Source organism: Klebsiella sp. K-3 (genome assembly GCF_051207495.1).
Classification (GTDB): Bacteria; Pseudomonadota; Gammaproteobacteria; order Enterobacterales; family Enterobacteriaceae; genus Klebsiella; species Klebsiella aerogenes.
The window spans coordinates 395,024-437,019 of record NZ_JBPNXF010000002.1; the positions used below are offsets into that span (position 1 = coordinate 395,024).

40 protein-coding genes and 3 tRNA genes (1 of these 43 cut by a window edge) are annotated in these 41,996 nt (G+C 54.8%); 26 read left to right on the forward strand and 17 right to left on the reverse strand.

What is annotated here, in order from left to right; genetic code table 11:
* From ACSEMK_RS04770 to rnt, 3 genes are all read left to right on the forward strand, one after another.
* A protein-coding gene (locus ACSEMK_RS04770) for an alkene reductase (protein ID WP_015366875.1) crosses the window boundary here: on the forward strand, positions 1-681 show its 3' portion. It extends 417 nt beyond the left edge of the window; only the last 681 of its 1,098 coding nucleotides appear in the window; its start codon lies beyond the left edge, outside the window; its stop codon occupies positions 679-681.
* A gap of 79 nt (positions 682-760) precedes the next feature.
* Positions 761-1,168: a lactoylglutathione lyase gene (gene gloA / locus ACSEMK_RS04775; RefSeq protein ID WP_045373539.1), complete on the forward strand. Its 408-nt coding sequence runs from the start codon at positions 761-763 to the stop codon at positions 1,166-1,168.
* A gap of 104 nt (positions 1,169-1,272) precedes the next feature.
* Positions 1,273-1,917: a ribonuclease T gene (gene rnt / locus ACSEMK_RS04780; RefSeq protein ID WP_047040933.1), complete on the forward strand. Its 645-nt coding sequence runs from the start codon at positions 1,273-1,275 to the stop codon at positions 1,915-1,917.
* A gap of 52 nt (positions 1,918-1,969) precedes the next feature.
* Here the strand turns inward: rnt and ACSEMK_RS04785 are convergent, their stop codons facing one another.
* The gene (locus ACSEMK_RS04785; RefSeq protein WP_045392486.1) at positions 1,970-2,317 is read right to left on the reverse strand and encodes a Grx4 family monothiol glutaredoxin; all 348 of its coding nucleotides are present in this window, start codon (positions 2,315-2,317) and stop codon (positions 1,970-1,972) included.
* Positions 2,318-2,656: 339 nt separating this feature from the next.
* Between ACSEMK_RS04785 and ACSEMK_RS04790 the strand changes: the two genes are divergently transcribed.
* On the forward strand, positions 2,657-3,532 hold the full coding sequence (locus tag ACSEMK_RS04790) for a C40 family peptidase (RefSeq protein ID WP_087858471.1): 876 nt from the start codon (positions 2,657-2,659) through the stop codon (positions 3,530-3,532).
* Here the strand turns inward: ACSEMK_RS04790 and ACSEMK_RS04795 are convergent.
* On the reverse strand, positions 3,529-3,984 hold the full coding sequence (locus ACSEMK_RS04795; protein WP_087858470.1) for a helix-turn-helix domain-containing protein: 456 nt from the start codon (positions 3,982-3,984) through the stop codon (positions 3,529-3,531). The genes ACSEMK_RS04790 and ACSEMK_RS04795 overlap by 4 nt on opposite strands.
* Before the next feature lie 478 nt (positions 3,985-4,462).
* Here ACSEMK_RS04795 and sodB point away from each other — a divergent pair, with 478 nt between their 5' ends.
* Positions 4,463-5,044, forward strand: coding sequence for a superoxide dismutase [Fe] (gene sodB, locus ACSEMK_RS04800; protein ID WP_430915534.1), 582 nt, complete (start codon positions 4,463-4,465; stop codon positions 5,042-5,044).
* Positions 5,045-5,093: 49 nt separating this feature from the next.
* Here the strand turns inward: sodB and ACSEMK_RS04805 are convergent, their stop codons facing one another.
* Positions 5,094-6,260, reverse strand: coding sequence for an MFS transporter (locus ACSEMK_RS04805; protein WP_087858469.1), 1,167 nt, complete (start codon positions 6,258-6,260; stop codon positions 5,094-5,096).
* A 159-nt stretch (positions 6,261-6,419) separates the two neighbouring features.
* A complete protein-coding gene (locus ACSEMK_RS04810) occupies positions 6,420-6,509 on the reverse strand; it encodes a YnhF family membrane protein (protein WP_032705726.1) in 90 nt (29 codons plus the stop codon).
* 295 nt (positions 6,510-6,804) lie between these two features.
* Between ACSEMK_RS04810 and purR the strand changes: the two genes are divergently transcribed.
* Entirely contained in the window at positions 6,805-7,830 is a 1,026-nt protein-coding gene (gene purR / locus ACSEMK_RS04815) for an HTH-type transcriptional repressor PurR (RefSeq protein WP_015366884.1), read from the forward strand.
* 19 nt (positions 7,831-7,849) lie between these two features.
* Here purR and punR read toward each other — a convergent pair whose 3' ends face one another.
* Entirely contained in the window at positions 7,850-8,761 is a 912-nt protein-coding gene (punR, locus tag ACSEMK_RS04820) for a DNA-binding transcriptional activator PunR (RefSeq protein ID WP_087858468.1), read from the reverse strand.
* Between the two features lie 112 nt (positions 8,762-8,873).
* Here punR and punC point away from each other — a divergent pair, with 112 nt between their 5' ends.
* Both punC and cfa read left to right on the forward strand, forming a co-directional pair.
* Positions 8,874-10,058: a purine nucleoside transporter PunC gene (gene punC / locus ACSEMK_RS04825; protein ID WP_113374666.1), complete on the forward strand. Its 1,185-nt coding sequence runs from the start codon at positions 8,874-8,876 to the stop codon at positions 10,056-10,058.
* 298 nt (positions 10,059-10,356) lie between these two features.
* Positions 10,357-11,505, forward strand: a complete 1,149-nt coding sequence (gene cfa, locus ACSEMK_RS04830; protein ID WP_430915533.1) for a cyclopropane fatty acyl phospholipid synthase — start codon at positions 10,357-10,359, stop codon at positions 11,503-11,505.
* A 50-nt stretch (positions 11,506-11,555) separates the two neighbouring features.
* Here cfa and ACSEMK_RS04835 read toward each other — a convergent pair whose 3' ends face one another.
* Positions 11,556-12,191, reverse strand: a complete 636-nt coding sequence (locus tag ACSEMK_RS04835; RefSeq protein WP_087858466.1) for a riboflavin synthase subunit alpha — start codon at positions 12,189-12,191, stop codon at positions 11,556-11,558.
* A 230-nt stretch (positions 12,192-12,421) separates the two neighbouring features.
* Between ACSEMK_RS04835 and mdtK the strand changes: the two genes are divergently transcribed.
* The gene (gene mdtK, locus ACSEMK_RS04840; protein ID WP_087858465.1) at positions 12,422-13,795 is read left to right on the forward strand and encodes an MdtK family multidrug efflux MATE transporter; all 1,374 of its coding nucleotides are present in this window, start codon (positions 12,422-12,424) and stop codon (positions 13,793-13,795) included.
* 55 nt (positions 13,796-13,850) lie between these two features.
* On the opposite strand, the gene ACSEMK_RS04845 is transcribed toward mdtK, so the two are convergent.
* Positions 13,851-14,420, reverse strand: a complete 570-nt coding sequence (locus tag ACSEMK_RS04845; protein WP_047058352.1) for a TIGR00730 family Rossman fold protein — start codon at positions 14,418-14,420, stop codon at positions 13,851-13,853.
* A gap of 249 nt (positions 14,421-14,669) precedes the next feature.
* Between ACSEMK_RS04845 and ACSEMK_RS04850 the strand changes: the two genes are divergently transcribed.
* The 3 genes from ACSEMK_RS04850 (at position 14,670) to ACSEMK_RS04860 (ending at position 14,906) form a co-directional block, all read left to right on the forward strand.
* Positions 14,670-14,746: transfer RNA gene (locus ACSEMK_RS04850), tRNA-Val, on the forward strand.
* 3 nt (positions 14,747-14,749) lie between these two features.
* Positions 14,750-14,826, forward strand: a tRNA-Val gene (locus ACSEMK_RS04855).
* A 3-nt stretch (positions 14,827-14,829) separates the two neighbouring features.
* Positions 14,830-14,906, forward strand: a tRNA-Val gene (locus ACSEMK_RS04860).
* A 53-nt stretch (positions 14,907-14,959) separates the two neighbouring features.
* On the opposite strand, the gene ACSEMK_RS04865 is transcribed toward ACSEMK_RS04860, so the two are convergent.
* Entirely contained in the window at positions 14,960-15,277 is a 318-nt protein-coding gene (locus tag ACSEMK_RS04865) for a putative quinol monooxygenase (RefSeq protein WP_020079007.1), read from the reverse strand.
* Between the two features lie 101 nt (positions 15,278-15,378).
* Positions 15,379-15,981: a helix-turn-helix domain-containing protein gene (locus ACSEMK_RS04870; protein ID WP_430915532.1), complete on the reverse strand. Its 603-nt coding sequence runs from the start codon at positions 15,979-15,981 to the stop codon at positions 15,379-15,381.
* A gap of 43 nt (positions 15,982-16,024) precedes the next feature.
* On the opposite strand from ACSEMK_RS04870, the gene ACSEMK_RS04875 reads away from it, so the two are divergent.
* The 3 genes from ACSEMK_RS04875 to ACSEMK_RS04885 all read left to right on the forward strand — a co-directional run bounded on the left by ACSEMK_RS04875 (position 16,025) and on the right by ACSEMK_RS04885 (position 17,407).
* Positions 16,025-16,711: a B3/B4 domain-containing protein gene (locus ACSEMK_RS04875; RefSeq protein ID WP_430915531.1), complete on the forward strand. Its 687-nt coding sequence runs from the start codon at positions 16,025-16,027 to the stop codon at positions 16,709-16,711.
* Between the two features lie 21 nt (positions 16,712-16,732).
* Entirely contained in the window at positions 16,733-17,083 is a 351-nt protein-coding gene (locus tag ACSEMK_RS04880) for an antibiotic biosynthesis monooxygenase family protein (protein ID WP_045366850.1), read from the forward strand.
* Between the two features lie 114 nt (positions 17,084-17,197).
* The gene (locus tag ACSEMK_RS04885; protein WP_015366896.1) at positions 17,198-17,407 is read left to right on the forward strand and encodes a YdgH/BhsA/McbA-like domain containing protein; all 210 of its coding nucleotides are present in this window, start codon (positions 17,198-17,200) and stop codon (positions 17,405-17,407) included.
* Positions 17,408-17,496: 89 nt separating this feature from the next.
* Here ACSEMK_RS04885 and ACSEMK_RS04890 read toward each other — a convergent pair whose 3' ends face one another.
* The 4 genes from ACSEMK_RS04890 to ACSEMK_RS04905 form a co-directional block, all read right to left on the reverse strand.
* A complete protein-coding gene (locus tag ACSEMK_RS04890) occupies positions 17,497-18,171 on the reverse strand; it encodes a carboxymuconolactone decarboxylase family protein (RefSeq protein WP_430915536.1) in 675 nt (224 codons plus the stop codon).
* 110 nt (positions 18,172-18,281) lie between these two features.
* Positions 18,282-18,917: a carbonic anhydrase gene (locus tag ACSEMK_RS04895; protein ID WP_015366898.1), complete on the reverse strand. Its 636-nt coding sequence runs from the start codon at positions 18,915-18,917 to the stop codon at positions 18,282-18,284.
* A gap of 148 nt (positions 18,918-19,065) precedes the next feature.
* Positions 19,066-20,715, reverse strand: a complete 1,650-nt coding sequence (locus ACSEMK_RS04900; protein ID WP_087858461.1) for an OFA family MFS transporter — start codon at positions 20,713-20,715, stop codon at positions 19,066-19,068.
* 280 nt (positions 20,716-20,995) lie between these two features.
* Positions 20,996-22,774, reverse strand: coding sequence for a sigma-54 interaction domain-containing protein (locus ACSEMK_RS04905; protein ID WP_087858459.1), 1,779 nt, complete (start codon positions 22,772-22,774; stop codon positions 20,996-20,998).
* Between the two features lie 485 nt (positions 22,775-23,259).
* On the opposite strand from ACSEMK_RS04905, the gene ygeW reads away from it, so the two are divergent.
* The 5 genes from ygeW (at position 23,260) to arcC (ending at position 29,383) form a co-directional block, all read left to right on the forward strand.
* Positions 23,260-24,447, forward strand: a complete 1,188-nt coding sequence (ygeW, locus tag ACSEMK_RS04910) for a knotted carbamoyltransferase YgeW (protein WP_430915530.1) — start codon at positions 23,260-23,262, stop codon at positions 24,445-24,447.
* 59 nt (positions 24,448-24,506) lie between these two features.
* A complete protein-coding gene (gene dpaL / locus ACSEMK_RS04915) occupies positions 24,507-25,706 on the forward strand; it encodes a diaminopropionate ammonia-lyase (RefSeq protein ID WP_087858457.1) in 1,200 nt (399 codons plus the stop codon).
* Between the two features lie 63 nt (positions 25,707-25,769).
* On the forward strand, positions 25,770-26,981 hold the full coding sequence (locus ACSEMK_RS04920) for a YgeY family selenium metabolism-linked hydrolase (protein WP_271032194.1): 1,212 nt from the start codon (positions 25,770-25,772) through the stop codon (positions 26,979-26,981).
* Positions 26,982-27,032: 51 nt separating this feature from the next.
* Positions 27,033-28,439 carry a dihydropyrimidinase gene (hydA, locus tag ACSEMK_RS04925; RefSeq protein WP_271032193.1) on the forward strand — a complete coding sequence of 469 codons (1,407 nt, stop codon included), beginning with the start codon at positions 27,033-27,035 and terminating at the stop codon, positions 28,437-28,439.
* An 11-nt stretch (positions 28,440-28,450) separates the two neighbouring features.
* The gene (arcC, locus tag ACSEMK_RS04930; RefSeq protein ID WP_087858454.1) at positions 28,451-29,383 is read left to right on the forward strand and encodes a carbamate kinase; all 933 of its coding nucleotides are present in this window, start codon (positions 28,451-28,453) and stop codon (positions 29,381-29,383) included.
* Between the two features lie 80 nt (positions 29,384-29,463).
* Here the strand turns inward: arcC and yqeB are convergent, their stop codons facing one another.
* Positions 29,464-31,089, reverse strand: coding sequence for a selenium-dependent molybdenum cofactor biosynthesis protein YqeB (gene yqeB, locus ACSEMK_RS04935; RefSeq protein WP_271032192.1), 1,626 nt, complete (start codon positions 31,087-31,089; stop codon positions 29,464-29,466).
* A 42-nt stretch (positions 31,090-31,131) separates the two neighbouring features.
* The gene (gene yqeC / locus ACSEMK_RS04940; protein WP_271032191.1) at positions 31,132-31,890 is read right to left on the reverse strand and encodes a selenium cofactor biosynthesis protein YqeC; all 759 of its coding nucleotides are present in this window, start codon (positions 31,888-31,890) and stop codon (positions 31,132-31,134) included.
* A gap of 34 nt (positions 31,891-31,924) precedes the next feature.
* Here yqeC and ACSEMK_RS04945 point away from each other — a divergent pair, with 34 nt between their 5' ends.
* The 3 genes from ACSEMK_RS04945 to ssnA all read left to right on the forward strand — a co-directional run bounded on the left by ACSEMK_RS04945 (position 31,925) and on the right by ssnA (position 37,199).
* Positions 31,925-32,494, forward strand: coding sequence for an NTP transferase domain-containing protein (locus ACSEMK_RS04945; RefSeq protein WP_430915529.1), 570 nt, complete (start codon positions 31,925-31,927; stop codon positions 32,492-32,494).
* A gap of 269 nt (positions 32,495-32,763) precedes the next feature.
* Positions 32,764-35,868, forward strand: coding sequence for a putative selenate reductase subunit YgfK (gene ygfK, locus ACSEMK_RS04950; RefSeq protein ID WP_271032189.1), 3,105 nt, complete (start codon positions 32,764-32,766; stop codon positions 35,866-35,868).
* Positions 35,865-37,199, forward strand: a complete 1,335-nt coding sequence (gene ssnA, locus ACSEMK_RS04955) for a putative aminohydrolase SsnA (RefSeq protein ID WP_430915528.1) — start codon at positions 35,865-35,867, stop codon at positions 37,197-37,199. The genes ygfK and ssnA overlap by 4 nt, the downstream gene beginning before the upstream one ends.
* Positions 37,200-37,331: 132 nt before the next feature.
* Here the strand turns inward: ssnA and ACSEMK_RS04960 are convergent, their stop codons facing one another.
* A complete protein-coding gene (locus tag ACSEMK_RS04960) occupies positions 37,332-37,808 on the reverse strand; it encodes a 4Fe-4S dicluster domain-containing protein (RefSeq protein WP_430915527.1) in 477 nt (158 codons plus the stop codon).
* Positions 37,808-39,745 (reverse strand): formate-dependent uric acid utilization protein YgfT, encoded by a 1,938-nt coding sequence (gene ygfT, locus ACSEMK_RS04965; RefSeq protein WP_435336320.1) that lies wholly within the window; start codon positions 39,743-39,745, stop codon positions 37,808-37,810. The genes ACSEMK_RS04960 and ygfT overlap by 1 nt, the downstream gene beginning before the upstream one ends.
* Positions 39,746-40,277: 532 nt before the next feature.
* Here ygfT and ACSEMK_RS04970 point away from each other — a divergent pair.
* The 3 genes from ACSEMK_RS04970 to ACSEMK_RS04980 form a co-directional block, all read left to right on the forward strand.
* Positions 40,278-41,747, forward strand: a complete 1,470-nt coding sequence (locus ACSEMK_RS04970) for a nucleobase:cation symporter-2 family protein (RefSeq protein WP_015366914.1) — start codon at positions 40,278-40,280, stop codon at positions 41,745-41,747.
* 2 nt (positions 41,748-41,749) lie between these two features.
* Positions 41,750-41,878 carry a hypothetical protein gene (locus ACSEMK_RS04975; protein ID WP_015366915.1) on the forward strand — a complete coding sequence of 43 codons (129 nt, stop codon included), beginning with the start codon at positions 41,750-41,752 and terminating at the stop codon, positions 41,876-41,878.
* 11 nt (positions 41,879-41,889) lie between these two features.
* A partial coding sequence (locus ACSEMK_RS04980; protein WP_435336322.1) for a hypothetical protein occupies positions 41,890-41,996 on the forward strand: 107 nt, incomplete at its 3' end.

Genomic DNA, 41,996 nt, shown 5'->3' on the forward strand with positions numbered 1-41,996 from the left:
CATGCGATTCGCGTTGATACGTCAATGCCGCGCGCGCTGGAAACGGACGAAATCCCAGGCATCGTTGATGATTTCCGTCAGGCGGTAGGCAATGCCCGTGATGTCGGATTCGATCTGGTAGAGCTGCACTCCGCGCACGGTTATCTGCTGCACCAGTTCCTGTCGCCTTCTTCTAACCAGCGTACCGACCAGTACGGCGGCAGCGTTGAGAACCGCGCCCGCCTGGTGCTCGAAGTGGTCGATGCCGTCAGCAAAGAATGGAGCGCCGACCGTATCGGTATCCGCGTGTCGCCAATCGGTAGTTTCCAGAACGTCGATAACGGCCCGAACGAAGAAGCCGATGCGCTCTATCTTATTGAGCAACTGGCAAAACGCGGTATCGCTTATCTGCACATGTCCGAACCAGACTGGGCCGGCGGCCAGCCGTATAGCGACGAATTCCGTCAGAAAGTCCGCGATCGTTTCCCTGGCGCGATTATCGGCGCTGGCGCCTATACGGTGGAGAAAGCCAACGACCTTATTAATAAAGGGCTGATCGATGCCGTGGCCTTTGGCCGCGATTACATCGCCAACCCGGATCTGGTGGCCCGTCTGCAGAAGAAAGCGGCGCTAAACCCGCAGCGCCCGGAAAGCTTCTACGGCGGCGGCGCGGAAGGTTATACCGATTATCCAACCCTGTAATCCCTCCATTGATAGCGGCGTACCAACGCCGCTATACTCAAGACTCTGATGTATCAAAACAAACTGCATAGGGGAAATTATGCGCTTACTTCACACCATGCTGCGCGTTGGCGACCTGCAACGTTCTATCGAGTTTTATACCAACGTGCTGGGCATGAAGCTGCTGCGTACCAGCGAAAACCCTGAATATAAATACTCGCTGGCTTTCGTCGGCTACGGCGAAGAGAGCGATACCGCGGTTATCGAACTGACCTATAACTGGGGCGTGGATAGCTACGAGCTCGGTACCGCCTATGGCCATATTGCGCTGAGCGTCGACAACGCGGCGGAAGCCTGCGAACGTATTCGCCAGAACGGCGGCAACGTCACTCGCGAGGCCGGCCCGGTGAAAGGCGGCAGCACGGTTATCGCCTTTGTTGAAGATCCGGACGGCTACAAAATTGAGCTGATCGAAGAGAAAGATGCCGGAAAAGGTCTCGGCAACTAAGTTAATTCGGGCGCGTTCGCGCCCGATGTTTTATCCCTACCTGCTGCAAGCCGCGGCAAAATTTGCCATAATGCGCGCTACTTTTTTCCAGCTAAGAGAATCTGATGTCCGAGAACGCTCAACTTAATGGTCTGTGCGGCCGTTTTCGCGGTTTTTACCCAGTGGTGATTGATGTTGAGACCGCCGGGTTTAATGCCAAAACCGACGCCCTGCTGGAGATCGCCGCTATTACGTTGAAGATGGATGAGCAGGGCTGGCTGATGCCGGACGAAACGCTGCATTTTCACGTGGCTCCCTTCGAAGGGGCCAACCTGCAGCCGGAAGCGCTGGCTTTCAATGGAATTAACCCAAACGATCCTGAGCGCGGCGCGATAAGCGAATACGATGCGCTGCACGCCATTTTTAAAATGGTCCGCAAAGGGATGAAAGAGAGCGATTGTAGCCGCGCGATTATGGTGGCGCATAATGCGACTTTCGATCATAGCTTTACGATGGCCGCCGCCGAGCGCGCCGGGTTGAAACGCAACCCGTTCCATCCTTTCGTGACCTTCGATACCGCCGCGCTGAGCGGGTTGGCCTTAGGGCAAACGGTATTGTCTAAAGCCTGCATTGCCGCGGGAATGGAGTTTGATGGCAGCAAGGCTCATTCTGCGTTGTACGATACCGAGCAAACCGCCCAGCTATTCTGCGAAATCGTCAACCGCTGGAAGCGCCTTGGCGGTTGGCCGTTACCTGCGCTTGAAGCATAAGCGATAAAAAAAGCGACTTCCGGGGAAGTCGCTTTTTCTTTGCTGCAAAGAATTACTCTGCTTTCGGCTCGTCAGCGCTGTGCTTGGCTGCCGTTTCTTTGATCAGCTGCTGCAGTTCGCCGCGCTGATACATTTCGATGATGATGTCGCAACCGCCAACCAGTTCACCGTCAACCCACAGCTGCGGGAAGGTCGGCCAGTTAGCGTATTTCGGTAATTCAGCGCGGATATCCGGATTCTGCAGGATGTCTACGTAGGCAAAACGTTCGCCGCAAGCGGAAAGCGCCTGTACAGCCTGAGCGGAGAAACCGCAGCTCGGCAGCTTCGGAGAACCTTTCATATACAGCAGGATCGGGTTTTCAGCGATTTGACGTTGGATTGTTTCTAAAGTGGTGCTCATTGTCGTGCTTCCTTAAACATCTTTACGGCAGTAATTTGTCATTGTAGCGTCCTGGACGCAGGACCGATAATAACATTTTTTTCACTCGCCACATTTTATCTTCTGTCGTCTGAAGTTGCCTTAAAAATATCACTTTGCGACGTCAGCGCGGGGCGGGTTGCGCATTTTTTGTACGCAGCGGCGATTCTCTGACTTATTTTTTTGCAATCGTTAACCAAACGACATTTTAGATACAAAAGAGTATTAACTTTCTGGCTTTTTATGCTTTAGAATCATTCCGGTTTGTCATTCACCGTCAGGCATTAGTATATGTCTGTAATTTAATCAGGGGATTGCTCAGTGGCGCGGCTCAATAAAATCGCGATATCGCTCTGTGCATTACTGTTTACATCTATCTCGCTTACGCCATTGGCGCATGCTTCAGGGCATACGCACGCTTCGGCTACGCCGAAGGCGCATCCGGCAAAAGGCTCCACCGCCGAGCGTAAGAAGAAAGCGGCACAGAATAAATCCAAATCCACCGCTAAAACTACCCGTAAAAAAACCTCCAGCTCTAAGCTCCCTACCCGCACTACCGCAGCAAGCCAAACCGCGCTTAATCGTCAAGCCGCCGGCGCCACCAAAAAATGCGTGTTGCGCAAAGGTTATAAAAAACAGTGTGCGAAAACGGTAAAATCCGGCGAAGCATCGACGCTGGCGTTGAACAACGTGAAAAGCAAATGCGTAGTGCGTAAAGGCTACAAAAAACGCTGTAAGCCCGTTGTCGACGAGCCGAATCTGACGATTGCCGACGCACACAAAGCCCGCGTGCAAAAAGCGCAAAGTACCGCAATGAATAAACTCATGGATCAGCTGGGCAAGCCTTATCGCTGGGGAGGCTCCTCACCGCGTACCGGTTTCGACTGCAGCGGGCTGGTTTATTACGCCTATAAAGATCTGGTAAAAATTCATATTCCGCGCACCGCTAACGAAATGTACCACCTGCGCGATGCCCGGCCGGTTGACCGCGATGAACTGCAAAGCGGCGACCTGGTCTTCTTCCGTACCCGTGGACGCGGCACCGCCGACCACGTAGGCGTTTACGTTGGAAACGGTAAGTTTATCCAGTCGCCGCGTACCGGTCGTGATATTCAGATAACCTCCTTAAGCGAAGATTATTGGGTTCGCCACTACGTCGGCGCGCGCCGCGTAATGACGCCAAAAACCATTCGTTAAGAGACGCTGGCCTCGGTTTGCCGCTGCGCCGGCAAACCGCTCTTCTGTACATCCCCCCCCTCTTCCAGATTCAGCGGATACTGCATTCGCTCCTCCAGTTGCGCGGGGTGGCGGCGATAACTGGTCGGCGACATACCAAAATGACGACGGAAAGTACGGCAGAATGTCGCCTGGCCTTCAAAACCGAGCAGCAATGAGATACTCAACGCCGAATCCTTCGTCTGTTTGAGAATGCCGGCGGCAATAGTCATTTTGCGTCGGCTAACATACGTTCCCAGCGTATAACCGGTAATCAGCGCAAACTGGCGCTGAAAGTACCAGTGCGAATAACCCGATTTCCTCGAGATCGCGGTAACGGGGAGCGCGGTAAAAATGTTGTCTTCGATCCATTCGATAATATCTATGACGATCGGGATAATATGTCCGCTGACCATTTCATGTTTGTGCGCCATCTCTTTTCATCCATCAATTATGAGCTTTATGCTTGTTCAATAACGATTTCTTACTCCGAGGTCCGTTGCCTGCAGAGACAATTATATTTGTCATACAATTAAGATAGATCCCAATGATTATTGGGCATGAAAGTCATTCCTATTACGCATAATGCTAACAAGCTAATGATTTATCGCATTTTAAAAAGATAACAAGCGGTGAGGATATGCAGCGTTTTAGTCGTATGCAGGAGCGTCGATGGGGACTTTGCGAATCATATCGCTCGTCATGCGCCAGACTGGCGAAGGCTTAATCAGTCGCGTTAGCAATGAATAACCTTTGTTGTTGTAAGTCTTTTAACTGACTTCAGCAAATGTTAACATTCTCAACACAATAACATGTAACACTCGCGACAGCGTTACACAGTAAATACTGTATTCAGGTGAACTTTCACCTAATTAATGTGAGAAAAAACAAAAAGTTATAAGGAGAGTAGCAATGTCGTTCGAATTACCTGCATTACCATATGCAAAAGACGCCCTGGCGCCGCACATTTCCGCAGAAACCCTGGAATACCATTACGGTAAGCATCACCAGGCCTATGTGACCAACCTCAACAACCTGATCAAAGGCACCGCTTTTGAAGGCAAATCTCTGGAAGAGATCGTTCGCTCTTCTGAAAGTGGCGTCTTCAATAACGCAGCGCAGGTCTGGAACCACACTTTCTACTGGAACTGCCTGGCGCCGAACGCCGGCGGTGAGCCGGAAGGCGAACTGGCCGCAGCGATTAGCAAATCTTTCGGTAGCTTCGCTGATTTTAAAGCGAAATTCACCGATGCCGCGGCGAAAAACTTCGGCGCAGGCTGGACCTGGCTTGTTAAAAACGCAGACGGCAGCCTGGCTATCGTCTCCACCAGCAACGCCGGCACTCCGCTGACTACCGATGCGACGCCGCTGCTGACCGTTGATGTCTGGGAACACGCCTACTACATCGACTACCGCAATGCCCGTCCTAATTATCTGGAACACTTCTGGGCGTTGGTAAACTGGAAATTTGTTGCCGCCAACCTGGCAGCATAAAACAAAACCGCAGCAGGCTTGCCCCGCTGCGGTTTTTTCTTAGTACAACTTAGTGATTCGCTAACGCTTCTTCTGGTTGAGAACGCCCGCCAAACAGCACTACCGCCAACGCCAGCCCGGCAATAATCGCCCCCATTACCGGCACAAAAGCATAACCGAGACCGCCGGAAATCACCGCGCCGCCTGCCGCCGCACCCAACGCGTTACCGAGGTTAAAAGCGCCAATATTCACCGACGATGACAGACCCGGCGCTTCGTGCGCCACGCGCATTACGCGCATCTGCAGCGGCGGAACCACCGCGAAGGTTGCCGCGCCCCACACGACCATGCTGACGGCAGCACCCAACTGCGATTGCGCCAGCAGCGGAATGGCCAACATGATGGCAATCAGTAACAACAGGAACCCTTTCAACGTTCCGGAGACTGAACGGTCGGCAAATTTACCGCCCAGATAGTTGCCAAGTGAGAAACCAACGCCGATTAATACCAGCATGGCGGTAACAAACAGCGGTGAAGCATTGGTAATGGTATGCAGTACCGGAGAAATGTAGGTATACAGCGTGAACATCGCCCCGGCGCCCAGCACGGTGGTCAACAGCGCGGAGAGTACCTGAGGACGCATCAACACCGACAGCTCGCGCTTCACGTTCGGACGCTCGCCGGCGCTACCCTTCGGCAGGGAGAACCACAGGCTGACCATCGCAATTAATCCCAGACCCGCCGTGGCGAGGAAAGACATTCTCCAGCCGATGGTTTCGCCAAGCCAGGTAGCCGCCGGTACGCCGCCGATATTGGCAATGGTCAGCCCCATAAACATGGTCGCGACCGCACTGGCCTGTTTGTGTTTTGGCACCACGCTTGCGGCAACGACCGAGCCGAGGCCGAAGAACGCGCCATGATTGAGGCTGGTGATAATACGCGACAGCAGTAGCGTCGTGTAATCCGGCGCAATTGAAGAGAGAACGTTGCCGAGGGTGAAGATCCCCATCAGGAAGATCAATGCATTGCGGCGAGCGCGATGCGACAGCAGTAACGTCATTAACGGCGCGCCGACCATCACGCCAATGGCATAGGCGCTAATCAGCATCCCCGCGGCCGGAATAGAAACATCTACGCCTTTGGCGATAACCGGCAGTAGTCCCATCGGGGAAAACTCGGTGGTACCGATACCAAAGGCACCGATCGCCAACGCGAGTAAGGGAAAGTTGATTTTCATTCAGAGACTCCATCAGGCCGATTCAGGACTCGGCATTACATCAGAAGCCAAAAGCATGACATCAATCACAGAAAAACAGAAGTAAACGAAATGACAAAAGATTTTTGCAGATTTGCTAATAATGGCGGGATGGGAGGGGAAGCCCCCTCCCTGCTGGATTCAGTGCAGTACCGCGGTCAACGCGGCGGCGACGATCAGACCCAAAACAATAACCGTCGTTGTCAGCGAAAACTTTAAATTTGTGTCCATCAATTTTCTCCCCTGATTATCCCCACATAGAAAGTGAGCTTGCTCATTTTTGCACAAAAATATGCAAAAATCTTCCCGGATTTAGAGTGATGCACATTTTTGCTCTTCCCCTTTGCTTCGAGATAGGACAAAATCCCACGCTAATTTGAAAGCGTATCGGCCATTGACCCCTTCCTGTCGTTCTGTGTCGTTTTCCCAGGTGTTGCAATGTTGAGCATTGTATACAGGGTGTGTATAGGCAAACGTTTACGTATCGATAATCAGACGATCAGGTCAAGGTCTGGAGTAAGAAGTAATGGCAACTATTAAAGATGTAGCGAAACGCGCAAACGTTTCCACTACAACTGTATCACATGTGATTAACAAAACCCGTTTCGTGGCGGAAGAGACGCGCAATGCGGTGTGGGCGGCAATTAAAGAACTCCACTATTCGCCAAGCGCCGTGGCTCGCAGCCTGAAAGTCAATCACACTAAATCGATCGGTTTGCTGGCCACCAGCAGCGAAGCGGCCTATTTCGCTGAAATTATCGAATCCGTAGAAAAGAGCTGCTTCCAGAAAGGCTATACCCTGATTCTGGGCAACGCCTGGAACGATCCGGAAAAACAGCGCGCCTACTTGTCTATGATGGCGCAAAAGCGCGTCGACGGCCTGCTGGTGATGTGTTCCGAGTACCCGGAGTCCGTACTCAGCATGCTGGAAGAGTATCGTCATATTCCGATGGTGGTGATGGACTGGGGCGAAGCCAAGGCGGACTTTACCGACTCGGTTATCGATAATGCCTTTGAAGGCGGCTATATCGCCGGCCGTTACCTGATTGAACGCGGCCATCGCGAAATTGGCGTTATTCCGGGCCCGCTTGAACGCAACACCGGCGCCGGACGCCTGGCAGGCTTCATGCAGGCAATGAAAGAAGCGCATATCAATGTGCCGGAAAACTGGATTGTGCAGGGCGACTTTGAACCGGAATCCGGCTACCGCGCCATGCAGCAGATCCTTAATCAGCAGCATCGCCCAACCGCCGTGTTCTGCGGCGGCGACATCATGGCGATGGGCGCTATCTGCGCCGCCGACGAAATGGGCCTGCGCGTGCCGCAGGACATTTCGCTGATCGGGTATGATAACGTGCGTAACGCCCGCTACTTCAGCCCGGCGCTGACCACCATTCACCAGCCGAAGGACTCGCTCGGGGAAGCGGCATTCAATATGCTGCTCGATCGTATCGTTAATAAACGTGAAGAGTCGCAGTCCATCGAGGTGCATCCACGTCTTATCGAGCGCCGCTCGGTAGCCGACGGTCCGTTCGTCGATTATCGCCGCTAACGCCCTCCTCCGGCGCCGGTTATTCCGGCGCCCGCAACCACTCCCGATTCAACGTTTCGCTGTCGCCAAGATAGTCAAGCAGCCAGCTTAAAGCGGGTGAAGCATCGCTTTGTTGCCAGGTCAGGCAGCAGGCAGCATCCGGGAATGGGTTTTCCAACGTCAAGGCCGTCCACTCCCCGCTATCGATATGCGGGCGGGCGAAATGGCCAGGCACCATCCCGACGCATAATCCCGCAGAAAGACAGGTGGCTGAAGATTCCCAGTCCGGCACCACCACCCGCTTCTGGTTATCCAGCAGCCAGGTTGTGCGCTTCGGCAACGAGCGCGAGGTATCTTCGCGCACCAGGGACGGCCAGTTGCGCAACACATCATCGCTGAGCGGCCCATCCATCTGCGCCAGCGGATGGCTACTGGCAACGACACAGTGCCAGTTCAGCATCCCCATATCGCGGAAAGCGTAACGCCCGCCCACCGGAATCGAACGCGTCGCGCCGATAGCTAATTCTACCCGTCCATCGGCTAACGCATCCCAGACGCCGTTGAAAACTTCCTGAAAAACGATCAGTTCGACATCGCTAAAATGGCGATAAAAATCAACGATCATCTGGCGCATACGCGCGGGTTTAACGATATCGTCCACCGCGATGGACAACTGGCCACGCCAGCCGTTAGCAATCTGCTGGCACTGCTGGCGGGTGATCTGCATTTTTTTGATAACAGAACGCCCTTCCTGCAAAAACCAGTGCCCGGCGGGGGTTAGTTCAACATCACGGTGGCGGCGTTCAAACAGCGGAACCGCAAGCCACTCCTCCAGTTGTCGCACCGTATAGCTCACCGCCGAAGGTACGCGGTGCAACTCCTGCGCCGCGGCGCTGAAACTTCCGTTACGCGCTACAGCATCAACCACTTCTAAGGAATATTCAGACCACATATTCTGCCTGCAAAATTTTTGAATGCATGTGACAAATAATAGCGTTTCACAAGGTGGATTACACTCCCTACACTCTGCGGCATCGTACCTGCATCAGTAGAAAGAGAACGTTATGCAACAACCTGGGAAAGGATTTTTAGTGTGGCTCGGCGGCCTGAGCGTGCTTGGTTTTCTGGCCACCGACATGTATCTACCGGCCTTTGCCGCCATTCAGCAAGACCTCAACACCTCTGCTGCATCGGTTAGCGCCAGCCTGAGCTTATTCCTCGCGGGTTTCGCGATCGGCCAGCTGTTCTGGGGGCCGTTGTCGGACCGCTATGGCCGAAAACCGATTCTGCTCGCCGGGCTGGCTATCTTCGCTCTTGGCTGTCTTGGGATGCTGTGGGTACGCGACGCGACGCTGATGCTGGTACTACGTTTTATCCAGGCGATTGGCGTATGCGCCGCCGCGGTGACCTGGCAGGCGATGGTAACCGACTACTATCCGGCCCAGCGCACCAACCGCATTTTCGCGACGATCATGCCGCTGGTCGGGCTCTCTCCGGCGCTAGCGCCATTACTCGGCAGCTGGCTGTTAGTCCATCTGGAATGGCAGGCTATCTTCGCCACCCTGTTCGCTATCACCTTACTGTTGATGCTGCCGGCTTTTCGTCTGAAGGCGGTGGTCAAACCTGCTGGCGAAACGCCGCAAAAACTCACCTTTATGGCCCTGCTGCGTTCACGTGAATATAGCGGTAACGTGCTCATTTATGCGGCGTGTTCCGCCAGCTTCTTCGCCTGGCTCACCGGCTCGCCGTTTATCCTTCATGAAATGGGTTATGGCCCAACGGTGATTGGTCTCAGCTACGTGCCGCAAACTATTGCCTTCCTGATCGGCGGTTACGGCTGCCGCGCGGCGCTGCAAAAATGGCAGGGTCATCAGATGCTGCCCTGGCTGCTGGTTGTTTTTGCGCTGAGCGTGGCGGCGACCTGGCTTGCCGGAATGCAGGCTCATCCGTCGCTGGTTGCGCTAATGATTCCGTTTTGCATCATGGCGATTGTGAATGGCGGGATTTACCCTATCGTCGTCGCCCAGGCGCTGAAACCTTTTCCACAAGCGACCGGCCGCGCCGCCGCCCTGCAGAATACGCTGCAGCTTGGCCTGTGCTTCCTGGCAAGCCTGCTGGTATCAAGCCTTATCGCCACTCCGCTTCTGACCACCACCAGCGTGATGTTGATTTCCATCGTCCTGGCAGGCATCGGTTTCTGGATGCAGCAACGACGCGTGCAGTTAGTGAACGAATCCTCTCACGCTTGATGATTTTTTAAAGGAAATCCCGGACCAGTCATTAGCCTGCTAATATATTTTTATTGAAAGGCGGTTTTTAGCGGCCTATACTGGATCCGGCATCACATAAATAGAAAGTTTTTTAGATATTAACGGGGGCAGGAAGCAGCCCGTTTCACCATGGAAGGCCTTTCGGCAAGGGTTATCTCCCTTCCTCTGTTCTACGTCGGATAGCACCCTCACGATTTTTTCGTGAGATTTCTCACAAAGCCAAAAAAGCGTCTACGCTGTTTTAAGGTTCTGATCACTTGGGCGTGATGGAGAAGCTATGAGTTCATCGTGTATAGAAGAAGTAAGTGTACCAAACGATGATTGGTACCGGATTGCAGCTGAATTATTGGGCCGTGCCGGAATTGAAATCAATGGTTCCGCACCCTCCGATATCCGGGTAAAAAACCCGCTCTTTTTTAAACGTGTGTTACAGGAAGGGTCTCTCGGATTAGGCGAAAGCTATATGGACGGCTGGTGGGAATGCGAACGCCTGGATATATTCTTTCACAAGGTATTGCGCGCCGGGCTGGATAAGCAACTCCCCCACCATTTCAAAGATACGCTACGTATCGCTGGCGCTCGCCTGTTCAATCTGCAAAGTAAAAAACGCGCCTGGATTGTGGGTAAAGAACACTACGATTTAGGCAACGACCTTTTCCACCGCATGCTCGATCCCTATATGCAATATTCCTGCGGATACTGGAAAGAGGCCGAAAATCTGGAGCAGGCGCAGCAGGATAAATTAGATCTTATTTGTCGCAAACTGCAGATTGAACCGGGAATGAAAGTGCTGGATATCGGTTGCGGTTGGGGCGGGCTGGCCTATTACATGGCCAAAAACTATAACGTCAGCGTGACGGGCGTGACTATTTCGGCCGAACAACAAAAAATGGCGCAGGAGCGCTGTGCAGGATTAGATGTCAATATTCTGCTACAGGACTATCGCGATCTCCATGAGAGTTTTGACCGTATCGTCTCCGTCGGGATGTTCGAGCACGTGGGGCCTAAAAATTACGCCACTTATTTTGAAGTTGTCGATCGTAATTTAAAACCAAACGGTCGTTTTCTGCTGCACACCATCGGCTCAAAAATTACCGATCACAACGTCGACCCGTGGATTAATAAATATATCTTCCCTAACGGTTGCCTGCCGTCGGTACGCCATATTGCCGATGCCAGCGAGAAGCATTTTGTGATGGAAGATTGGCATAACTTTGGCGCCGATTACGACACTACTTTGATGGCCTGGTACGAGCGTTTTCTTGCCAGTTGGCCGGATATTGCCGATAACTATTCAGACCGTTTCAAACGCATGTTTACCTATTATCTGAATGCCTGCGCCGGTGCCTTCCGCGCCCGCGATATTCAGCTCTGGCAGGTCGTCTTCTCGCGCGGTGTTGAACACGGCCTGCGCGTAGCCCGCTAGACTCGCAAAAAAGCCCCCGCAGAAATACGCTTCTACGGGGGCTTTTTTAATTATTCCTCGGCGGTTTTTTGCGCCGCTTCTTTTGCCGCCAGCACGCGCTCCACGGTATCCACGACCGCCTGAGTCTGCGGATCGATTTCGATATTCACTTTATCGCCGAGTTTTTTCACGCCAAGCGTCGTGCGCTGCAGCGTTTCCGGAATCAGGTGCACGCAGAAACGAGTCGGAGTCACTTCGCCAACCGTCAGGCTAATACCGTCGACGCCAATGAACCCTTTATACAGGATATATTTCATCAACGCCGGGTCCTGCACCTTAAACCAAATCTGGCGATTGTTTTCCGAGGTGAGGATTTTAACGACCTCGGCGGTGGTCATAATATGGCCCGACATCAAATGACCGCCAATTTCATCACTGAATTTCGCCGCTCGCTCAACGTTGACCATATCACCTTCATGGATAGCGCCAAGATTAGTGATACGCAGCGTCTCTTTCATCAAATCAAAGCTGATTCGCGGGCCGTCAATTTCGGTAACGGTCAGGCAACAGCCATTGTGCGCCACCGAAGCACCGGTCTCCAGGCCGTCGAGCATATGCGCCGGCAACTCCACCACGTGGGTGCGGAAATTCGGTTTCTCATCGATGGACACCACTTTCGCAGTCCCCTGTACAATACCAGTAAACATACTTTGCTCCTGTTGAGAATCGTGACGGTATCATTACCGTTATATATACGCGGAACAATAACAGTTGACCAAACAGGTTGCCAGCGCGCATCGTGCCCCCACCATTTTTTCACTGGCTTAATGGCTAATCCTCGCTACAATAGACTGGAAATTCCTCCTGTATTTTCTTCTTGCTGCCATTTAAGGCGGCTTTTTTAGTCTCAAAATAACAACAATATAAAGGTGTTCACGTGCAGAAGTACTTTATAGAAGCGCGTCAGTTATTAGCATTGGCTATCCCGGTCATTCTGGCGCAGGTCGCCCAGACGGCGATGGGCTTTGTCGATACGGTGATGGCCGGCGGCTACAGCGCAACCGATATGGCCGCCGTGGCTATCGGCACCTCGATCTGGCTACCGGCCATCCTGTTTGGCCACGGTCTGCTGCTGGCGCTAACGCCGGTTATCGCCCAACTCAATGGCTCCGGTCGCCGCGATCGTATCGCCCAGCAGGTACGCCAGGGCTTTTGGCTGGCGGGTTTTGTCTCCGTACTGGTGATGGTGGTGCTGTGGAACGCAGGCTATATCATCAGCTCGATGCACAACATCGACCCACAGCTTGCCGACAAAGCGGTGGGGTATCTGCGTGCGCTGCTATGGGGCGCGCCGGGCTATCTGTTCTTCCAGGTCGCGCGTAACCAGTGCGAAGGGCTGGCAAAAACCAAGCCCGGAATGGTGATGGGGTTTATCGGCCTGCTGGTCAACATTCCAGTGAACTACATTTTTATCTATGGTCATTTCGGTATGCCGGAACTTGGCGGCATCGGCTGCGGCGTCGCGACCGCCTCGGTCTACTGGGTCATGTTTGCCAGCATGCTGGCCTGGGTGCGCCGCGCGCGCTCAATGCGCGATATCCGCTGCGCTGAGCGTTTCAGTAAACCTGATTTTTCGGTATTAAAACGGCTGGTACAGTTAGGCCTGCCGATCGCGCTGGCGCTGTTTTTTGAAGTCACGCTGTTCGCGGTTGTGGCGCTGCTGGTTTCGCCATTGGGGATTATCGATGTCGCAGGGCATCAAATCGCCCTTAACTTCAGTTCGCTGATGTTCGTTCTGCCACTCTCACTGGCGGCGGCGGTGACCATCCGCGTTGGCTTTCGCCTCGGCCAGGGCTCGACGCTGGATGCCCAGACTTCAGCGCGTACCGGCGTCGGCGTGGGCGTCTGCATGGCGATGATCACCGCGATTTTCACGATCCTGATGCGTAAGCAGATTGCCCTGCTTTACAACGATAACCCGGAGGTCGTGTTACTGGCCTCACAGCTGATGCTGCTGGCGGCGATTTATCAGATTTCCGACTCCATCCAGGTGATCGGCAGCGGTATTCTGCGCGGTTATAAAGATACCCGGTCGATCTTCTTTATTACCTTTACCGCTTACTGGGTGCTAGGCCTGCCAAGCGGTTATCTGCTGGCGCTGACCGATATTGTGGTGCCGCGGATGGGGCCTGCGGGATTCTGGTGCGGATTTATCATCGGCCTGACCTCCGCTGCCATCATGATGATGCTGCGCATGCGCTTCCTGCAGCGTCAGCCGTCAAGCGTGATCCTGCAGCGCGCCGCGCGCTAACCAGAAACGCTAAAAAAAAGGGCAAGCCGATAAAACGGTTTGCCCTTTAATAGCGCTACTTCTCAAGCCATTTGCGCTGCGGCGGCGTATAGCGATGGAATGCGGTTAAAATCTCCTGTACATCATCGCTAAAAGTCAGCATCTCAGCATAGCGGCGGTGCATAAACCCTTCGGCGGCCATTTTTTCCGCCATTGCCTGCAGTGGATTGTAATAGCCGTTCACGTTCAGAAATGCGCAGGGTTTTTCATGAATACCAAGCTGCGCCCAGGTCCACTGTTCAAAAATCTCTTCCAGCGTTCCGGCTCCGCCCGGCATGGCTATGAAGCCGTCAGCCAGCAGCGACATTTTGTTTTTGCGCTCATGCATATTCTCAACGACATGCAGCTCGCTTAATCCGCTATGCGCAATTTCACGCTCCACCAGCCCGCGCGGCATTACGCCAATGACCCGCCCGCCGTGTTCTAATGCGGCGTCTGCCACGGCGCCCATGAGTCCTACTTTACCGCCGCCATATACGAGCTCCACCCCGGCTTGCGCCAGCGCCTTGCCAACCTGTTGCGCGTAAACCTGATAAATCGGGTTTTCCCCGGTAGAAGAACCACAAAAAATGCCAATTGCTTTCATTACTGCGCTCCGTCGTTTATTTGCCGCACACTCTAGCACAAAGTCGGTGAGCGTCTCCCCTGCCAATCCGGGCAGAAAAACGCAACGGAGCAGGAGATTGTTGAAGAAATATCCTTTATCATCAGTAAAATATGGGCGACATGGATAAAAGTTCTGCAAACGCGTCTATTCTGCAAGAAAAGTGACGTTTGCCTCTTGCCACACGGCCTCCCTGCCGTTAATATGCGTCCCCGTTGTCACCACAACATTGCGTTCATAGCTCAGTTGGTTAGAGCACCACCTTGACATGGTGGGGGTCGTTGGTTCGAGTCCAATTGAACGCACCATTCGCGTTTATAGCTCAGTTGGTTAGAGCACCACCTTGACATGGTGGGGGTCGTTGGTTCGAGTCCAATTAAACGCACCATATGCGTCCGTAGCTCAGTTGGTTAGAGCACCACCTTGACATGGTGGGGGTCGGTGGTTCGAGTCCACTCGGACGCACCATTTCAAGCATTATTGATTTGGTGCGCACTTCTCTTCTTTCCTCTTGCTTTTATCTATAACGACATCAGCCGCTGTACCTGAATACTCTCCAGTTTCCCCTCCAGAATCGCCAGAAAATCGTCATGATAGGGCATCGCAACGTGCTGTTTTAGATCGTCTTCCGAACGCCAACGCTCAATAAACACAAATGAGATCTTTCCTTGCCGGGAAAGCTGTCTGACATCAGGGATCTCCCGGCTTTCGTGCAGGTCATATTGCAGGCACCCTGCTTCTCTGTGCGTCGGCGGCACCATGGCTAATGCCGCCTCTCTGATGGTATCGATATATTCAGGATGGGGAGTTAGCGTGGCAACAATTTTGACTTCACTCATAAGGTTTCCTCTGGCTCACCGTATTCCCCTGGAGGCTATATCTATCCAGGGCGTGAATTATTCAGCGTAGTGGGGAAGCCAGAATTACGCCAGAGTCCGCGTCAGCGCCCTTTCTCATACACGGTCATGGTAAAGACGACGGGCAACTGACTGAAATTACAATATTCATGTGGCACATCGGTACGTGCTACCGCAGAACACCCTTCAGCCACCTGATATGGGTCATTATTCACCGTCAGGGTGAGTTCTCCCTCGGTCACGTATAGCAGTTCGTAGGTGTCGGCCGGATGCCCCGGCGAACGGAACGATTCGCCAGGCAACATCCGCCACTGCCAGAGTTCAAGCATATCCGGTCCGCTGGTGCCGGCCAGCAACCTGGCGCTGCCGCCCTGCTCGCCGCGCCATAATACCGGAATCGCATCACGGTCGATAAGATGAACCATCGGCTCACTGGCAACGTTGACAAACTCCGCCACCGATACCCCCATCGCCGCAGCGATTTTGCACAACAGCGCGATACTGGGATTCGCCCTACACCCTTCGATATCCACCAGCATCCCTTTACTGACGCCGGCGCGACGGGAAAGCTCGTCGAGAGAGATCTTCTTTTCGCGTCGAAACTGCTTAATACGCCGCGATACCGCCTCATTAATGCGGCTGAGATCGTTGCCGTTATCGGTCGTTATATTGACTTTATCGTTCATCGGTCGATATTATGCTCTAAATCAGTCATTACAGGATTATGCAATGTCTCACCCATTACCGTCAATTAGCCCACAGTTAGCCGCGATCGCCCCAGGGTTTCGGGCGCTGAGTATTACCGTCAACGCTGCGCCGCTACGTGATGCTTATATCGGTGAAGCCGCACTGGCGACAGCCTGTCAGGCGGTATTAGCCGGAGATCCCGAATGGGCGGAGGACCATCTCGCGGCATGGTCTACCGTATTCAAAGCGTTTGGCGCTAAACCGAAACGCACGCCCTGTTCCGCAGAGGCGTTGCGTAAACGCGTACTTCGCGATGGCGCCATGCCGGCAATTGACCCGGTCGTTGACCTCTACAATGCCGTCAGCCTGCGGTATGCCGTTCCGGTCGGGGGGGAGAACATCGCCGCCTATTGCGGCGCGCCGCGTCTGGTCATCGCCGACGGCTCTGAGCCCTTTGATACGATGAAGGAAGGCTTAGCCGCCGTTGAATCACCGGAACCGGGAGAAGTCATTTGGCGTGACGATCGCGGCGTGACCTGCCGCCGCTGGAACTGGCGACAGGGTGTTCGTACCCGTCTGAGCGCTCGCGACCCGCAGATGTGGTTTATTCTGGAAAGCCTGCCAGAGATGCCGCTCGAAGCGCTGCATGAGGCCGGCCGCATGCTTACCGGGGGGCTGGAGCAGATGATGCCCTGCTTGAGCCACCAGTCCACGCTAATCAGCCTATAAAGTCAGACACAGGAGCAGGTAATGTCACTATTTTTAACCAGTTTTATCTTTGAGAAGAAAGAGTACGACGATGACTTTTATCAACTGGACGGCGAGATCGAGCGCTATACCCAGTCGCTGGAGGGATTTATCGGTATGGAGAGCTATCATGATGCCGCCAGCGGCCGAATCATCAACAACTACTACTGGCGCGACCGACAGTCTATGGAAATGATGATGAACCATCTGCAACACCAGCAGGCTAAAGCTCAGGGGCAACGCTGGATCGCCGGTTATCAAACCATCGTTGCCGAGATTGAGGGCAGCCATAATATGAACCTGCCCCATCCACTGGCGGAGTATCCACTACGCTATCAAACACAACATCAGTGATTTTGAACAAGATAGGCAAATTGTTTCGATTTTAAACAATCATCATTGGTTCTATTCTTATCACATCGGAGCAACAGCGCTCCTCACCAAACAAAATCTTTAAGGAATATGACCATGAAATCCATCAAAACTTTTGCTGCAGTTACCGTGCTATCCCTGATGTCATTCGGTGCTTTTGCCCAGAGCGTGACGGCAACCGCTTCAACCCTAGACCGTGCGGAAGCGAAAATTGCCGCCCAAGCTGCGGAGCAAGGCGCGTCTTATAAGATTACCAGCGCCCAGTTCAATAACCGCGTCTATATGACTGCCGAACTGAGCAAATAATAGTGCGAGTGTGACGCGCCAGGCTTTATCTCTGGCGCGCCGCGCTGTTTTTCAGCTACGACAATGTCGTTGTCCTCTCCCCCGATGCTTCAACTACCTGCCACTTGCTCCAGTACCGCCGAGGCCTTTTCCGCTATTTCGGCGCTGACTTTTGTCTCCAGCACGTCAATAAATCCACGCAGCTGCTGCGCCGTCAGCCCGTTGTGCAGGCTAATCGCGTAATGGCTCTTCAGCTGGCTTTCCACGCCCGATAGTGCGGCCAGCATTGAGATCGTCGCCAGCTCGCGCGTCGGCCAATCCAGGACGTCACGCTGGAAGATATCGCCAAACAGATGCGCCTTCAGATAGCAGTCGATGGCTGGCGCAAAATCAAATAGCGGCCCGCTGACCGTCTGCCCTACCAGTTGTGTCTGATTACGGCTACCGGCCTGCAGGCTATCCCAGTTCTCCGGTAACGGGGCCGCTGTCGCACCCTCGTTATCAATAACGCCTCGCGCCTGGCGCTCGGTTATCACCCTCATCAGGCAGGAGAGCGCATTCAGGCTACGCGGAAAGCCGCAGTAGGCGTACAGCTGCACCAGCGTCTCTTTTAATTCATTTATCGTCAGGCCCGTATCCAGCGCGGTCTCCAGCGCCGAGGCCAATTCCTCGATATTGCCTTCGGCGGCCAGGGCGGCAACCGGGATCAGCGCCTGTTGGCGCGCGTTCAATGGGTTTTGCATCGTTTGTTCTCCAAACGGAAAGTGTCGACAGGAGAAGACGATTATAGAAAGTTAGCGGGGGGTTGATTAGCCAGGTAAAAACGAACAGACCTATGAGATGGGTTCATGAATTATTTATAACGATGCACAGGGCTTCCTTGCCCTGGGGGATATTATTCGAAGTAGACTTCCGGGTTTTCCGACAGTGAGACGAAGGTTTTGGTGTCTTTATCCAGCGCGCGAATATCGCCGCTTTCAATATCATAGAACCAGCCGTGCAGACGCAGGGTTTTGTCGCGCAGGCCAACCGCAACCGACGGATGCGTTTTAATGTTGTTCAACTGAGCAATAACGTTTTCCTGCACCATACCGTTCACTTTATCGGTTTCGCTGGCCCAGGTTTTCTTCTCTACCACCGCTTTCGCCGCGTCGGAGTAGCGTAACCAGTGGGAAACGGCAGGCATTGGTTCCAGACACTGGCAGGTGGCGATGGCTTTCATCGCGCCGCAGTTGGAGTGACCGCAAATAACGATATCCGTCACACCGAGGGCGACAACGGCATATTCAATAGTTGCAGACACGCCGCCCGGCTCCGGCCCGAAAGAGGGAACAATATTACCGGCATTACGAATAACGAACAGCTGCCCTGGCTCCTGCTGGGTAACCAGCTCCGGGACCAGGCGGCTATCAGAACAAGAGATGAACAACGCTTTTGGGTTTTGGCTCGACGCCAGGCTGCGGAAGAGCTCTTTGCGTTGCGGGAAAATCTCTTTCTGGAAGTTGAGGAAGCCCTCAATGATATGTTGCATAGCAGTGTCTCTTTTCTCTGTAGTAATTACGATATGACAAAGATCACATTTAGCTAGTGTATCACCGAAGCGCAGAATGGGAATCGTAATTGATAATAGCTGTGCAATATGCACCCAACCTGCCCGTTGGGTGCTTGCCTCTGTGGGTCTACATAAAGAACTTCACCGCTTGTTGCAAGGTGGTGCCCATTCCCCACAGCAAAGGTATACCGACGGCCAGCCAGCTTAGCGTCAGCAGCAGCGGCGCGGGCGTCGGTTCCCAGCTCAGCTGCGCGTCTTTATTGATAGTATACAGCCCCCTCGCCTGCTGCTGTTGCTCCGCGGTCATGGCATATTTCTGCGGAATCGGCCGAACCAGCTGATTACAAATAAAGCCGATGATAAGCAACCCGGTCAACGCCAGCAGCGTGATGTCATAAATTCTCGCGGGTTCCACGCCTTGCGCCAGCTGGTACTCGCGCAAATAGTTGACCAGCACCGGGCCGCTGATCCCGGCCGCCGACCAGGCAGTCAGCAGACGACCATGGATCGCGCCAACCATTTGTGAACCAAATACATCGGCAAGATATGCCGGGATGGTCGCGAAACCGCCGCCGTACATAGAGATAATCACGCAGAGCGCACAGACAAAAAACGCCACGTAGCCGCCGTGGTTAATCAACGGCAGTGTGCCGTAAAGGAGGGTTCCCAGAAAGAAGATCAGCGCGAAGGTGGCTTTCCTGCCGCACATATCGGAAACAGAAGCCCAGAAAAAGCGCCCCAGAATATTAAACAGGCTGAGCAGGCCGGTAAATCCCGCCGCCATTGTCGCGATGCGCTTCAGTTGTTCTGCATTGAGTTCCTGCCAGCCCAGATCCAGGGATAGTAACTTTCCGGCAAAAATCTCCTGCAGCATCGGCGAGGCCATGCCGAGAATGCCAATCCCGGCGGTAACGTTGAGCCACAGCACCAGCCACAGCAGCCAGAATTGCGGGGTACGCCACGCGACGCTGACGTGAACCTGAATGGTTGGCTGTTTGCTGATGGCTTGCTGCGCCTTCGCGCCACGCGGATGCCAGCCCATTGGCGGCAGACGGTAACCAAAAGTGCCGCAGAGCATGAACAGCGCATAAATCACCGCCAGCGCCAGGATGCTTTGCCATACCCCACTTTCCTGACCATCGGCGAAAAAATTGATCAGCCAATTCGCCAGCGGCGCCCCCACCAGCGCCCCGCCGCCGAAGCCCATGATCGCCATTCCCGCGGCCATCCCTCGCTTATCAGGGAACCAGCGCAACAGCGTTGAGACCGGCGAGATATAGCCAAGCCCCAGGCCAATGCCGCCAATCACGCCGGCGCCCAACCACAGTAGCCACAGCTGATGAAAATAGATTGCCGCGGTCGCCAGCAGCAGGCCGCCGCACCAGCAGAGGGTGGCGACAAAACTCACCAGACGCGGGCCAACCTTCTCCAGCCAGCTTCCCCAGAGCGCCGCGGAGCAGCCGAGAAAAACGAAGAATAGCGTATAGGTCCAGCCGAGCAGGGAAATTTTCCAGTCGCACTGGCGGGTAACCAGTTGCTGCCAGAACGACATATCGACCGGACACTGCAGCGGCGCGCTGCCGCCGATCAGCTGCGACATTGGCAGCCAATAGACGGAAAAGCCGTAGGCCATACCAATGCACAAATGCACCGCCAGCGCCGCGGGTGGGACCAGCCAGCGGTTAAATCCAGGTTTAGCAATAATGCGGGGCTTAGCAAAAAAACGACTCAATGATGAAACGGGCGGAGTCGCGAGATTCTCATTTATCTGCACCATGTTCCTGTCCTTATCATGTTTGTTTGCCGGCTATCGCAGCAGCCGATGGCAAACGGTAAAGGCAAGAACAATGCCAGCCGCTGAAAAAACGAACAGAAAATGGTGACTGAAGCGAGCAAGCAGTGCGGATAAGGACTAACGAGATGAAGTTCAAAGGCGTAAAAAAAGAGAAAATCAGCGGTAGTGATTTTCTCTTTTCCGCGTATAAGGGCATTTTCGTTGCCAGATCAATAACGATCGGCGATTTTGATAAACGTTGCTCTCAGAGTGATACGGCTTATCAAACCCCGACCAGCTCATACTTTTTGATTTTGCGATACAGCGTCGCAATGCCGATCCCGAGCTCATCGGCGGCCTGCTTTTTATTGCTATAGCGCGTCAGGGCGTCGCGGATCATCTGTTTTTCCATCTCCTCCAGCGCCGTTCCCCCCTCTTCTTCTTTCGCAACGCTGGCTGGCGCTGCCCGGGTGCTTTCCCGCTCGGTGACTTTGCCGCTGCTGATAAGATTTGGCGGCAGCAGAGAAAGATCAATCACCTCGCCGGAGGGAACCACGTTAACCAGATACTCCATCAGGTTACTCAGCTCGCGAATATTGCCCGGCCAGCGGTAGTTCTTCAGTAAGGCGATGACTTCCGGGGACACGCCGGGATAGACCAGCTCCAGCCGACGGGTGTGCAGATGCAGGAAATAGTGAATCAGCAATTCGATATCATCCTGACGCTCGCGCAGCGGCGGCAGGCGCAGTGGGATGACATTAAGCCGATAGAACAGATCCTCGCGGAATTTCCCTTCGGCAATAAACTGCTCAAGGTTCTGGTTGGTGGCCGAAATAATGCGGATATCGACCGGTACAGGGTGGCTGGCGCCCACCGGCTGAATTTCGCGCGATTCAATCGCCCGCAGCAGCTTGGCCTGCAGGGTTAATGGCATATCGCCGATTTCATCAAGAAACAGCGTGCCGTGATTAGCCGCCTGAATCAGACCGGTCTTACCGTTGGCCGAGGCCCCGGTAAATGCGCCTTTGACATAGCCAAAGAGCTCGCTCTCCAGTAGCTGCTCGGGGATGGCCGCGCAGTTGATCGCGATGAAAGGCTTCGCCTGTCGGTCGCTCAGCTTATGCACCGCGCGAGCGACCACCTCTTTGCCGGTCCCACTTTCACCGACGATCATCACGCTCGACGGGCTTGGCGCCACGCGGGTAATCAGTTTCTTCAGCTGACGCATTGGCCGACATTCGCCAACCATCTGTTCAATCTGCGGGCCATCCTGCGGTGGCGCCAGATCGGCTGACGAATGCGACTGGTGGAAGGCCATTAAGAACAGCCATTGATCCTGAATAGCGTGCAGCTGACCGATAATCAGTTCTTTCTTATCATCAAATGAAATCACGTGCTGAACATGGCCGCGAATAAAATTTTGCGCAAAAGTCAGCGGGCGAAAATGAATAGTTTTGCCAATCATACTGCCGTGATTCGCACCAAGGATTTTCATCGCCGCCTGATTGGCAAATTTAACTTTTTGATCCTGGCTAACCACCAGCACGCCTTGATCCATGTTTTCAATCATGGTGGAAAACATTTTAAGCATATTGTCTCCCCCACCCTGGTCTTCTAACAGGCGGGAGACAAATATTGAAGAAACGTGGCGTACATAATCTGAGAACTCGTGGAGGTTGTCATTAATGCGCTCCTGCTGTTCGCGAGTTAAGGCGACCAGACTAATAACCCCGACACACTGTTCCTGATAAATCACCGGGGTACCCAGAAATGCCTTCTCTTTACAGTTCTCTTTATTGGTACAACCTTTACACAAGGGATCAAAACGCGAATGAGTCACGACCTTTTCTTTTTTTGTTTCTATTATGTAACGTAAAAGTCGCGAATCTGTATTTAATTTTCGCCCCAGGAATTTACCGTAGGCGCCGGTACCGGCGACCCGGCACAGCGTATTGTCGACAATCTCGACTTCGAGTTGTAACACGCTGGAGAGCATGCGGGCAAAACGTTGAATCGTTGGCTGAATCTGCATTAAAACGGATAGCGAATTGGAGGGAATCATAATTGACCTTTTAATATCAGTAGCCGAAAGAAAATGCTGAAGATCGACTCTTTTTATTCTGCGTTTATCATACTACCGCCGGCCGACCTGAAAAAAGGTGCCAACCCTGCGCTTTTTTACAGCTTAAAGAAAATATGGAAGAGGTATCACATTTTCCTCTCAATATGATAATCCGCAGGTCAAAATTATCATTTTGGTGACAAACTCATCGTCGCAGATCGATATCTACGCTTGTCTGATGGCTCAAATTTAATTTGCCGTAACAACTGGCAAATGAATTTCATTTCCATCAAGTGACCGTTATAAGCCATTTTTCGTGACCCGCCTCGCATAATTTCCGGCTTTTCTGCTCAGCCACCGCGACTCAATTATAACTGGCACGCTTATTGTTAGTGGTAATACAGCGCTGGCCGTCGCCACTTACATCAATGTCATTTCGACTGCACAGCAATCAATAAGCCGTCATTCACTACCAGGATCGAAATATGAAAACTGTTAACGAACTGATCAAGGATATCAATAAGCTCAACTCTAACCTGCATGAAAAAGACTTTTTGCTGACGTGGGAGCAATCGCCGGACGAGCTGAAGCAGGTACTGGATGTCGCCGCGGCGTTGAAAACGCTACGGGCGGAAAACATCGCGACCAAAGTTTTTAACAGCGGACTGGGTATTTCGGTCTTTCGCGATAACTCAACCCGCACCCGCTTCTCTTATGCCTCGGCGTTAAACCTGCTCGGCCTGGCGCAGCAGGACCTCGACGAAGGCAAGTCGCAGATCGCCCACGGTGAAACGGTACGTGAAACCGCCAATATGATCTCCTTCTGCGCTGACGCTATCGGTATCCGCGACGATATGTATCTCGGCGCCGGCAACGCCTATATGCGTGAAGTCGGCGAAGCGCTGGATGACGGTCACAAACAGGGCGTACTGCCGCAGCGCCCGGCATTAATTAACCTGCAGTGCGACATTGACCATCCGACGCAGGCGATGGCCGACCTGGCCTGGCTGCGTGAGCACTTCGGCTCGCTGGAAAATCTGAAAGGTAAAAAAATTGCCATGACCTGGGCCTACTCGCCAAGTTACGGCAAACCGCTTTCCGTCCCGCAGGGAATCATCGGCCTAATGACCCGCTTCGGTATGGACGTCACCCTCGCCCATCCAGAGGGCTACGATCTGATCCCGGATGTTATCGAAGTGGCGAAGAAAAACGCCGCGGCTTCCGGCGGCTGCTTCCGTCAGGTCACCGATATGGCGGAAGCCTTTAAAGACGCCGATATTGTCTACCCGAAATCCTGGGCGCCATACAAAGTGATGGAACAGCGCACCGAGCTACTGCGCGCCAACGATCATGACGGGCTGAAAGCGCTGGAAAAAGCCTGTCTCGCTCAGAACGCCAATCACAAGGACTGGCACTGTACCGAAGAGATGATGAAGCACACCAAAGACGGTGACGCGCTGTATATGCACTGCCTGCCGGCGGATATTACCGGCGTCTCCTGCGAGGAGGGCGAAGTCACCGAAGCGGTGTTCGAGAAATACCGTATCGCCACCTATAAAGAGGCCAGCTGGAAGCCATACATCATCGCCGCCATGATCCTCTGTCGCAAATATGCCAAACCCGGTCAGTTGCTGGAACAACTGCTACAGGACGCGCAAAAACGCATCAAATAACTTCGCGAGCCGGTCTGCGGGCCGGCTTTCCAGACTCCAAAGAAGGATAAGGACAGAATATGTCTGCTTTTTCGCTGAAAATGGATATTGCCGACAACCGTTTCTTTACCGGTGAAACTTCGCCGCTGTTCTCTCGTCAGCAGGCGCAACAGGCGCGCCATTTTCATCAAAAAATCGCCGGTTACCAACCGACGCCGCTGTATGCCCTGAAGGAACTGGCGACGCTGTTCGGCGTAAAGAACATCCTGGTAAAAGATGAATCCCAGCGCTTTGGCCTCAACGCCTTCAAAATGCTCGGCGGCGCCTACGCCATCGCTCAACTGTTGTGCGAAAAATACCATCTCGATATTAACGCTTTCTCGTTTGATACCCTCAAATCCACCATCAAAGAGAAGATGACTTTCGCCACGACCACCGATGGCAACCACGGGCGCGGCGTCGCCTGGGCCGCCCAGCAGCTAGGGCAAAACGCGGTGGTGTACATGCCGAAAGGGTCAGCGCAGGAACGCGTGGATGCCATTTTGCGCCTCGGCGCGGAATGTATCGTTACTGATATGAACTACGACGATACCGTGCGTTTTACCATGCAAACCGCACAGAAAAACGGCTGGGAAGTGGTACAGGACACCGCATGGGAAGGCTACACCAAAATCCCGACCTGGATTATGCAAGGTTACGCCACCCTCGCCGATGAAGCGGTAGAACAGATGGCGGCGATGGGCATTGCTCGCCCTACCCACGTCTTCCTGCAGGCCGGTGTCGGCGCGATGGCAGGCGGCGTGCTCGGCTATCTGGTCGACGTCTTCGGCGCCCGCGATTTGCACTCGGTGATTGTGGAACCTGAACTGGCGGACTGCATCTATCGCTCCGGGGTAAAAGGCGACATCGTCAACGTCGGCGGCGACATGGCCACCATCATGGCAGGACTGGCCTGCGGCGAACCTAACCCGCTGGGCTGGGAAATCCTGCGCAACTGCGCCACCCAATTTATCTCCTGCCAGGATGCCGTGGCCGCCCTCGGTATGCGCGTACTCGGTAATCCTGTCGGCAATGACCACCGGGTTATCTCCGGGGAATCCGGCGCCGTCGGGCTCGGAACGCTGGCCGCCGTCCACTTCCATCCCGAGCGCCAGGCGCTAATGAACAAACTGGGGCTTGATACTCACTCCGTGGTGCTGGTCATCAGCACTGAAGGCGACACCGACGTGCAGCATTACCGCGAGGTCGTCTGGGAAGGCAAACTGCCGGCAGCACAATAAACGTTCAACTTATTCAACATATTCATCCCGCGAAGCGGGAAACCAGGACCGGAGAGTTAATTCATGGCTAAGCACATTCCTTTCAAACTGATTGTCGAAAAAGCAAACCACTACCAGCAGGATATGACCCGCTTCCTGCGCGATATGATCGCCATCCCCAGCGAAAGCTGTGACGAAAAACGCGTCGTGCATCGTATTAAAGAAGAGATGGAAAAAGTCGGCTTCGATAAAGTCGAGATCGACCCGATGGGCAACTTGCTGGGCTATATCGGCCACGGCCCGCGACTGGTCGCCATGGACGCGCATATCGATACCGTTGGCATCGGTAACATCAAGAACTGGACCTTTGACCCCTATCAGGGAATGGAAACCGACGAACTGATCGGTGGGCGCGGCGCGTCTGACCAGGAAGGCGGGATGGCGTCGATGGTCTACGCTGGAAAAATCATCAAAGATCTCGGTCTGGAAGATGAATATACCCTGCTGGTGACCGGTACCGTTCAGGAGGAAGATTGCGACGGTCTGTGCTGGCAGTACATCATCGAACAGTCCGGCATTCGCCCGGAATTCGTGGTCAGTACCGAGCCGACGGATTGCCAAATCTATCGCGGCCAGCGCGGGCGTATGGAGATTCGTGTCGATGTCCAGGGGGTCAGCTGCCACGGCTCGGCGCCAGAGCGCGGCGATAATGCGATTTTCAAAATGGGGCCGATTCTTAACGAGCTGCAGGAGCTCTCCCATAACCTGGGCAACGATGAGTTCCTGGGTAAAGGCACCCTCACCGTTTCAGAAATTTTCTTCACCTCGCCAAGCCGCTGCGCGGTTGCCGACAGCTGCGCGGTCTCTATCGACCGCCGTCTGACCTGGGGCGAAACCTGGGAAGGCGCGCTGGATGAAATCCGCGCCCTGCCTGCCGTGCAGAAGGCCGGCGCCGTGGTCTCAATGTACAACTATGAGCGTCCGTCATGGACCGGGCTGGTTTATCCAACGGAATGCTACTTCCCGACCTGGAAAGTGGAAGAGGATCATTTCACCGTGCGCGCGCTCAGCAACGCTTATGAAGGGCTGTTCGGTAAAGCACCGGTGGTCGACAAGTGGACCTTCTCCACCAACGGCGTTTCCATCATGGGCCGTCACGGCATCCCGGTTATCGGTTTCGGTCCGGGTAAAGAGCCGGAAGCCCATGCGCCAAATGAAAAAACCTGGAAACAGCATCTGGTGACCTGCGCCGCGATGTACGCCGCAATCCCGCTGAGCTGGCTGGCAACGGAGTAAGTTCGTTCGGTTATTCCTCCCGCCGCGCGTCGGCGGGAGTCTGGAGTTTTTATGCGCGTACTGATTAAAAACGGCATCGTGGTCAACGCCGACGGCCAGGCAAAACAGGATCTGCTCATTGAAAACGGCCTGGTCAGCCAGCTCGCCGAACGGATTACCCCGACCGAACCTTGCCAGACTATCGATGCCGCAGGTTGCTATGTCATGCCCGGCGGCATTGACGTTCATACTCATTTTAATATTGATACCGGGCATGCCCGCAGCTGCGATGATTTCTTCACCGGCACCCGCGCCGCCGCCTGCGGCGGTACCACCACTATCGTCGATCATATGGGCTTCGGCCCCGCCGGCTGCCGCCTTCGTCACCAGCTAGAGGCCTATCACGGATATGCTGCCTACAAAGCGGTGATCGACTACAGTTTTCACGGCGTTATCCAGCATATCAACCATGCCATCCTCGATGAAATCCCGATGATGGTTGAAGCCGGGATTAGCAGCTTCAAGCTCTACCTGACCTACCAGTATAAGTTGAACGATGATGAAGTGCTTCAGGCGATGCGCCATCTCCACCGCGCCGGCGCACTAACCACCGTTCATCCGGAAAACGACGCCGCTATCGCCCGTAAACGGGCCGAATTTCTGGCGGCCGGTAAAACCGCGCCGCGCTACCACGCCCTTAGCCGCCCGCTGGAGTGTGAAGCGGAGGCTATCGCGCGAATGATCAATCTCGCCCAGCTCGCCGACAACGCGCCGCTGTATATCGTTCATCTCTCCAACGGCCTGGGGCTGGATTATCTGCGTCTCGCCCAGCGGCGGCACCAGCCGGTGTGGATTGAAACCTGTCCACAATATCTGCTGCTTGACGACCGGTGCTATGAACGCGAAGACGCGCTGGGATATCTGTTAAGCCCGCCGCTGCGCAACGCCAGCAACAATGATGCGCTGTGGTGTGGTATCGCCGATGGTTCGATCGACGTGGTGGCGACCGATCACTGCGCTTTCTCGATGGCACAACGCCAGCAGCTCTCCGGAGGCGATTTCAGCCGCTGTCCGAACGGCCTACCGGGGGTGGAAAACCGCCTGTTGCTCATGTTTTCCCACGGCGTCATGACCGGGCGGATTTCAGCGCAGCGTTTCGTCGCGCTAACCAGCGCCACTCCCGCGAAGCTGTTTGGCCTGTGGCCGAAAAAAGGACGATTAGCGCCCGGCGCAGACGCCGATGTCGTCATTATAGATCCACAGCGCACCACCACGATCCGCCATGAGATGTTGCATGACAACGCCGACTATTCACCCTGGGAGGGCTTTATTTGCCAGGGCGCGATTCGCCAGACCTTATCGCATGGTCGGGTCATTTTTGATAATGGCACCTTTACCGGCAGCGCTGGCCAAGGGCGCTTCTTACGCCGCGATCCCTTTTCTACCGCTCACCTTCCGGTCAGCGGAACCACATCTTAAGTGAGGCATTCATGAGTAAGAAAATTGTACTCGCCCTCGGCGGTAACGCGCTTGGCGAGGATCTGGCCGGGCAAATGCAGGCCGTCAAACAAACCGCGCAGGCTATTGTCGACCTGATAGCTCAGGGCCACCAGGTGGTCGTGACCCACGGCAACGGCCCGCAGGTTGGGATGATTAACCTTGCCTTCGAAGCCGCTGCCAAAACCGAGGCCCATACCCCGATGCTGCCCATGTCGGTCTGTGTGGCGCTAAGCCAGGGTTATATCGGCTATGACCTGCAAAACGCCCTGCGCGAGGAGCTGCTGTCGCGATCGATGCATATCCCGGTGGCGACAATCATCACCCAGGTGGAAGTCGACGCCAACGACCCGGCGTTCAAAAATCCGACCAAACCTATCGGCTCTTTTTTCACAGCACAGGAAGCGGAACAGCTGACGCGTCAGGGGTACATCATGAAAGAAGATGCCGGACGCGGCTATCGCCGGGTTGTCGCCTCGCCGCAGCCGGTTGATATTATTGAGAAAGAGACGGTCAAAGCGCTAATGGACGCCTGCCACGTGGTGATCACCGCGGGCGGCGGCGGGATCCCGGTAATCCGCGAAGGCAATCATCTGCGCGGCGCCAGCGCGGTAATTGATAAAGACTGGGCCAGCGCTAAACTGGCGGCGATGATCGACGCCGACATGTTGATCATCCTGACCGCGGTCGAGAAAGTGGCGATCAACTTTGGCAAACCCAACGAGCAGTGGCTGGATAAGCTGTCGCTCAGCGATGCCGAGCAGTTCATTCGTGAAGGCCACTTCGCTAAGGGGTCAATGCTGCCGAAAGTTGAGGCCGCCGCGTCATTCGCCCGTTCACGTCCGGGACGCAAAGCGCTCATCACCGTATTAAATAAAGCCAAAGAAGGGATTGAAGGAAAAACCGGTACGGTCATTGAAGGGTAAAAAGGCACCGAATGTAGCCCCGGTAAGCGGTAGCGCCACCGGGGATTTTGAGGCCATCAACACCGGCTTCGTGCTGCTATCTACGCCACCGACAATAACTCACTCTTCTCTTTTACTCTTTTATTCATCAGCGTCATCAGCGCCTCAAGCACCCCGCCGCCAATGGCGCGCGCCTTATCGGAGACGCTGGTAAAATCGGCGCTGGCGCCGCGCGGGTCGATATCGCCAATTTTAAAGCCGCTATCAACCACTAACCCATCGCTGAGCAAACCACGCACCATACCGCTTAGTGGCGCAATAATCTCGGCCTCGCCGACGGTGGCGATGATATCGCCTTCGTTAACAATATCACCCAGCGCCACCATCGCTCGCATCACCCCGGCCCCCGGCGCGCGGATCACCCGCCGGGAAGTATGCCCAAGAATATTACCTGGAACCCCGGTGTTTTCCTGCGCTTTGCCATCGTAAATCACCTGCCCCAGCCAATGACCGCGATTGGTTTCAATCACCGCATGGCAATCCACGCCGGCGCAAAAACCAGGACCCAGCGCAATAACCGCTGGCGCCATTTCTCGTTGCGTACCAAAATTCTCTTTCGCCAGAATGGCATCCACCACGCAGACAGGGCGCAGTTCAGTCAGCGATTCGCACAGCGGATCCACCAATACCGGAATCACGCCATTTTCAATTACCCGGATGGCCTCCTGAGCGGATGACACCCGCTTCGCCATCACCCCTTCTACCGTCATTTCACCGTCGAAGACTGCCTGGGCAAAAGCGACGCTACGGCGGATAACCGTCGGCTTCGCCACTTCCAGCATCACCACTTTGAACCCGGCATGCCACAGGCGCAGAGCCACGCCGCTGGCGATATCGCCGGCGCCGCGAATAGCGACCAACTGCTGCTGCGCAGGCGTGGCTGCCGCCATCAGCAAGCCGCCTGGCGCGCGATTTTTTACCTGCAGGATTTCCGCCAGAATGCTAATCGCTATCTCATGCGGCGTTTCGGCGCCAATGTTATAGCCAACCGGCGCATGCAGGCGGGCAATATGTTCTGCGGCAACGCCGTTTTCCCGCAGCTGGCGTAAAAACACCTGGACTTTACGGCGGCTGGCCAGCAGCCCAAGCCAGGCGACCGGCCGTTCAATCAGTTTATCCAGCGCTTCACGATCCTGGTTATTGGTGGCGATTAACACAAAGTCATCGCCGCGGATCGCCAGATTCTCCACCGCCTCGCTGAAGGTTTCAGCATGCAGCAACTGCGTTGTCGGCGGAAAATAGTCGGGGTTCAGGCTCTCTGGATAGATATCGGCCACCGCCACCTCAAAACCGAGCAGCGCCGCGCTTTGCGCCACCGCGCGGTTCACGTGCCCGGCGCCGATCAGCACCAGACGCGGGCGCAGGCCATGTACGCTAATATAGACCGACATCGCCCCGCCGCAATCGGAACCGACCGCATCGCTGCCGCTACGCGCCATCCGCCCATGAAACATGCGCGACGCTTTTTCGCTGAGCGCTTCCAGCGCCTGTTCAATCACTTTGCGCTCAACCATGCCGCCGCCAATGGTGCCGACTATCGAACCATCTTCACGAATTAACATCTGCGCCGAATGGCGCGGCGTTGAGCCGCGGCTATCGACAATCTGCGCCAGCGCAAACGGGCGATTCTGTGCTTCGAGTTTTGCCGCTTCAGAGAAAATATTCATAACAACCTCAATGGATATCCGCTATGCGCCCAAGCCGGGGCGTCACTCTGTTGTTCGTCGTCGCGTTATCGCGGGTTGCTCTTGTACCGCTCCCGCCCACAGTGCGTTAATCCCCCACTGCTGCAACAACGTCTGCTCCGGTAAATTCTCATTTTGAGAAAGCTGATTCAGCAGCAGGATCCGGCGACTGTCGGGCGGAACGCCTTTAAACGCTCCCTGCGGATGCGTAATTAAGCGATGCAGCATTGGCCAACTCAGCGCCGTATCCGGCGCCGCGCCGGTGATCCGGGAAAAAAGGGGCCAGCGATGAACGGTCGCTGGCCCAACGTTTTGCCCGAGCCTCCAGGCCCCCATGACGGCAATAACGCAGCAACAGGATTGAGGTATGCAAGGTTCGTGCTCAGCTGGCGCTTTTAAGGCGAAACCGTGAGCCCCGTCAGCTTCTACCAGCACCACATCCACGCGCCCCGCGGCAACCAGCGCATCAAGCTGTTGCGGGCTAAACCCACGAACCTTACCCGCAGGGGCGAGCCACGAGGCGTAGCAGGCCTGCAGCGGCCGCTGCCAAACCTCGACAGGCAGCGCCAGCGGTTCGCGGCAAATCACCACAGGTAGTGATACCGGGAGATACATATGGGTAGTCGTGGTGAGCAGAACTCGCCGGCCAGACTCAAGAAAACGCTGCGCCAGCCACATTAAGGTACTGGTTTTGCCTCCCGCGCCGACGGCGGAAATGAGCAGCGGACCATCATTTACGCCTAAATCACAAAACAGCGATTGCATATGCGGTATATTTTCCATGCGCTGGCCAGGATTCCATTATTCAGGGAGGAGTATGAGACAGGTCGATTGTATTATTACCGCCGCCGGATTGTCCTCCCGGATGGGACAGTGGAAAATGATGTTACCCTGGCGCGGAACGACAATACTTGATGCAAGTATAAAAAATGCCCTGCAATTCTGCTCGCGTATTATTCTGGTGAGCGGTTTTCGCGCAGAGGAGTTACATCAACGCTATTCGGCGCATCCGCAAATAACCCTGGTTTATAATCCCAACTATCAACAGGGTCTGTTTACTTCTGTTTGTGCTGGCGCGAGCCGAGTGCGAAACAACTTTTGTTTTATCACCCTCGGCGATTTACCCTGCCTGCCGCCTGCGCTTTTCCAGCGGCTTTGGCAACATCGCGGAGACAGCGCTCTTCTTCCGCAATATCAAGGCGTACCGGGCCATCCCATTCTTATTGCCGGCACGCACTTGCGCCAACTTATCACTCTCGAGGGACCAGGCTCAATGCGCAAACGGTTATTACAAAGCCGCCATCGCTGCCTGGAGTTAGATTTTCCGCAAATGGTCTGGGATATCGATACCCCTGCTGATTTTATTCGCCTGCAAAACCAGGATTAATCATGCCTTTGTCGGGAAATTATCATTGTGATATTTCGCCGTTTATTTTGAGAAATCCCGCCGGATAAAAATATAGAGTGATTTTAATTCTCATTACCATAGCGTGAGCCTATTCACAAAGCCAGGTGTTCTTTCGATCTCTCTCACATTTTTAATTATTCAAACCTTCTTCCTTTAATAACTGGTTCGATTGTTGCTCCTCCTTAACTATCCGTCGGAATAAGCACTACTAACCGGCAAATTTGATTGCACAAATAAAGGAGAGGGTTATGGGGGATATCATGCGTCCCGTCCCGTTTGAGGAATTATTGACGCGCATTTTCGATGAGTATCAACAACACCATTCCATTTTTGGTATTCCTGAGCAGCAGTTCTATTCGCCCGTCAACCAACGCCGGGTAAGCGTCTTCGGCGAAAGCTGCGCCACCCCAATCGGTCCCGCCGCCGGGCCGCATACCCAACTGGCGCAGAACATCATCACCGCCTGGCTCACCGGTGGGCGATTTATCGAGTTGAAAACCGTACAGATCCTCGACCGGCTTGAGCTGGAAAAACCCTGCATCGATGCTGAAGACGAATGCTTTAACACCGAATGGTCTACGGAATTTACGCTGCAAAAAGCGTGGGATGAGTATCTTAAAGCATGGTTTATTCTGCATCTTTTGGAAGAGGTTTTCCCGTTCACGCCGGCGAAGAACGGTAAGTCCTTTATTTTCAATATGAGCGTCGGTTATAACCTGGAAGGGATCAAGCAACCGCCGATGCAGCAGTTTATCGATAATATGATGAACGCCGCCGGGCAACCCAAATTTACCCAGTACCGCGACACGCTGAACCGCTGGCTGCATGATGACGCCTTCCTCACCCGCTTGTCGCTGGATGATATTCGCCCACGGTTGGCGACGCTCGCGGAACGCATTCCTGCAAAACTGGTACAAGGGGTTACTCTCTCGACCATGCATGGTTGCCCGCCAGATGAAATCGAAGCCATCTGCCGCTATATGCTGGAAGAGAAACAGCTCAACACCTTCGTGAAGCTCAATCCGACGCTGTTGGGCTACCCGCGCGTACGCGAAATTCTCGACACCTGCGGCTTTGACTATATCGGTCTGAATGAAGAATCTTTTGAACACGATCTTAAAATCGGCCAGGCGCTGGAAATGTTGACGCGCCTGATGGCATTGGCGAAAAGTAAACAACTTGGCTTCGGCGTGAAGCTGACCAACACCCTCGGCACGGTCAACAATAAAGGCGCGCTGCCCGGCGATGAGATGTATATGTCCGGCCGCGCGCTGTTCCCCCTCTCCATCAACGTTGCGGCACTGCTCTCGCGTGAATTCGACGGCAAACTCCCGATCTCCTACTCCGGCGGCGCCAGCCAGCTCAATATTCGCGATATCTTTGAAACCGGGATCCGCCCCATTACCATGGCGACCGACCTGCTGAAACCCGGGGGTTATCTGCGTCTTAGCCAGTGCATGCGCGAGCTGGAGCAGGCCGATGGCTGGGAAATGAATCAGGTCGACGTCAAGCGCCTGAACGCGCTGGCGGAAAAAGCGGTCAGCATGGAGTACACGCAAAAACATTGGAAGCCTGACGATCGCATCGACGTTGGCGAGCCGCTGCCGTTAACCGACTGCTACGTCGCCCCTTGCGTCAGCGCCTGCGCCATCAAACAGGATATTCCGGAATACATTCGCCTGATGGGCGAGCAGCGCTATGCCGATGCGCTGGAGCTTATCTATCAACGTAACGCGCTGCCGGCGATCACCGGCCATATCTGCGATCACCAGTGCCAGTACAACTGTACGCGTCTTGACTATGACAGCGCGTTAAATATCCGCGAGCTGAAAAAAATCGCCCTTGAGAAAGGCTGGCCGGAATACCAACGCCGGTGGCATAAACCGGCAGGTTCCGGCAGCCGAAATCCGGTTGCGGTGATTGGCGCAGGCCCGGCGGGGCTGGCGGCGGGTTACTTCCTCGCCCGCGCCGGCCACCCGGTCACGCTCTTTGAGCGCGAAGCCAACGCGGGCGGAGTGGTAAAAAATATCATTCCGCATTTCCGCATTCCCGCTGAACTTATCCAGCAGGATATTGAGTTCGTTGTTAATCACGGCGTCAACATTGTCTACGGCTGCGACCCGCATCTCACCGTCGAAAAACTCCGTCAGGAGGGTTATCGCTATGTACTGGTCGGCACCGGCACTGACAAAAACAGCGGCGTGAAGCTTGGCGGCGACAATCCGAATATTCATAAGTCGCTCAACTTCCTGCGGGCGTTCAACCAAGGCGATCGCCTGAACGTGGGTAAACACGTGGCCATTGTCGGTGCGGGTAACACCGCAATGGACTGCGCCCGCGCGGCGCTGCGCATCCCGGGCGTTGAGAAAGCGACGGTGATTTATCGCCGCTCCCAGCAGGAGATGCCGGCATGGCGCGAGGAGTACGAAGAAGCCCTCCAGGATGGCGTTACGTTCCGTTTTCTCAGTAACCCGGAGCATTTCGCCGCTGACGGCACGCTGACCGTCCGCACCATGGCCCTCGGCGAGCCTGATGAACAAGGTCGACGTCGCCCAATGCCCACCGATGAAACCTGGACGCTGCAGGTCGATACGCTGATTACCGCCATCGGTGAACAGCAGGATGGCGAAGCGCTGGCGGCTATGGGGATCCCGCTCAACGACCACGGCTGGCCTGAAGTTAACGCTGATGGCGAAAGCCGTCTGGCTAACGTCTTCCTGATTGGCGACGTACAGCGTGGCCCTTCATCAATCGTCTCGGCGATAGGCAACGCCCGTCGCGCCAGCGATGCAATCCTTAAGCGCGAGAATATCCGCAGCCACTTCGGCGATAAACAGTGGAATAACGTCGATCCCGCGGACATCTACCGCCGCAAAGGGACCATTGCTATCGCTCAGGTTGATAAAGACGACCGCGATGCTTTTGTCGCGCAGGAGGCGGAACGCTGCCTCGAATGTAATTACGTCTGCAGCAAGTGCGTTGATGTCTGCCCGAACCGCGCCAATGTCTCAATTGCGGTACCGGGGTTCGACAACCGCTTCCAGACGCTGCACCTCGATGCGTACTGCAACGAATGCGGCAACTGCGCGCAGTTCTGCCCATGGCAAGGCAAACCTTATAAAGACAAAGTCACCGTTTTTAGCCTCGAACAGGATTTCAATAACAGCAGTAATCCGGGTTTCCTCGTGGAACAGCAGCGGGTTCATGTCCGCCAGGACGGTCTGATCTGGCAGCTGGAAATCGATACTCAGGGTCAGTTCGTTGAAGTACCGCCGCAGCTGGATGCCATGTGCCGCATCATCAGCCACGTTCATCAACATCATCACTATTTGCTGGGAGCCGTCGAAGTATGAGTATCTTAGTGCTTAAAAATGCCACTCTTGCCCAGCTTCACCCGGCAAAAGTGGAAGAAGGTGTCGATATCGTCATCGAAAATGACAGAATTCTCGAAACAGGCGCGAACCTGAGCCCGCGTTATCCGCAGGCGCGTATTAAAGAAATGCGCGGCCGGCTGGCGATGCCGGGGATGGTCTGCTCGCATAACCATTTTTATTCCGGCCTGTCGCGCGGGATTCAGGCCAATATTGCGTCGAGTCCCGATTTCATCTCGACGCTGAAAAATCTGTGGTGGCGGCTCGACCGCGCACTGGATGAGGAATCCTTATACTACAGCGGGCTTATCTGTTCGCTGGAGGCCATTCGCAGCGGCTGCACCGCCGTCATTGACCACAGCGCGTCGCCAAACTATATCGCTGGGTCATTAAGTCAGTTACGTAACGCTTTCATCAAGGTAGGCCTGCGCGGCATGACCTGCTTTGAAACCACCGACCGTAACGGCGGCCTGCAGGAACTTCAGGCAAGCGTGGAGGAAAATATCCGTTTTGCCCGCGAAATCGATCGGGCGCGGGAAAGCGGCGACGAGCCGTATCTGGTAGAAGCGCATATCGGCGCCCATGCGCCGTTTACGGTTCCCAATGAGGGGCTTTTAATGCTTCGCGAAGCATTAAAAACAACCGGGCGCGGCCTGCATATTCATATGGCGGAAGACCGTTACGACGTTTCTCACAGCCACCATCACTACGGTAAAGATCTGCTGGTACGCCTGGCGGAGTTCGATCTCATCGATAGTAAAACGCTGGTAGCGCACGGGCTGTATCTGTCGGAAGCTGATATTGAACTGCTGAACGCGCACGATGGTTTCCTTGTCCATAACGCCCGCTCTAACATGAACAACCACGTTGGTTATAACCAGCAGTTGACGGCGTTTCGCAACCTGGCGCTGGGCACCGACGGCATCGGCTCCGATATGTTCGAAGAGCTCAAGTTCGCTTTCTTTAAACACCGCGATGCCGGCGGGCCGCTGTGGCCGGATAGCTTTGCGCGGGCATTAAGCAACGGTAACACGCTGCTTAGCCGCAACTTTAACGACCGTTTTGGGCGTATTGAGGCAGGCTATAAGGCGGATTTAACCATCAGCGATTATATTCCGCCGACGCCGCTGCTGGCGGCTAATCTCGCCGGGCACATCGCCTTCGGTATCGGGGCCAGCCACGTTCATAGCGTGATGGTGAATGGCGTCATGGTCTATGAGGATCGGCAGTTCGCTATTGATTGCGATACGATTTTCGCCGAAGCGCGGAAGGTGGCGAAGAAGATGTGGCAGCGGATGGATGCATTGCCATAATCCCATCACGCAAAAACAAAACCCGGTCGCTGTACCGGGTTTTGTTTTTGGCTTCTACCGGGGCTATAAATAGCGCAGGAACATCGTTGGGTAGCCCGGATAAGACGCAGCGCGTCGCCATCCGGGGCTCTCCTACAAGCTCAATAAGCTAGCGCTGGCGATAGTTCTCTGTTTCTGCAGCGCCGTCAGCGCCTCACCGGTCATCAGCGATATTGCCGCCGTTGGGCACACCGATACACAGGCCGGGCCACCTTCTCGCTGCTCGCAGAGATCGCACTTCACAATAACCGGCGGATGCACTGCCGATGTCTCGATAGTAATCGCGCCAAATGGGCAGGCGACGACGCAGCTCTGGCAACCAATGCAGCGCCCGGCATCGGCTTCTACCCGCTCGGCGCCCATCGCCAATGCGCCGGTCGGACAGACCCCGACGCATGGCGCGTTTTCACACTGATGGCACATCACCGGCACGCTCAACGCATCGAGTCGCATCACCTTCAATCGCGGATGAAATTCCGCCCCTTCCGCTACATGTTCCAGTGCGCAGGCGACTTCGCAGGTACGACAGCCGATACAGGCCTGTGAACTGGCAAGAATAAAATGGGTCATCACCGCTCCTTATGGTCAAATCGCGCCAGCATTTCGCTTGCGGCCTGGCGCCCGGCAACCATTGCCGTCACCACCAGATCGGCGCCATGTACCGCATCGCCGCCGGCATAGATTTTGTCATGGCTGGTCTGCGTGGTGCCGCGACCTTTGCCGCCCGTCACAATCTGCCCCCAGCGGTCAAGTTTGATGCCGTGCCCCCGCAGCCAAGGCATGTCGTGGGCCTGGAAACCAAACGCCAGCACCAGCACTTCGGCCGGGAGTTCGAATTCTGAACCGGCAATTGGCCGCGGGCGGCGGCGGCCATCCGGCCCTGGTTCACCCATTTCGGTACGGATCATCCCGACGGCGCTGACCTGGCCTTTACGGTTACGCAGGATATATTGCGGCTGAACATTAAACTGAAACGCCACGCCCTCCTCTCGCGCGTTCACCACCTCTTTTTTCGAGCCCGGCATGCTTAACTCATCGCGACGATAGGCGCAGGTCACGCTCTCGGCTCCGCGACGCACCGCGGTGCGCAAACAGTCCATCGCCGTATCGCCCCCGCCGAGCACCACCACCCGCTTATCCTTAATGTCGGTTAACGGATATTCGGCGCTCTCTTCAAGCCCCATCACCTCACGGGTGTTGGCAATCAGGAACGGCAGCGCCTGAATGACGCCCGGCGCGTCTTCGCCATCGAGACCCGCGCCCATCAGTCCGTAGGTGCCGACACCTAAAAAGACCGCATCGTAGTTAGCCAGCAGTTCGCTAAAGTCCACGTCGCGCCCCACTTCCTGATTGAGATGGAAACGAATCCCCATGTCGCTGAAGATCTCGCGCCGCAGCGCCATTACCGTTTTTTCCAGCTTGAAAGACGGAATACCGAAAGTCAGCAGCCCACCAATTTCAGGATGTTTATCAAAAACATCAACCTGAACCCCAGCGCGCGCAAGAATATCCGCGCAGCCCAGTCCCGCCGGGCCGGCGCCGATAATAGCCACACGCTCCCGACGCGGCGCGACCTCGCCTGTGGTTGGCCGCCAGCCCATCGCCAGCGCGGTATCGGTGATATAACGCTCCAGATTGCCAACCGCCACCGCGCCGCCTTCGCTTTTCAGCGTACAGGCGCCCTCACATAGCCTGTCCTGTGGGCAGACCCGGCCGCAAATTTCCGGCAGTGAACTGCTTTGATGACAGAGTTCTGCGGCCTCAATAATTTTTCCCTCACGTACCAGTTTGATGAAATCGGGAATGTGGTTGTGTAACGGGCAGGTCCAGTTGCACCAGGCTTTTTGCGCACAGTACAGGCAACGCTCGCTTTCATATTCGGCATCACATTCGCTAAGGCGCTGGTAGATCTCGGCAAAATGCCCTTTTCGCTCCTCCGCGGCAAGCTTCTTCGCCCCCACCCGCGGCGCTTTATCCAGGAACGCTTCGCGCCTTGCGCCACGACGCTCGGCCGGCGGCTGCCCTTGGGCGGAGCGGATTTGTCTTTCCCGCTGCAACCGTTTCAGCCCGCTCTCGTCCATTACGCGCAGCGCCTGAGTCGGGCAACTGGCCACGCAGGCCTGCTCTGCTGAGGGGCGATCGCGACAAAGATCGCATTTTTGCGCCAGTTGCGGGCCATCTTCCCCGCTGGCGACCATCTCAATTGCGCCAAATGGGCAAGCGACAACGCAGTTTTTGCAACCGATACACTCGGACTGGGTAAACTGGATGCTGTCGTTGGCGACATACAGCGCCTGAGTCGGGCAGGAGGTGACGCAAGGCGCGTCGTTGCAATGGTGGCAAGTGGTCGCAGTACTGGTATTCCGGTGGAAGACAACATGGATGCGCGGAACAAACGCGCTGCGCTGTGCCGGCCAGGCATCCTGATGATGCGCCGTGACGCAGGCTACTTCGCAGGCATGACATCCAATACAGTTCGCAACATCGGCCACAATAAATCGATTCATTTGCTTCCCTTTTATTCTTCTGGAATAGTCTTAGGGATGGATTGCAATATTCGGGCGATATTGGGCGCTCACCTTCTGCTGCTATTCATTTTTGCGAGTCAGCTCAAATTATTACTCTCCTGTTACTTTCGAATAAATAAAAGCTCATCAAATCACCGGGATGGCATCTCAAGCCAGCCCTGACTTTTTATCATTTTTATCTTCTTAGCGCTTATTTCGCCTACCAAAATGAGACTGCATATATCTCAAACTGATATTCGTCATTTTTATTTCTGATGCCCGCTCGCAGCGCTAAACAGGCCAGCAAGAAATAAACATGCCAACCCGTGATTGATTTCACAAATATATTATTCCACTGCCGTATCGCTCATTTTTGGCACAGCTTACGCATAACCTTCCTAACGCATAAGCAACTCCGTGCGCGTTATACGCTGGTGAACATCATCAGCAGAGGGAGGCAATGGCCTTCGAATCGTAACTTCTCCCCTTTCAGTTCGGCACGGGCGGAAGTCGTAAAGGAGACAACTACTTCATGAAAGATTTTGCCATTCCGGCCTCACGCAATACGGCGACTGTCGCGCCGGTCGATGAGGTCCTGCCAATTACGCAAATGATTCTCTATGGATTGCAGCACGTGCTGGTGATGTACGCCGGGGCGGTGGCGGTACCGCTGGTGGTGGGCAACGCGGTCGGTTTGCCTGCGGAGCATATTATTTTATTAATCAGCGCCGATTTGTTTATTTGCGGCGCCGCGACCATCGTGCAATCGATGGGCATCAAGCAGTGGTTGGGCTGCCGCCTACCGCTGATCCAGGGCTGTACTTTCGCCGCGCTGATCCCGATGGTGCTTATCGGTAAAGAGTACGGTATCGGAGCGATCTCCGGCTCGGTTATCGTCTCGGGTATTTTTATCCTCTGCTGCGCGCCGTGGATTAGCCGTCTCATTCGCTTCTTTCCGAAGGTGGTGATGGGCGGCATCGTAACGCTGATCGGCCTCTCGATTATGCCGGTCGCGGGGGGGTGGATCGGCGGCGGCAGTAGCGAGATGGCCGGTTTCGGCGATCTCTTCTCGCTGCTGATGGCGGCCATCACGCTGGTCATTATTCTTAACCTTTATACTTTCGCCACCGGCGTGGTCAAAAACACCTCGGTGCTGATCGGTCTGGTGATCGGCACTATTTTATGGAGCTTCTTCAAGCCGCTGGATTTTAACCTCGTCAATGCTACGCCGTGGCTGCATCTGCCACAGGTGATGCAGTTCGCCCGGCCTGAATTTCATATCGTGCCGGTCGCCCTGCTGTCGATGGTGATGGTGGTGGTGATGGTCGAAACCATGTCGTCCATCATGGCCACCGGCGATATCGTTGGTAAACAGGTCACGGCCAGCATGCTGCGTAACGGCCTGAATACCTGCGGACTGGCGACGACAATCTGCGGTTTCTTCAATCTGTTTCCCTACGCGGCCTTCGCGCAGAACGTCGGCCTGATTGGCCTGACCGGCGTACGCAGCCGCTTCGTGGTGTCGGTCTCCGGCGTCATTCTGATGCTGATGGGCATTTTCGCCAAAATGGCGGCGCTGGTGGTACTGATTCCGAAACCGATCCTCGGCGGCGCCGGTATCGTTATGTTCGGCATGGTTGCCGTTTCCGGTATTCGTACTCTTGGTCAGGTCAACTATCGCAACAATAACAACGGGATGGTCGTCGCACTCACCCTTGGTCTCGGCATGATGCCGGTATTGGTGCCGAATCTGTTTACCCAGTTCCCGCCAATGATGCAGCTGTTTCTGCATAGCGGCATCACTATCGGCACCCTGACAGCAATTGTCGCCAACCTGACGCTGAACGGCAGCGTGCCGTTCCGTATTTCTCACGATGTCCCGGAACCGGACCCGGCGCCGCCGAGCGCGGCTGCCCGCAACATGGCCGTGCGTACGGTGCGCATGTGGCTGCTGCTGCGCAAGGTACAGAAAGGTCAAACCGCCGCTGACGGCCAGGAGTGATTATGTCTATGTCGCAACGTCTGCTTTTTGCACTGTTGATGATGGCACTGATGGCGGTTCCCGCCATCCAGGACGCCATTACCCTCGGAATTAACAGCCGTTTTATCTATCTGTTGCCGTACTATTTTTAAGGAGTCACACGATGGAAAAAGTCACCACCGTCTGTCCCTACTGCGCCGCTGGCTGTAAGCTGCGGCTGGTTACGGACGACGGCATGGTCGTCGGCGCCGAAGCGGCCATGGGGAAAAA

Coding starts and splice junctions, on each gene's coding strand:
- punC (WP_113374666.1), top strand. CDS start 8,874: ATGCAACAACCTGGGAAAGGATTTTTAGTGTGGCTCGGCGGCCTGAGC.
- arcC (WP_087858454.1), top strand. CDS start 28,451: ATGAGTAAGAAAATTGTACTCGCCCTCGGCGGTAACGCGCTTGGCGAG.
- rnt (WP_047040933.1), top strand. CDS start 1,273: ATGTCCGAGAACGCTCAACTTAATGGTCTGTGCGGCCGTTTTCGCGGT.
- ACSEMK_RS04875 (WP_430915531.1), top strand. CDS start 16,025: ATGTCTCACCCATTACCGTCAATTAGCCCACAGTTAGCCGCGATCGCC.
- ACSEMK_RS04885 (WP_015366896.1), top strand. CDS start 17,198: ATGAAATCCATCAAAACTTTTGCTGCAGTTACCGTGCTATCCCTGATG.
- ACSEMK_RS04905 (WP_087858459.1), bottom strand. CDS start 22,774: ATGATTCCCTCCAATTCGCTATCCGTTTTAATGCAGATTCAGCCAACG.
- ACSEMK_RS04835 (WP_087858466.1), bottom strand. CDS start 12,191: ATGTTTACTGGTATTGTACAGGGGACTGCGAAAGTGGTGTCCATCGAT.
- ssnA (WP_430915528.1), top strand. CDS start 35,865: ATGAGTATCTTAGTGCTTAAAAATGCCACTCTTGCCCAGCTTCACCCG.
- ACSEMK_RS04810 (WP_032705726.1), bottom strand. CDS start 6,509: ATGGACACAAATTTAAAGTTTTCGCTGACAACGACGGTTATTGTTTTG.
- sodB (WP_430915534.1), top strand. CDS start 4,463: ATGTCGTTCGAATTACCTGCATTACCATATGCAAAAGACGCCCTGGCG.
- ACSEMK_RS04845 (WP_047058352.1), bottom strand. CDS start 14,420: ATGAAAGCAATTGGCATTTTTTGTGGTTCTTCTACCGGGGAAAACCCG.
- hydA (WP_271032193.1), top strand. CDS start 27,033: ATGCGCGTACTGATTAAAAACGGCATCGTGGTCAACGCCGACGGCCAG.
- punR (WP_087858468.1), bottom strand. CDS start 8,761: ATGTGGTCTGAATATTCCTTAGAAGTGGTTGATGCTGTAGCGCGTAAC.
- ACSEMK_RS04865 (WP_020079007.1), bottom strand. CDS start 15,277: ATGAGTGAAGTCAAAATTGTTGCCACGCTAACTCCCCATCCTGAATAT.
- ACSEMK_RS04900 (WP_087858461.1), bottom strand. CDS start 20,715: ATGGTGCAGATAAATGAGAATCTCGCGACTCCGCCCGTTTCATCATTG.
- cfa (WP_430915533.1), top strand. CDS start 10,357: ATGAGTTCATCGTGTATAGAAGAAGTAAGTGTACCAAACGATGATTGG.
- ACSEMK_RS04795 (WP_087858470.1), bottom strand. CDS start 3,984: ATGGCGCACAAACATGAAATGGTCAGCGGACATATTATCCCGATCGTC.
- ygfT (WP_435336320.1), bottom strand. CDS start 39,745: ATGAATCGATTTATTGTGGCCGATGTTGCGAACTGTATTGGATGTCAT.
- ACSEMK_RS04975 (WP_015366915.1), top strand. CDS start 41,750: ATGTCTATGTCGCAACGTCTGCTTTTTGCACTGTTGATGATGGCACTG.
- ACSEMK_RS04785 (WP_045392486.1), bottom strand. CDS start 2,317: ATGAGCACCACTTTAGAAACAATCCAACGTCAAATCGCTGAAAACCCG.
- ACSEMK_RS04895 (WP_015366898.1), bottom strand. CDS start 18,917: ATGCAACATATCATTGAGGGCTTCCTCAACTTCCAGAAAGAGATTTTC.
- ACSEMK_RS04945 (WP_430915529.1), top strand. CDS start 31,925: ATGAGACAGGTCGATTGTATTATTACCGCCGCCGGATTGTCCTCCCGG.
- purR (WP_015366884.1), top strand. CDS start 6,805: ATGGCAACTATTAAAGATGTAGCGAAACGCGCAAACGTTTCCACTACA.
- ACSEMK_RS04870 (WP_430915532.1), bottom strand. CDS start 15,981: ATGAACGATAAAGTCAATATAACGACCGATAACGGCAACGATCTCAGC.
- ACSEMK_RS04880 (WP_045366850.1), top strand. CDS start 16,733: ATGTCACTATTTTTAACCAGTTTTATCTTTGAGAAGAAAGAGTACGAC.
- ygfK (WP_271032189.1), top strand. CDS start 32,764: ATGGGGGATATCATGCGTCCCGTCCCGTTTGAGGAATTATTGACGCGC.
- ACSEMK_RS04970 (WP_015366914.1), top strand. CDS start 40,278: ATGAAAGATTTTGCCATTCCGGCCTCACGCAATACGGCGACTGTCGCG.
- dpaL (WP_087858457.1), top strand. CDS start 24,507: ATGTCTGCTTTTTCGCTGAAAATGGATATTGCCGACAACCGTTTCTTT.
- ygeW (WP_430915530.1), top strand. CDS start 23,260: ATGAAAACTGTTAACGAACTGATCAAGGATATCAATAAGCTCAACTCT.
- yqeB (WP_271032192.1), bottom strand. CDS start 31,089: ATGAATATTTTCTCTGAAGCGGCAAAACTCGAAGCACAGAATCGCCCG.
- gloA (WP_045373539.1), top strand. CDS start 761: ATGCGCTTACTTCACACCATGCTGCGCGTTGGCGACCTGCAACGTTCT.
- yqeC (WP_271032191.1), bottom strand. CDS start 31,890: ATGGAAAATATACCGCATATGCAATCGCTGTTTTGTGATTTAGGCGTA.
- ACSEMK_RS04805 (WP_087858469.1), bottom strand. CDS start 6,260: ATGAAAATCAACTTTCCCTTACTCGCGTTGGCGATCGGTGCCTTTGGT.
- ACSEMK_RS04960 (WP_430915527.1), bottom strand. CDS start 37,808: ATGACCCATTTTATTCTTGCCAGTTCACAGGCCTGTATCGGCTGTCGT.
- ACSEMK_RS04920 (WP_271032194.1), top strand. CDS start 25,770: ATGGCTAAGCACATTCCTTTCAAACTGATTGTCGAAAAAGCAAACCAC.